General features: G+C 66.8%; 57 protein-coding genes, 5 tRNA genes and 1 other RNA gene (2 of these 63 cut by a window edge). 32 read left to right on the plus strand and 31 right to left on the minus strand.

Translation table 11 applies throughout. The features are described from left to right. A protein-coding gene (locus ACFVIV_RS07960; protein ID WP_379194043.1) for a response regulator crosses the window boundary here: on the plus strand, positions 1-250 show its 3' portion. It extends 395 nt beyond the left edge of the window; 250 of the gene's 645 nt are visible here — the last part of the coding sequence; its start codon lies beyond the left edge, outside the window; it ends in the stop codon at positions 248-250. 133 nt (positions 251-383) lie between these two features. Here the strand turns inward: ACFVIV_RS07960 and rsgA are convergent, their stop codons facing one another. From rsgA to ACFVIV_RS07985, 5 genes are all read right to left on the minus strand, one after another. Beyond that, positions 384-1,484: a ribosome small subunit-dependent GTPase A gene (rsgA, locus tag ACFVIV_RS07965; protein ID WP_379194044.1), complete on the minus strand. Its 1,101-nt coding sequence runs from the start codon at positions 1,482-1,484 to the stop codon at positions 384-386. Positions 1,485-1,699: 215 nt separating this feature from the next. Next, positions 1,700-2,662: a glycosyltransferase gene (locus ACFVIV_RS07970; RefSeq protein ID WP_379194045.1), complete on the minus strand. Its 963-nt coding sequence runs from the start codon at positions 2,660-2,662 to the stop codon at positions 1,700-1,702. Further along, positions 2,659-3,480 carry an ABC transporter ATP-binding protein gene (locus ACFVIV_RS07975; protein WP_379194046.1) on the minus strand — a complete coding sequence of 274 codons (822 nt, stop codon included), beginning with the start codon at positions 3,478-3,480 and terminating at the stop codon, positions 2,659-2,661. The genes ACFVIV_RS07970 and ACFVIV_RS07975 overlap by 4 nt, the downstream gene beginning before the upstream one ends. Before the next feature lie 7 nt (positions 3,481-3,487). Then, the gene (locus ACFVIV_RS07980) at positions 3,488-4,321 is read right to left on the minus strand and encodes an ABC transporter permease (protein WP_379194047.1); all 834 of its coding nucleotides are present in this window, start codon (positions 4,319-4,321) and stop codon (positions 3,488-3,490) included. Between the two features lie 129 nt (positions 4,322-4,450). Beyond that, positions 4,451-5,041, minus strand: coding sequence for a bacterial proteasome activator family protein (locus ACFVIV_RS07985; protein WP_379194048.1), 591 nt, complete (start codon positions 5,039-5,041; stop codon positions 4,451-4,453). Between the two features lie 113 nt (positions 5,042-5,154). Here ACFVIV_RS07985 and ACFVIV_RS07990 point away from each other — a divergent pair, with 113 nt between their 5' ends. Continuing rightward, entirely contained in the window at positions 5,155-6,360 is a 1,206-nt protein-coding gene (locus ACFVIV_RS07990; protein WP_379194049.1) for a cysteine desulfurase-like protein, read from the plus strand. Positions 6,361-6,363: 3 nt separating this feature from the next. Here ACFVIV_RS07990 and ACFVIV_RS07995 read toward each other — a convergent pair whose 3' ends face one another. Further along, positions 6,364-7,356, minus strand: coding sequence for an NAD(P)H-quinone oxidoreductase (locus tag ACFVIV_RS07995; protein WP_379194050.1), 993 nt, complete (start codon positions 7,354-7,356; stop codon positions 6,364-6,366). 304 nt (positions 7,357-7,660) lie between these two features. Here ACFVIV_RS07995 and ACFVIV_RS08000 point away from each other — a divergent pair, with 304 nt between their 5' ends. From ACFVIV_RS08000 to ACFVIV_RS08015, 4 genes are all read left to right on the plus strand, one after another. Next, positions 7,661-8,836, plus strand: a complete 1,176-nt coding sequence (locus ACFVIV_RS08000) for a lactate 2-monooxygenase (RefSeq protein ID WP_379194051.1) — start codon at positions 7,661-7,663, stop codon at positions 8,834-8,836. 46 nt (positions 8,837-8,882) lie between these two features. Continuing rightward, a complete protein-coding gene (locus ACFVIV_RS08005) occupies positions 8,883-9,386 on the plus strand; it encodes a MarR family winged helix-turn-helix transcriptional regulator (RefSeq protein WP_379194052.1) in 504 nt (167 codons plus the stop codon). 44 nt (positions 9,387-9,430) lie between these two features. Continuing rightward, positions 9,431-9,518, plus strand: a tRNA-Ser gene (locus ACFVIV_RS08010). A gap of 43 nt (positions 9,519-9,561) precedes the next feature. Then, the gene (locus ACFVIV_RS08015; RefSeq protein WP_379194053.1) at positions 9,562-10,593 is read left to right on the plus strand and encodes a HoxN/HupN/NixA family nickel/cobalt transporter; all 1,032 of its coding nucleotides are present in this window, start codon (positions 9,562-9,564) and stop codon (positions 10,591-10,593) included. 507 nt (positions 10,594-11,100) lie between these two features. On the opposite strand, the gene ACFVIV_RS08020 is transcribed toward ACFVIV_RS08015, so the two are convergent. From ACFVIV_RS08020 to ACFVIV_RS08050, 7 genes are all read right to left on the minus strand, one after another. Continuing rightward, positions 11,101-11,394 (minus strand): hypothetical protein, encoded by a 294-nt coding sequence (locus tag ACFVIV_RS08020; RefSeq protein WP_379194054.1) that lies wholly within the window; start codon positions 11,392-11,394, stop codon positions 11,101-11,103. 23 nt (positions 11,395-11,417) lie between these two features. Beyond that, entirely contained in the window at positions 11,418-12,302 is an 885-nt protein-coding gene (locus tag ACFVIV_RS08025; protein WP_379194208.1) for a phage major capsid protein, read from the minus strand. A gap of 123 nt (positions 12,303-12,425) precedes the next feature. Continuing rightward, positions 12,426-12,572, minus strand: a complete 147-nt coding sequence (locus ACFVIV_RS08030) for a hypothetical protein (protein ID WP_379194055.1) — start codon at positions 12,570-12,572, stop codon at positions 12,426-12,428. After that, entirely contained in the window at positions 12,572-12,958 is a 387-nt protein-coding gene (locus ACFVIV_RS08035; protein WP_379194209.1) for a hypothetical protein, read from the minus strand. Before ACFVIV_RS08035 ends, ACFVIV_RS08030 begins: the two co-directional genes overlap by 1 nt. Positions 12,959-13,065: 107 nt before the next feature. Further along, positions 13,066-13,638: a hypothetical protein gene (locus ACFVIV_RS08040; protein ID WP_379194056.1), complete on the minus strand. Its 573-nt coding sequence runs from the start codon at positions 13,636-13,638 to the stop codon at positions 13,066-13,068. Next, the gene (locus ACFVIV_RS08045; RefSeq protein ID WP_379194210.1) at positions 13,639-14,898 is read right to left on the minus strand and encodes a phage portal protein; all 1,260 of its coding nucleotides are present in this window, start codon (positions 14,896-14,898) and stop codon (positions 13,639-13,641) included. Between the two features lie 49 nt (positions 14,899-14,947). After that, on the minus strand, positions 14,948-15,226 hold the full coding sequence (locus tag ACFVIV_RS08050; protein WP_379194057.1) for a hypothetical protein: 279 nt from the start codon (positions 15,224-15,226) through the stop codon (positions 14,948-14,950). 339 nt (positions 15,227-15,565) lie between these two features. Between ACFVIV_RS08050 and ACFVIV_RS08055 the strand changes: the two genes are divergently transcribed. Then, on the plus strand, positions 15,566-16,048 hold the full coding sequence (locus ACFVIV_RS08055; RefSeq protein ID WP_379194058.1) for a helix-turn-helix domain-containing protein: 483 nt from the start codon (positions 15,566-15,568) through the stop codon (positions 16,046-16,048). Further along, positions 16,045-17,280, plus strand: coding sequence for a tyrosine-type recombinase/integrase (locus tag ACFVIV_RS08060; RefSeq protein ID WP_379194059.1), 1,236 nt, complete (start codon positions 16,045-16,047; stop codon positions 17,278-17,280). Before ACFVIV_RS08055 ends, ACFVIV_RS08060 begins: the two co-directional genes overlap by 4 nt. A 40-nt stretch (positions 17,281-17,320) precedes the next feature. Here the strand turns inward: ACFVIV_RS08060 and ACFVIV_RS08065 are convergent. The 3 genes from ACFVIV_RS08065 to ACFVIV_RS08075 form a co-directional block, all read right to left on the minus strand. Next, a tRNA-Ser gene (locus tag ACFVIV_RS08065) sits at positions 17,321-17,408 on the minus strand. 54 nt (positions 17,409-17,462) lie between these two features. Continuing rightward, a complete protein-coding gene (locus ACFVIV_RS08070; RefSeq protein ID WP_379194211.1) occupies positions 17,463-17,900 on the minus strand; it encodes a nucleoside deaminase in 438 nt (145 codons plus the stop codon). A gap of 79 nt (positions 17,901-17,979) precedes the next feature. Next, the gene (locus tag ACFVIV_RS08075; RefSeq protein WP_379194060.1) at positions 17,980-18,519 is read right to left on the minus strand and encodes a tRNA adenosine deaminase-associated protein; all 540 of its coding nucleotides are present in this window, start codon (positions 18,517-18,519) and stop codon (positions 17,980-17,982) included. A 58-nt stretch (positions 18,520-18,577) separates the two neighbouring features. Here ACFVIV_RS08075 and ACFVIV_RS08080 point away from each other — a divergent pair, with 58 nt between their 5' ends. Beyond that, a complete protein-coding gene (locus tag ACFVIV_RS08080; RefSeq protein ID WP_379194061.1) occupies positions 18,578-19,528 on the plus strand; it encodes a prephenate dehydrogenase in 951 nt (316 codons plus the stop codon). A gap of 2 nt (positions 19,529-19,530) precedes the next feature. Here the strand turns inward: ACFVIV_RS08080 and ACFVIV_RS08085 are convergent, their stop codons facing one another. Next, complete coding sequence (locus ACFVIV_RS08085) at positions 19,531-20,139, minus strand: putative glycolipid-binding domain-containing protein (RefSeq protein ID WP_379194062.1); 609 nt, start codon at positions 20,137-20,139, stop codon at positions 19,531-19,533. A gap of 198 nt (positions 20,140-20,337) precedes the next feature. On the opposite strand from ACFVIV_RS08085, the gene ACFVIV_RS08090 reads away from it, so the two are divergent. The 4 genes from ACFVIV_RS08090 to ACFVIV_RS08105 all read left to right on the plus strand — a co-directional run bounded on the left by ACFVIV_RS08090 (position 20,338) and on the right by ACFVIV_RS08105 (position 23,387). After that, positions 20,338-21,480 carry a DNA cytosine methyltransferase gene (locus ACFVIV_RS08090; RefSeq protein ID WP_379194212.1) on the plus strand — a complete coding sequence of 381 codons (1,143 nt, stop codon included), beginning with the start codon at positions 20,338-20,340 and terminating at the stop codon, positions 21,478-21,480. A 16-nt stretch (positions 21,481-21,496) separates the two neighbouring features. After that, entirely contained in the window at positions 21,497-21,916 is a 420-nt protein-coding gene (locus tag ACFVIV_RS08095; RefSeq protein ID WP_379194063.1) for a very short patch repair endonuclease, read from the plus strand. 65 nt (positions 21,917-21,981) lie between these two features. Further along, positions 21,982-22,677: a DUF998 domain-containing protein gene (locus ACFVIV_RS08100; RefSeq protein ID WP_379194064.1), complete on the plus strand. Its 696-nt coding sequence runs from the start codon at positions 21,982-21,984 to the stop codon at positions 22,675-22,677. Further along, positions 22,674-23,387, plus strand: a complete 714-nt coding sequence (locus tag ACFVIV_RS08105; RefSeq protein WP_379194065.1) for a maleylpyruvate isomerase family mycothiol-dependent enzyme — start codon at positions 22,674-22,676, stop codon at positions 23,385-23,387. Before ACFVIV_RS08100 ends, ACFVIV_RS08105 begins: the two co-directional genes overlap by 4 nt. A gap of 24 nt (positions 23,388-23,411) precedes the next feature. On the opposite strand, the gene ACFVIV_RS08110 is transcribed toward ACFVIV_RS08105, so the two are convergent. From ACFVIV_RS08110 to ACFVIV_RS08125, 4 genes are all read right to left on the minus strand, one after another. Then, positions 23,412-24,086 carry a hypothetical protein gene (locus ACFVIV_RS08110; protein WP_379194066.1) on the minus strand — a complete coding sequence of 225 codons (675 nt, stop codon included), beginning with the start codon at positions 24,084-24,086 and terminating at the stop codon, positions 23,412-23,414. 153 nt (positions 24,087-24,239) lie between these two features. Next, positions 24,240-24,312 (minus strand) — tRNA-Arg (locus tag ACFVIV_RS08115). A 38-nt stretch (positions 24,313-24,350) separates the two neighbouring features. Next, positions 24,351-24,440: transfer RNA gene (locus tag ACFVIV_RS08120), tRNA-Ser, on the minus strand. Positions 24,441-24,528: 88 nt separating this feature from the next. After that, positions 24,529-25,218, minus strand: a complete 690-nt coding sequence (locus ACFVIV_RS08125) for a dienelactone hydrolase family protein (RefSeq protein WP_379194067.1) — start codon at positions 25,216-25,218, stop codon at positions 24,529-24,531. A 170-nt stretch (positions 25,219-25,388) separates the two neighbouring features. Here ACFVIV_RS08125 and hisC point away from each other — a divergent pair, with 170 nt between their 5' ends. Beyond that, positions 25,389-26,468 carry a histidinol-phosphate transaminase gene (hisC, locus tag ACFVIV_RS08130; RefSeq protein WP_379194068.1) on the plus strand — a complete coding sequence of 360 codons (1,080 nt, stop codon included), beginning with the start codon at positions 25,389-25,391 and terminating at the stop codon, positions 26,466-26,468. A 490-nt stretch (positions 26,469-26,958) separates the two neighbouring features. Beyond that, positions 26,959-27,456: a hypothetical protein gene (locus ACFVIV_RS08135; RefSeq protein WP_379194069.1), complete on the plus strand. Its 498-nt coding sequence runs from the start codon at positions 26,959-26,961 to the stop codon at positions 27,454-27,456. A gap of 19 nt (positions 27,457-27,475) precedes the next feature. Here the strand turns inward: ACFVIV_RS08135 and ACFVIV_RS08140 are convergent, their stop codons facing one another. Next, the gene (locus ACFVIV_RS08140) at positions 27,476-27,934 is read right to left on the minus strand and encodes a hypothetical protein (RefSeq protein WP_379194070.1); all 459 of its coding nucleotides are present in this window, start codon (positions 27,932-27,934) and stop codon (positions 27,476-27,478) included. A 183-nt stretch (positions 27,935-28,117) separates the two neighbouring features. Further along, complete coding sequence (locus tag ACFVIV_RS08145) at positions 28,118-30,421, minus strand: MMPL family transporter (RefSeq protein WP_379194071.1); 2,304 nt, start codon at positions 30,419-30,421, stop codon at positions 28,118-28,120. Between the two features lie 207 nt (positions 30,422-30,628). On the opposite strand from ACFVIV_RS08145, the gene ACFVIV_RS08150 reads away from it, so the two are divergent. From ACFVIV_RS08150 to tgt, 5 genes are all read left to right on the plus strand, one after another. After that, the gene (locus tag ACFVIV_RS08150) at positions 30,629-31,216 is read left to right on the plus strand and encodes a TetR/AcrR family transcriptional regulator (protein WP_379194072.1); all 588 of its coding nucleotides are present in this window, start codon (positions 30,629-30,631) and stop codon (positions 31,214-31,216) included. 37 nt (positions 31,217-31,253) lie between these two features. Then, entirely contained in the window at positions 31,254-31,790 is a 537-nt protein-coding gene (locus ACFVIV_RS08155) for an RrF2 family transcriptional regulator (RefSeq protein ID WP_379194073.1), read from the plus strand. A 69-nt stretch (positions 31,791-31,859) separates the two neighbouring features. Further along, positions 31,860-33,593, plus strand: coding sequence for an ABC transporter ATP-binding protein (locus tag ACFVIV_RS08160; protein WP_379194074.1), 1,734 nt, complete (start codon positions 31,860-31,862; stop codon positions 33,591-33,593). After that, positions 33,590-35,557, plus strand: a complete 1,968-nt coding sequence (locus ACFVIV_RS08165) for an ABC transporter ATP-binding protein (protein ID WP_379194075.1) — start codon at positions 33,590-33,592, stop codon at positions 35,555-35,557. Before ACFVIV_RS08160 ends, ACFVIV_RS08165 begins: the two co-directional genes overlap by 4 nt. Before the next feature lie 72 nt (positions 35,558-35,629). Beyond that, positions 35,630-36,877: a tRNA guanosine(34) transglycosylase Tgt gene (tgt, locus tag ACFVIV_RS08170; RefSeq protein WP_379194076.1), complete on the plus strand. Its 1,248-nt coding sequence runs from the start codon at positions 35,630-35,632 to the stop codon at positions 36,875-36,877. Positions 36,878-36,928: 51 nt separating this feature from the next. On the opposite strand, the gene ACFVIV_RS08175 is transcribed toward tgt, so the two are convergent. After that, on the minus strand, positions 36,929-37,702 hold the full coding sequence (locus ACFVIV_RS08175) for a queuosine precursor transporter (protein WP_379194077.1): 774 nt from the start codon (positions 37,700-37,702) through the stop codon (positions 36,929-36,931). Positions 37,703-37,751: 49 nt separating this feature from the next. On the opposite strand from ACFVIV_RS08175, the gene ACFVIV_RS08180 reads away from it, so the two are divergent. Then, positions 37,752-38,366, plus strand: a complete 615-nt coding sequence (locus ACFVIV_RS08180) for a DUF4190 domain-containing protein (protein ID WP_379194078.1) — start codon at positions 37,752-37,754, stop codon at positions 38,364-38,366. 96 nt (positions 38,367-38,462) lie between these two features. On the opposite strand, the gene ACFVIV_RS08185 is transcribed toward ACFVIV_RS08180, so the two are convergent. The 3 genes from ACFVIV_RS08185 to ACFVIV_RS08195 form a co-directional block, all read right to left on the minus strand. Beyond that, a complete protein-coding gene (locus ACFVIV_RS08185; RefSeq protein WP_379194079.1) occupies positions 38,463-39,200 on the minus strand; it encodes an RDD family protein in 738 nt (245 codons plus the stop codon). A 57-nt stretch (positions 39,201-39,257) separates the two neighbouring features. Beyond that, entirely contained in the window at positions 39,258-40,172 is a 915-nt protein-coding gene (gene gluQRS / locus ACFVIV_RS08190; protein ID WP_379194080.1) for a tRNA glutamyl-Q(34) synthetase GluQRS, read from the minus strand. Between the two features lie 154 nt (positions 40,173-40,326). Continuing rightward, a complete protein-coding gene (locus ACFVIV_RS08195; protein WP_379194081.1) occupies positions 40,327-40,821 on the minus strand; it encodes a DUF309 domain-containing protein in 495 nt (164 codons plus the stop codon). A gap of 392 nt (positions 40,822-41,213) precedes the next feature. On the opposite strand from ACFVIV_RS08195, the gene ACFVIV_RS08200 reads away from it, so the two are divergent. After that, entirely contained in the window at positions 41,214-41,423 is a 210-nt protein-coding gene (locus ACFVIV_RS08200) for a DUF397 domain-containing protein (RefSeq protein ID WP_379194082.1), read from the plus strand. Positions 41,424-41,500: 77 nt separating this feature from the next. Here the strand turns inward: ACFVIV_RS08200 and ACFVIV_RS08205 are convergent, their stop codons facing one another. Continuing rightward, the gene (locus ACFVIV_RS08205) at positions 41,501-43,129 is read right to left on the minus strand and encodes a cytochrome bc complex cytochrome b subunit (protein WP_379194083.1); all 1,629 of its coding nucleotides are present in this window, start codon (positions 43,127-43,129) and stop codon (positions 41,501-41,503) included. A gap of 97 nt (positions 43,130-43,226) precedes the next feature. On the opposite strand from ACFVIV_RS08205, the gene ACFVIV_RS08210 reads away from it, so the two are divergent. Continuing rightward, complete coding sequence (locus ACFVIV_RS08210; protein WP_379194084.1) at positions 43,227-44,699, plus strand: hypothetical protein; 1,473 nt, start codon at positions 43,227-43,229, stop codon at positions 44,697-44,699. 1 nt (position 44,700) lies between these two features. Here the strand turns inward: ACFVIV_RS08210 and ACFVIV_RS08215 are convergent. Both ACFVIV_RS08215 and ACFVIV_RS08220 read right to left on the minus strand, forming a co-directional pair. Next, positions 44,701-44,786, minus strand: a tRNA-Ser gene (locus ACFVIV_RS08215). A 54-nt stretch (positions 44,787-44,840) separates the two neighbouring features. Continuing rightward, complete coding sequence (locus tag ACFVIV_RS08220; protein ID WP_379194085.1) at positions 44,841-45,836, minus strand: hypothetical protein; 996 nt, start codon at positions 45,834-45,836, stop codon at positions 44,841-44,843. A gap of 100 nt (positions 45,837-45,936) precedes the next feature. Between ACFVIV_RS08220 and ffs the strand changes: the two genes are divergently transcribed. Then, positions 45,937-46,031: signal recognition particle sRNA small type (gene ffs / locus ACFVIV_RS08225), an RNA gene on the plus strand. Between the two features lie 121 nt (positions 46,032-46,152). Beyond that, positions 46,153-47,442 carry an aminotransferase class I/II-fold pyridoxal phosphate-dependent enzyme gene (locus ACFVIV_RS08230; protein WP_379194086.1) on the plus strand — a complete coding sequence of 430 codons (1,290 nt, stop codon included), beginning with the start codon at positions 46,153-46,155 and terminating at the stop codon, positions 47,440-47,442. Positions 47,443-47,493: 51 nt separating this feature from the next. Here the strand turns inward: ACFVIV_RS08230 and ACFVIV_RS08235 are convergent, their stop codons facing one another. After that, entirely contained in the window at positions 47,494-48,348 is an 855-nt protein-coding gene (locus tag ACFVIV_RS08235) for a methyltransferase domain-containing protein (protein WP_379194087.1), read from the minus strand. Between the two features lie 62 nt (positions 48,349-48,410). Here ACFVIV_RS08235 and ACFVIV_RS08240 point away from each other — a divergent pair, with 62 nt between their 5' ends. The 7 genes from ACFVIV_RS08240 to ACFVIV_RS08270 all read left to right on the plus strand — a co-directional run. Beyond that, complete coding sequence (locus tag ACFVIV_RS08240) at positions 48,411-48,989, plus strand: HhH-GPD-type base excision DNA repair protein (protein WP_379194088.1); 579 nt, start codon at positions 48,411-48,413, stop codon at positions 48,987-48,989. Positions 48,990-49,189: 200 nt separating this feature from the next. Beyond that, positions 49,190-49,885, plus strand: a complete 696-nt coding sequence (locus ACFVIV_RS08245; protein WP_379194089.1) for a hypothetical protein — start codon at positions 49,190-49,192, stop codon at positions 49,883-49,885. Positions 49,886-50,074: 189 nt separating this feature from the next. After that, entirely contained in the window at positions 50,075-51,619 is a 1,545-nt protein-coding gene (locus ACFVIV_RS08250; protein WP_379194090.1) for an FAD-dependent monooxygenase, read from the plus strand. 111 nt (positions 51,620-51,730) lie between these two features. Next, entirely contained in the window at positions 51,731-51,877 is a 147-nt protein-coding gene (locus tag ACFVIV_RS08255) for a hypothetical protein (protein WP_379194091.1), read from the plus strand. After that, the gene (locus ACFVIV_RS08260; RefSeq protein ID WP_379194092.1) at positions 51,877-53,034 is read left to right on the plus strand and encodes a YeiH family protein; all 1,158 of its coding nucleotides are present in this window, start codon (positions 51,877-51,879) and stop codon (positions 53,032-53,034) included. The genes ACFVIV_RS08255 and ACFVIV_RS08260 overlap by 1 nt, the downstream gene beginning before the upstream one ends. 177 nt (positions 53,035-53,211) lie before the next feature. After that, positions 53,212-54,162: an amino acid ABC transporter permease gene (locus tag ACFVIV_RS08265; RefSeq protein WP_379194093.1), complete on the plus strand. Its 951-nt coding sequence runs from the start codon at positions 53,212-53,214 to the stop codon at positions 54,160-54,162. Next, on the plus strand, positions 54,159-54,837 hold the 5' portion of the coding sequence (locus ACFVIV_RS08270) for an amino acid ABC transporter ATP-binding protein (RefSeq protein WP_379194094.1). The gene runs 86 nt beyond the window's last position; 679 of the gene's 765 nt are visible here — the first part of the coding sequence; it begins with the start codon at positions 54,159-54,161; the stop codon falls past the right edge of the window. Before ACFVIV_RS08265 ends, ACFVIV_RS08270 begins: the two co-directional genes overlap by 4 nt.

Genomic DNA, 54,837 nt, shown 5'->3' on the forward strand with positions numbered 1-54,837 from the left:
CGAGGTGATCTCCCAGCTGCTCGTCCGCCGTCGCGCCGACGATCCGCTCGCCGCCCTCACCCCGCGCGAGCGCGAGGTGCTGGCCCTCATGGCGGAGGGGCTCGGCAATGCCACCATTGCCGAGCGGCTGGTCGTCACCGAAGCCGCTGTGCACAAACACATCCGGAGCATTTTCGCCAAGCTGGGCCTGGCCGCGGACGATGCGGGGCACCGCCGGGTCCTGGCGGTGCTCGCCTACTTGAACGCCTGATGGGCGGTGTCGGCGTAACCGCCCCGAGCCGCGCATGGCCGGAGCGAATGCGGAGGTGACGCTCGGGCGGGGCGGCTGGTGGCGGCGATTACCCGTGAAAGCCGCCACCAGACCCCGTGGTCAGCCGTTTCGATCAACGGCGGCGACCACGCTCCTTGTACATCTGGCGCTGGGCCTTGCTGATATTCCGCCACGCCTTGTCGCGTTCGGCGCGCAACCGGTTGTCGGTGCGGGCCGCCATCCACTCGTTCTCGCGGCTCAGCTTGCGGTAGCTGTCGAGCCGGCGCTGCGGAAGCTCGCCGGATTCGATGGCCGCCCGGACCGCGCAGCCCGGTTCCGTCGAATGTGCGCAGTCGGCGAAACGGCATTCGGCGGCAAGGGATTCGACATCGCTGAAGGTGCGGCCCAAGCCCTCGGCGGCATCCCACAGGCCGACCGAGCGCAGGCCGGGGGTGTCGATGAGGGTGCCGCCGGTGGGCAGCGGCCGGAGTTCCCGGTGCACCGTGGTGTGGCGACCGCGTTTGTCCCCGGCGCGAACCTCGTTGGTGGCGAAGACATCCGTCGCCAGCAGGGCATTGGCGAGGGTGGATTTGCCCGCACCGGAGGCGCCGAGCAAGGCGACCGTGCCGTCCAGCATGGCGGTCAGCACCTCCATGCCGTAGCCGGTGGACGCGCTCACCGCGAGCACGGTCGCGCCGGGCGCCACGGCGCGCACCTCGTCGACCGAAAGGTCCGGGGCTAGATCGGCTTTCGTCAATACGACGACCGGCTGGGCGCCGGATTCCCAGGCCAGGGCGAGCATGCGCTCGATGCGCCCGAGATCCACATCGTCACCGGCGGCGCAGATCAGCACCGTGTCCACATTGGCGGCCAGCACCTGATGCGCGGAGCGGGCCTTGGCGTCGGAATGGCCGGACACCGCGGCGCGGACGATGGCGGTCCGGCGCGGCAGCAGCTGCCGCACCATGCGATGGGCGTCGATGGCCACCCAGTCGCCGGTGCACAGCCCGCTGATCTCGGAATTCGAGGGCGGGCACTGGGCGCGCACGATGGCCGCGCGCAGTCGACTGTCGTACTCGGCGGTGGGGAGGGGCGCCGCTACATCGCATTCACTGCGATCCATGCGGAGCACGCGGGCCGGAATCAGCGAATCACCGAGCAGCGGAAGGTATTCGGCGGCGATGGCGGGGGTCCAGCCGTAGGGAGCGAGCAGGTCGAAATCGACCAGAGACATGATGGGGGAGTCCTTTGTCGGGCACTGAGCCCGTCCCGGGACTCAGCGCTGGGAAATCGAGATGGATACGCGTGCGGCGAAAACTCGCCGGGGCACGACAATCCGCACCGTCGTCTTCACGTAGATCCACCTCCTCATCTCCCTCGAGCAGCCGCTAGCGGCCGCGCACCGAACAGAACGGCACCACCTTCTCAGGTCCTGCCGAACCCCGCAACCTATTTTTCGGGCACCTCGGCCTGCTGCTTCTTGGCGGCTTCGGCCTGCGGTTTCCCGAACTGTTCGCGGCGGCCCAGGCGCTGCAGGCGCAGCCATTCCACGAAGCCCGCGGGGTCTTTCTGCTGGAGCAGGAAGAACCAGCCGAAGCGAGCCAGTTCCTGGGGCAGCAGTTTGCGCATGCCCGGTTGTGACATGAGGTAGCCGCGGTTGCGGTAGGTGAAGTACCGCTTGACCGGATCGTCCGGGTATTGGGTGTGCATGCGCCCGCCCAGGATCGGCTTGAACTCCTCCGAACCATTGGGGTGCAGGTAGGCGGTCTGCAAGCAGGTGCCGAACGGCAGTCCGGAGCGGACCAGGCGGCGGTGCACCTCCACCTCGTCACCGCGCACGAACAGGCGTAGGTCGGGCACGCCGATCACATCCACGGCCTCCGCGGAGATGAGCGCGCCATTGAACAGCGAGGCGATGCCGGGCAGGAAATCCTCGTCGCCGAGTTCGGAGCGCAGCCGCCGCCACACCACGCCGCGGCGCAGCGGGAAGGCCAGCCGGTCCGGATCGTCGATATCGGCGACCACCGGCGACACCTCGACCAGCTGATGCCGCCGCGCGCAATCGAACAGTGTGGCAAGCACTTCCGGGCCCTCGGGCCGGCCGTCGTCATCGGCCAGCCACACCCAGTCGGCGCCCTTGGTGAGCGCGTGCAGCATGCCGAGCGCGAAGCCGCCCGCACCGCCGAGATTGTGTTCCGAACCCAGATAGGTGGTTTCGATCGGCTGCTGGTTCACCAGCTCGGCGACCTCGGGCTCATTGGCGTTGTCCACCACGATCAGATGGTCGACGGCCCGGGTCTGGGCGCAGAGCACCTTCAGCGATTCGGCCAGCAGTTCACGGCGTTTGTGCGTCACCACGATGGCGACGATGCGGGCGTCGTCGCCGAAATGCGGCGTGGTGGGTTCAGTCATGCGGGATTCCGTTCGGGTTCACGTTCGCGTTCCATATCCCGCAGCACCGCTGCCACGTGATCGCCCGCCTCCGGGCCTTCGTAGGCGCGCACCACTTCCTCGATGCCGCCGTGCATGCGGACCTGCCCGTGGTCGATCCACAGCGCGGAATCGCAGAGCTGGGCCAGGAATTCGTTGGAGTGGCTGGCGAAGACCAGAATGCCGGAGCGCGAGACGAGCTGCTGCAGCCGGATGCGCGCCTTCTTCATGAATTCCGCGTCGACCGCGCCGATGCCCTCGTCGAGCAGCAGGATCTCCGGATCGATGGAGGTCACCACGCCCATGGCCAGCCGCACCCGCATACCTGTGGAGTAGGTGCGCAGGGGCATCTCGAGATAATCGCCCAGTTCGGTGAATTCGGCGATCTCATCGATTTTGGCCAGCATTTGCTTGCGTGTCTGACCGAGGAACAGGCCGCGAATAATGATGTTGTCGTAGCCGGAGATCTCCGGATCCATGCCGACACCGAGATCGAACACCGGGGCCACCCGCCCGCGAATCCGCGCACTGCCGCGGGTCGGCTCGTAGATGCCCGAAAGCAGCCGCAGCAGTGTGGATTTGCCCGCGCCATTGTGGCCGACCAGGCCGATCCGATCGCCTTCCTTCAGCGACAGGTTGATATCGCGCAGCGCCTCCACGACCACCACGTCGGACTGATTGCGCCCGATGGCGCCGCCCGCCTTGCCGAGGAACGCCTTTTTCAGCGACCGCGATTTGGCGTCGAAGATGGGAAACTCCACCCACGCGTTCTGGGTCTCGATACTCACATGGTCTGTCATTGAGCCTTCACACCCAGTAGGGGACGCGGGAACGGAATTGCCTCATGGCCAGTATGGCGACGATCCAGCCGACGACGGTGATGGCGAGCACGATCACCCAGCTGCGCAGCACGATGGGATCGCCCAGCAGCGGCGCGCGCACGATCTCCAGATAGTGATAGGTCGGCACCAGCTCGACCAGTTTCGCGCGCTCGCTCACCGTGCCGCCCTGATCGTGCAGCGCCTTGGTGCTCCACATCACGGGGGTGAGCACGAACAGCATGAGCGTGGTGCTGCTCAGGATCGGCGCGAGATCGCGGTACCGGGTGCTGAAGATGCCGAAGGCGATGGACACCCACATGGCATTGGCGAACAGCAGCAGAATGCCGGGAATCGCGAGCACCAGGGTCCAGTCCAGGTTCTTCCACACCCCGAAGGCCGCCAGCATCACCACATAGATGGCCATGTTGTGGACGAAGAAGAGGAACTGCCGCCACACCAGGCGATACACGTGCACGCTCAGCGCCGAGGGCAGCTGTTTGATCAGCCCCTCGTTGGCGATGAACACGTCCGAGCCCTCGAGGATGCTGGCGGAGATCACACCCCAGACGATCAGGCCGACCGTCACATAGGGCAGGTATTCCCGCAGCGGCTGATTCAGCAGCGTGGAGTACAGGATGCCCATGGCCGCCGCCTGCAATCCGGTGGCGATGGTGATCCAGAACGGCCCCAGCACCGACCGGCGATAACGCTGCTTGATGTCCTGCCAGCCGAGCGAAAGCCACAGCTCACGCTGCGAAAACCCGTCGCGGAAGTCCTTGAACGCGCGACGGAAGGATTGCGAGTCCGACACTAGCGGCACCGGAGCATTGTCCGTTGTCGCTTCGGCCGTGGCCGAGTCGGGAGGGGCAGCAGCAGGCACAGCACCCGACCTTATCTAATAGCCGTCACGTTGCGGCGGGAACCTGCCGCCGACCCTGGCCTCCGAGTGTCAGAGGTATTGCCCGCTGCCGCTGGAACCGCTCTGGTGGCGGGGGTCGGCCTGGCTCGCGCCCGGGGGGAGGGCTTGGCGCATTTGTTCCAGCTGTGCGCGAGCCGCCATCTGCTGAGCGAACAGGGCGGTCTGGATGCCGTGGAAGAGGCCCTCGAGCCAGCCGACCAGCTGGGCCTGGGCAATGCGCAGCTCGGCGTCGGAGGGGATCTGGTCGTCGGTGAAGGGGAGTGCCAGCCGCTCCAGCTCCTCGCGCAGCTCCGGGGCCAGACCCTGCTCCAGCTCGCGGATGGAGGTCTTGTGGATCTCGCGCAGCCGGGTGCGGCTGGCGTCGTCGAGGGGTGCGTGGCGGACCTCTTCGAGCAGCTGCTTGATCATGGTGCCGATGCGCATGACCTTCGCGGGCTGTTCGACCATATCGGCGAGGGACTCCTCCCGTTCGCCGGATTCGCCGGAATTATCCTCGCCGACAACCTGTCCGGTGAACTCCTGCGGTTCCCCGCCGATCTGCGCCGCGGGCGGGATGATCAGCGGTTTACCCTCGGGCCCGACTACGACAATGGATTCGGGTGTACCGTCCGATTGCGTCATGCACCCCATCATTCCGTGCCACCTGCGATCGCGCTAAGCACCCTCGCCCGGCGAAGCCAGCAAACCGTCCCTACCGTTACCGCGGGTTGCCCCTTCCCTTTAGAGTGGCCAGCATGACTTACGACGTCGCAAGGGTGCGGGGCCTCATACCGTCCCTGGGCGACGGCTGGATCCACCTCGACCCGCAAGCGGGCATGCTGGTCCCGGATTCGGTATCACGGGCCGTCTCAACAGGTTTCCGAACCTCCGCGAATACGCACACCAACCGGCACGGCGCGGCCAAGCGCAGCGCCGCCATCCTGGAGGCCGCTCGCGAGGCGGTCGCGGATCTGGTGGGCGGCGATCCGGCCGGTGTGGTGCTGGGTCCCGACCGGGCGGTCCTGCTGGCCTGGCTCGCCGAGTCGCTGAGCTCGCGGCTGGGTCTGGGCACCGGGATCGTGCTGTCGCGCCTGGATGACGAGGCCAATGTCGCGCCGTGGCTGCGCATCGCGAATCGCTATGGCGCACATGTGCGCTGGGCCGAGGTGGAGATCGAGACCTGCGAAATGCCGGCCTGGCAGTTCGAGGAGCTCATCGGCCCCACCGCCCGTTTGGTCGCTTTGACCGCCGCCTCCCCGATCGTCGGCTCCGCACCCGCGGTGCGGGTGGCCGCCGACCGCGTGCACGAGGTCGGCGGTTTACTGGTCGCGGACTGCTTCGGCGCCGCGCCGTACGCGCTCATCGACATCGACGAACTCAATGCCGATGTGATCGCGCTGAGCGCACCCGCCTGGGGCGGGCCGCAGATCGGCGCGCTGGTCTTCCGCGATCCCGCCTTCCTGGACCGCATTCCGTCCATGTCGCTCAACCCCTACGCCAAGGGGGCCGAGCGACTGGAAGTGGGCGGGCACCAGTACGCGCTGCTGGCGGGTCTGACGACCTCCATCGACTACCTGGCCGGGCTCGACGAGCGCGCCACCGGCACGCGGCGCGAGCGGCTGGAAATGTCGATCACCTCGTTGCAGGACTATCACGATCAGCTGTTCGAGCATCTGATGTCGGTGCTCGACACCATCCCGAACCTGACCGTGATCGGCCGCGCCTCCACCCGCATCCCGACGGTCAGCTTCACCATTTCGGGCATGCAGGCGGAGAAGGTCTCGGCCAAGCTGGCCGACGCCCGCATCGGCACGCTGAGCGGATCGCACGGCGGCAGCCGCCTGCTCGACGCGCTGGGCGTGAACGACGAGGGCGGCGCCGTCACCATCGGGCTCGCGCCCTACACAACCAAATTCGAGATCGACCAGCTGGGCCGCGCCCTCGCGGCCCTCGACAGCTGATCGCTAGGGTTCGCGGATCCGCAGGACCACCTTGCCGACGGTGTCGGCGGAGTCCAGCAGCGGATGCGCCCGCGCCACCTCGGCGACGGGAACCTCCGCGGAGACCACCGGCGCCACGGTCCCGTCGGAGATCAGCGGCCACAGATGGCGGCGCAGTTCGGCAATGATCTCCGCCTTGCTCCCGCGCCCGGTTTCCGGGCGGCGGCGCAGATTGGTGGCGTGAATACTGCCGCGTTTGCCCAGCAGCGCAGCCAGATTCATCTCGGCGGTGACCCCGCCCTGCATGCCGATGATCACCAGTCGCCCGTCGTCGGCGAGCGCGTCGACATTGCGCGCCAGGTAGGCCGCGCCCATATTGTCGAGAATGATGTCCGCACCGTTGTTTTCGGCCTTCAGCACCGAGACGAAATCCTCCTCCCGGTAATTGATCAAGACGCTCGCGCCCAATTCCGCGCAGCGCTGCAGTTTGGCCTGCGAACCGGCGGTCACCGCCACCCGCGCGCCCAGGCTCACCGCCACCTGAATCGCATGCGTGCCGATACCGCTGCCGCCGCCGTGAATCAACAGCAACTGCCCGCTGTGCAGCCCGGCCGTCATCACCAGATTCGACCAGACGGTGGCCGCCACCTCCGGAAGTGCCGCCGCCGCAGCGATATCCAGGCCGTCCGGCACCGGCAGCAGCTGGGTGGCCGGAACCAGCACCCGCTCCGCGTACCCGCCGCCGGACAGCAGCGCGCACACCCGATCGCCCGCCTGCCAGTCCCGCACGCCCGGGCCGACCGCCGCGACGATCCCGGAGCATTCCAGGCCGAGGATCTCGCTCGCACCCGGCGGCGGGGGATAGAAGCCCTGGCGTTGCAGCAGGTCAGCGCGGTTCACCCCGGCGGCCACCACATCGATCGCCACCTCGCCCGGACCGGGCGCGGGCAGGTCGGGCACCTGTTTCCACGCCATCACCTCGGGGCCGCCGAAACCATCGAGTGTCACCGCATACATGAAAGCGAGCCTACGACGGGATCACACCGATTACTGTCAGGTCGTCCTGGGCGGGAGCACAGCATCCTGTCAGCTTTCTCGGGCACCGTAGGAAGCGCAGATCTGAAAGGAGTTCCATGATCACCTTCCTGACCATTCTCGCCGCCATGATCTTGCTGACCGCAATGGCCATTTCCGGCTTCGTCGCCGACGAGTCCCCCCGCGCACTGGTGCGCGTGCGCAGTCGCCGGCGCTGAAAAAACCGGCACCGAAAAGAACTTCCGACCTCGCCCGTGCCGAGAGGGAAAGCACTAGCGTCTCCGGCATGAGCAGTTTCGCCGACTACCAGCACGAGATCTATTTCTCCGGCCTCGCGGGCAACCTTCCCTCGCTACCGATCACGGCGGCGGGACTGGAAGAGCGGGCCCGGGAAGTGCTGACGCCGGCGGCCTTCAACTACGTGGCGGGCAGCGCCTCCGCCGAGCGCACCGCCGCCGCCAATACCTCGGCCTTCGAGAAATACCGGCTGCTGCCCCGCATGCTGCGCGGCGCCAGCGGTCCCGGCGCCCGCGACCTGTCGGTCGAGGTGCTCGGAACCCGGCTCGCCGCACCGGTTCTCACCGCGCCCATCGGCGTGCTCGGCCTGCTGCACGAGCGCGGCGAGACCGTGGTCGCCGAGGTGACCCGGGAGCTCGGCATCGGCATGGTGCTGTCCACCGCCGCCTCCTCCACCATCGAGGAGGCCGGCGCCCTCGCCGGCGACTGGTGGTATCAGCTGTATTGGCCCAATGACGTGGAATTGGCGCGGTCCTTCGTCGAACGCGCCGAAAAGTCCGGCGCCAAAGCGATTGTCGTCACCGTCGACACCCCGAGCCTGGGCTGGCGCCCGCGCGATCTGGAACTCGCGCACCTGCCGTTCCTGCACGGCAACGGCATTGCCAACTACCTGTCCGATCCGGTCTTCCGCGCCAAGCTCAGCGCCCCGCCCGAGGAGAGCGAGGACGCGCTGCGCATGGCCATCCTCACCTGGGCCGGCCTGTTCGGCAATCACTCGCTGCGCCCCGCCGATATCGCCCGCCTGCGCGACTGGACCGAACTGCCCATCGCGGTCAAGGGCGTCCTGCATCCCGACGACGCCCGCCAATGCGTGGACGCGGGCGCCGACGCGGTCGTGGTCAGCAACCACGGCGGCCGCCAGGTGGACGGCGCGGTCGCGGCCCTCGACGCCCTGCCCACCATTGTCGCCACCGTCGGCGACCGCGCCGATGTGCTCTTCGACTCCGGCATCCGCACCGGCTCCGATGTCATGATCGCGCTCTCCCTCGGCGCCAAGGCCGTGCTGTACGGCCGCCCCTGGGCCTACGGCCTGGGCCTCGCGGGCCGCGACGGCGTCCGGCACGCGCTGCGCTGCCTGCTCGCGGATTTCGATGCGGCCATGGGGCTTTCGGGCTGCACCTCGCTGTCGGACCTGAGCCGCACCATGATCTCCTCGTTCCGCTGACCGGTTTTCGCCGCTCGTCCGGGTTCGCGGCTACCGGCCAGTTAGAATGTGGTTCGTGGCTGTCGAATCCGGCGGCCGCTTTGCGGCCGAACCGAGGTGGCTCACCCCGGAACAGCAACGCGCGTGGCGGGCCTACATGGATGGCAGCCAGCGCCTGATGGCCGACCTCAATCGCCAGTTGCAACGCGACAGCGATCTCTCCTTCGCCGACTACCGCATCCTCGTGAAACTCTCCGAGGCCCCCGGCCGCTCGCTGCGCATGAGCGACCTCGCCGACGGCGTGCTGTCCTCCCGCAGCCGCCTCACCCACCAGATCCGCCGCCTGGAAGCCCAGCGGATGGTGCGCCGCACCGCCTGCGAGGACGACGGCCGCGGCGTGCTGGCCCAGCTCACCGACGAGGGCATGCGCCGCCTGCGCGCCGCCGCCCCCGGCCACGTGGCCGCGGTCCGCCGCTACTTCATCGACCTGCTCACCCCCCAGCAGCTCGCCGCCGTCGCCGCGGCCCTGGACCTGGTGAACCTGGCCTCCGACCACCGCGCCGGGACCTGAGCCCGGACCTGAGCCGGATCGGGCACTGCTACCATCAGACGCCTGGAAGCGTGGCAGAGCGGCCGAATGCACTCGCCTTGAAAGCGAGCGTCGCGAGAGCGACCGGGGGTTCAAATCCCTCCGCTTCCGCCAAATCTTCACGGTGAGGGTGTGTTTCGTGCGCAGTTGGATCGGGATGGGTATTGCCGTTCTGGCGCTGCACGTCCTCGGGTGGGGAACTCTGCTGCTGTTCGTGGTGCCCGGCCAGTACGAGGTGCAGGGCGCCGTCTTCGGCGTCGGACTCGGCGTCACGGCCTACACCCTCGGCATGCGCCACGCCTTCGACGCCGATCACATCGCCGCCATCGACAACACCACCCGCAAACTGGTGGCCGAGAACGGGCGCGACAAGACCCACACCGTCGGGTTCTGGTTCGCGCTCGGGCATTCCACCATCGTTTTCGTCATGGTCGCGCTGCTCGCCTTCGGCGTGCGCGCCCTGGCCGGGTCGCTGGAGGACGAGAGCTCGCCGCTGCACACCTGGACCGGCCTGTGGGGCACCAGCGTCTCCGGCACCTTCCTCATCGCCATCGGACTGCTGAATCTGGTGTCGCTCATCGGCATCTGGAAGGTGTTCCGCCGCATGCGCGGTGGCGATCTGGACGAGGCGCAGCTGGAGAAGCAGCTCGACGAGCGCGGCCTGCTCAACCGCGTCCTCGGCCCCGTGGTGCGGCTGGTTCGCAAACCCTGGCAGATGTACCCCGTCGGCGTGCTCTTCGGCCTCGGCTTCGACACCGTCACCGAGGTCGGCCTGCTGGTGATCGCCGGCGGCGCGGCCGCGACCGGCCTGCCCTGGTACTCGATTCTCGTACTGCCCGTGCTCTTCTCGGCCGGCATGGCGCTATTCGATTCGCTCGACGGCTCTTTCATGAGCTACGCCTACGACTGGGCCTTCGCCCGCCCGGTCCGCAAGATCTACTACAACCTGATCATCACCGGCCTCTCCGTGGCCGTCGCCCTCCTCATCGGCGTCCAGGAGATCATCTCCATCTTCGTCGAAAGACTCGACATCACTTCGGGTTTCATCGCCTGGATCGGCAACCTCGATCTCGGCGACCTCGGCTTCATCATCGTCGGCCTGTTCGTCCTCACCTGGGCCGTGGCCGTGGCGGTGTGGCGCCTCACGGACATGGAAGCGCGCTGGGAACGCGACCTGGCCGCCGATTGACCTCTGGCACCAGATCAAGCCATACGTCGACCGGGAACTGGTGGCGGCATTTCGCGAGAAGCCACCGCCACCAGTTCCCGGTCGATGTCGTTTCAGACCCATGCGCTTGGTTCGTAGAATTCTGGCGAGTGAAACGAAGAAGCCCCTCACCTGCTTGCACAGGCGAGGGGCTCGTGGCGGTGGCGGAGGGATTTGAACTCTTGCTGTGGCCCTAACACGACCAGGGGTTATCTGCCAAACAGGCTGGTAGCCTCCGGTTTTCTTTCACAGCGGTTCTCGAACATTCATTCGCATCCCGCGCGGTCTGTTGCGGATCTGTTGCGGATTCCGGCCGGGGCACCGGGGATCGAAGGCAAGGCGGCGGAGCCGTCGCGGCAGCCCTTGAAGTACTGCCGCGCCACCCTCCGGGCGGCTTGCCACACAACCCCCACGCCCGGCCCCAGATACGCGAAAAGGCCCCCGCAGCAGTCCACCAGGGACGCCACGGGGGCCTTCATCACGCCAGGGCTACAGTGCCCGTTTCCGATACCGATTCAGCACGAACGTCTCCGCCAACTCCCAGCCCTTGAAACCAGCGCCGGAACGGGACGTGAACTGCCCCGCCTGCGAGTAGGTCTCGATCTGACCAGGGTTCGCCACCATGCGCGCCGACGCCGTGACGATCACGGCCGCGATCTCGTCGTTAGGCTCCCCAGCCTCGAATCCCGTACCACGCGTATAGGCCATCGCCATGGCCTTGATAATGGGGACCGCCTGGGCGGCAAGAGGTTCAGCCTCCGGCCTACCCATGAAGTCGGCCACCTGCTTACCGGTAACCTCCGGCATTAGCGGGTCGTCTTCTTCGACAGGACCACCACGCCCTCCGGGTGCAGTAGACCCAGGTCGTAGCGGGTGACCACGCGGATAGCCTGCTGGTCGAATTCGGCGTAGCGCTCCGACAGTACGGTGACCGAGGGCGCGATATCCCGTACGACGGCAACCTGAGTCATATCGACCAGGGCCGCCTTGCCCTCCGGCAGCTTGTTGGTCACGGTGACCGGGATGCCGTGCAGGCGGTAGGTGGCGTCCTTGGTGAGATCCTGCTCGAGCAGGTACCGCTTGTTGCCGTCCTTCAGCTTCCGCAGTGCGATGAAGTCCGCGCCCGAGATAAACCAGCGGTTCGGCGTGACCTCCTTCGCCTGAGCGAGAGCGATACCGTCCAGCAGCGTGTCCGCGTCGGCCACATCAAGCACGCCGGTCTGGACGTCAGCCTGGTTGATGATGCCGGTGATGCTCTTATCCTTGCCGTCGCCGGTCAGCAGCGCGGTATCGAGCTTGTTGGACACGTCGGCCACCAGACGAGCCTTCAGCACGGCGTCCAGGCCGATCACCGACTGACGGGCAAGCTCGTTGGTGTACTTGGTGATGGTCTTGATGCTCTTACGGTCCGAGGGCATCAGCTTCACCTCATCGAAAGCGACATCGCTATCGGCGATCAGTTCGCCCTCACCGACGAATCCAACGGTCGCGCCGGACTTCAGTCGCGGAATCCGCAGCGGCTCGGAGCTGTCGAAGATGCGCGGACCCGAGGACAGGACTACCGATGCCGCCTCGAGGGGCTGCACCAGCAGCGACGAAACCTGCTCGTGCAGCAGGGCCTTATTGTTGACGTTGGAAGTTGTTGCAGTCATTGAGAATTCGCCTCCGTGGCGTAGTAGTTGAGTGTTGATCTACTCGAGCCGCCAGGGCGTAAGAGGTTGGAGAGACGGGTGTACTCCAGGCACACCCCGGCCTCCTATGTGGATTATACCACATTGTATTAAGTTTTGTATCAAAATCAGGTGTGATGCTGGCTACTGTTTTCCGTACACCACCAGGGCATACGCACGGGCCAGAGATTCCACGCACCGCACTTGATCGGCGTAATCCGGGCACAGGGACAGCGACGCCACACCGTCCTTGATTACTTGCAGGAGAGCCTGTTTCGTGTCGGTCGGCATCACATGGCCCCCGCTCGCAGCACGGCCGCCAGATCCACCGCCGGGGCAGACTGGACGACACCCTGTCCGATATCGCCGATCAAGCGACGCGCGGCAAGATGCGGCTTACTGGTCAGCAGATCGTCCACCGCAGCGGCTAGAGCCTCCGAATCCTCCAGGTGCTCGAGGTTGAATTCCAGGTCTGTCGGATCGGCCATGCGGCCGGTAGCGCGCACCAGTTCGGCATGAAGTCGCCGGGCGTACTCGTCGGCCTTCTTGGACCGGTCCCGGTACTTGGCGTTCTCCCGCCGCAGATCCTCGACATAGGACCGAGGGAACGTGTCGGCCTCCGCCTCCCCCTCGGGCGCACCCGGATTAGACCGACTATCCGACGACTCCGACGACACCGACTCCCCCTCCGGCGGTGATCCGATGCAGTCCGGGGACTCCACTACCCCGACGTCCTGGTCGGCCACCACGTTCTCCTCCACCGCGTTCTCGTTCACGTTCTCCACTAGAAACTCCTTCTACTCGAAACAGGTTTAATGTCATCCCGCACAACAGGATTCGGGGCACAACGGCACCCCTTATGGGTAGGCATCTGGTGATCGGCAGGCCACACGCGGCCCTCGCGCCACCACCACGTACACAGCTCGCAGCCGTCCGGCTCCACCTCACGAACCCAGCCCTCGACCCGCTTGTCCTTGGCGATTCCCTCACTGAAAGCGCGGGCGGCGGACTCGTAAGCCTCCGCCCTCGCCAACCGGGCCACAATCGCCGCCGGGGCGTCCGACCGAGCAGCAACCGCGAGCGTGGTCGCCGCCGCCCTCTGCAACCGCCCCAACTCCTTCGCCGGGCGCATGACCGGCTGCACCTCGACCGGTGCCCCCAACTGCTCCATGAGGCTCGAGGCCAGCGACAGAGCGGCCAGCGCCGCCGCACGCGAATTCGACTTCGCCACCACCGCCGCTATCGCCGCGACCGCCTCATCGTGGGACAGCTCGCCGGACTCGAAACGGGCATAGACCGCCAGTACCGCCTTCTCCGCGACATCGCCGAGGGCCAGCAACTTGTCTTGGTAGCCCATCTAGACCGCCAGCGAACCGAGATCCACGGCGGCGGCGTCCAGGGCCTCCAAGCGCCGGGCCTGCCGGATTTCCTCGATCTCCGACTCGGAATAGCCCAGCTTCGCCAGCGCCACCGAATGCGGCAGCACCTTCGCCGCGTACAGCTTCACGATGGCGTCGGCCTCCTGCGCCACCGACCGGGTAGCAGCATCCGCCCACTGCACGCGGGGATTGACGGTCAGCGGGTCAACGCCGTCACGAACCGCGACGATCAACCGGGCCACGTCCTCCCACGCCGGGCCGAACATGCCCTGTCGCGCCTCCGCCCGCGCGGTAAGACTGGCCTCCGATGCCCGCAAAGCATCCGCCGACGCCGGATTGTCGGTGAACACGCCCACATAGTGAGCCGGGAGCGCCGCAACAGCCATGATCTGACCGAGCAGCACCCGCACCGATGCCTCATATCCGCCCAGGTCAGCCGAGGGAAGCTGCCCAAACTTGGAATCGGCGCTTTCCGAGATCATCGCCCGGTCGCCCTCCGGGATCGGATTCACCGGGTTGCCGTCGGCGTCCTCCTCGAGTTCCAGGCCCGTGGCCCAGCGCCGAGGACGGCCCACATACTCCGAGGTCACCATCATGTCCGCGAGCGACTTGTTCAGCCCGTCCACCAACGGTTTCAGATCCTCGATCTCCGAAACACCTTCGCCCAGCAGGAGATCCGAGTTTCGGAACGGCACCACCGGCACCACGCCGAGGGGATTGTCGAATACGTCCACTACCTGGAAGCCCTGTGTGGTCGCGCCTGTCACGTTCGCCCGCAACCTGGTGATGCGGTCCGGCTCGTACAACACGGCCTCCGTGGTGGTCTTGGTCTGCCACCGCTTCACCGCCGCCGCGACCTGTCGTGAGCCGGGATCGGTGTTCACCGCGACTTGCGTCGCCGATTCCACGGTTACCTTCGGCAGGCCCGTTACCTGGTCGGCCCACACGGTCACATACGAGTTGCCGTACAGCAGGGCCTCACGATGCACCACCCCCGCCCACTGGTCGAGATCGTTGCGCAGCCAGTCCGGCCACACGTCCACGCCGGAGAATCCGGTCACCCGCAGCCGTTCCGCCAGCGAATTCACAGCCAGCCGGGGGATGTTCGACGCCATCCGCCCGAACCTTTCCCCCAATGCGGTCCGCGCCTCCGGGGACAGGAACGCCAGCGGTTGCCGCCCCTGGTAGTAGGCCGTCAACTCCGCATAGCGCGCCGCCGGGGCCTCGAGCCGCTGCATGAGATCGGTCAGCAACGGCATGTTCGGCAGCAGATCAGGGGTCACATTGCTATCCATGGAAACTTGCAGTCCTCTTCTTCTTGGTCTTGATCGCGTGCCAGGCGGCACGGTCATACGCGGCGATAGCGGCTACAGCGGCGTCGATCTTGCGCGGCGAATTCCGCTTGTCCTTGGAAACCAAGTCGCCCATCGGGGTTCGCTTCGCCACACAGTGATCCAGGTGCGCCGACAATCGCGAATCCCCATCGTGGGTAACGGTTTTCGCCATTACCGCTTGAAACAGCCGGTCCGTCGCGGGGGCCATGCGGGCAGCGTGGCCGGTATTCATAGGTCTCACCTCCTCTCGGGTTCTCGCGTCCGGTTTGAGGCAGTCGTTATGTCTGCTGCCTCTCTCCCGTTGCCTGGGTACGGGTGCGACCCGCGACGGGCTGGACGTGAGGCTCGTCGCTCGCGGTCCCGAGTCAGATGTCCCGACCCTGCCGCTGAGAATGTTTCTGCACCATGACTGACGGGCGTTTCTCCCGATTTCATGGTGCGTTTTGCACCCTCGTTCACAGAGAGTACACCATGTTCCCGGTGATTAATTGCCACATGGTAGCTGGACGCTATGGTGCAGAACTGATAATCTGCACCCCGTGGGAATCAAGCTGCACGAGAGGGAACGCCAGTGAATGACGAGAGTGAGAGGGATCACGAACCGCTCACGCTGGAGGAGTACTGCCGCGAGAATCCGGACCTCGAGCCCTGGAATCCGGACTGGTGGGCCAACCTCCGCGACCCGTTCGACCGCTGGGCGGCGGCGACCATGATCAGCTTGGAGCGCCACGAACGGGACGTGACCCAAGCTCAACTCGCCGAGCGGTCCGGCGTCTCCTTGCGCACCGTCAAGTACGCCGAGGCGGGCGAAGGCAGTCCACCGAAGGCGTCCACGCTCTACAAGATGTGGCAGGCCCTCACGTCGGAACGGGTTGATCCCCAAGTCGCCGCCGCACACGCCGTCCGGGATGGCATCGGCGCGATCAATTCCATGGACGTGCTCACCAACGTCATCGGCCCCATGTACACGGCGCTCACGCCACAGCAGCAGGCGGAAGCACTTCGCCGAATCGTGTTGCTACTCAATGAGATTAAGGAACAGGCCCCCAAGTGACCGACCGCGCCAAGGAGAGACCCACCAACTACCCAGGCATCTACGAATACGACGTACGAAAAACGCCGAAGGACAAGGGGATTCGCTACCGAGTCGTCTACCGGACACCTGCGGGGAAGCAGACATCGAAGTCCGGGTTCAAGACCATCGGTGCCGCGAAGGCATTCCAGAACACGACCGAGACGAAGAAGCTCACCGGCGAGTACATCGCGCCCTCAGCTGGTCGGACGAAGATCAGTGCGCTTGCGCCGGACTGGTTGAAGGAGAAGAAGGCGACCACGGCGGAGACTAGTTACACGCCGATCGAAGCATCCTGGCGTAACCACGTCGAAGAACGCTGGGCGGGGGTCGGCGTCGGCGACGTAGACCAGGAAGACGTGAAGACCTGGCTGGTAGATATGCGGCTGGCCGCACAGCAGCGGGCAGCGGCGAAGGGGGAGCCGGACGACAACGCCGGAGCAACGGTCATCATCCGCGCCTATGGCGTCCTCGCGGGGATCATGGACATGGCCGTCGAGCGTGGGCTCGTGCCGAAGAATCAGGCGCGCGGCAAGCAGATATCGAAGATTATGCCGAAGAAGATCCGTAAGAAGCACATCTATCTGACTGCCGAGGATGTGGGCCGACTATCGAAGGAAGCAGACGTTCACGGCCACGGTCTTCTTGTGCTTGTGCTCGCGTACTGCGGTATTCGGTGGGGTGAGGCCATCGCGTTGCGGGTCTCCGATATCGACGTGACACGGAAGCGGCTCTCGATCACGAAGGCCGTCACGGAAGAAACAGGGTTCAAGGTCGGGCCGACCAAGGGGCGAGAGAATCGCGCGGTACCGGTGCCGGGGTTCGTCCTCGATCTGCTGCGGGATCACGTCAAGGGCTTGTCCGCCGATGCGCTGGTGTTCCCCAACAAGGAGGACTCCACCAAGTACCTTGGCCGATCCAAGACTGACGATGGTTGGTTTGTCGGCGCGGTGAAGCGGGCCAAGGTGCAGCGGATCACGCCCCACGATCTGCGGCATACCTGCGCGTCGTTGGCGATCTCGGCGGGCGCGAACGTGTTGGTGTTGTCGAAGATGCTCGGCCACAAGGACCCGTCCGTGACGTTGAACGACTACGCGGATCTGTTCAATGCGGATCTGGATAACGTTGCGGACATCATGCACGAGCGGTACTCGTCGGCTCCCCGTTGCGGAAATGTTGCGGCTCGGGGTGATTTGACCCCTGTTGCGGCATAAAAAGAGCCCCTGACCTGCGTTAACAAGTCAGGGGCCGGAGCGGTGGCGGAGGGATTTGAACCCTCGGAGGGGGGTTACCCCTCACACGCTTTCGAGGCGTGCTCCTTAGGCCGCTCGGACACGCCACCGCCGGTGACTTTACCGGATGACCCGGTGAATACCGAAATCGGCTGAACAGGCTGCTAGGGGCGCTGGGATCGGAAGAAATCGTCGAGGAGAGCAGCGCATTCGGGTTCGAGGACGCCGCCGCGGACTTGGGGGCGGTGGTTGAGACGTCGGTCACGGACGACGTCCCAGAGGGAGCCTACGGCGCCGGTTTTGGGTTCCCAGGCGCCGAAGACGAGTTTGCCCACGCGGGACAGGACCAGAGCGCCCGCGCACATGGTGCACGGTTCGAGGGTGACGGCGAGGGTCGCGCCTTCCAGGCGCCAGCCGTCGCCCATGACCCGGGCCGCGGCGCGCAGGGCCAGGACCTCGGCGTGGGCCGTCGGGTCGCCGAGGGCCTCGCGGGCGTTGGCGGCGCGGGCCAGTTCGCGGCCCTCGGAGTCGAAGACGACCGCGCCCACGGGGACGTCACGGACGTCGGCGGCGGCCGCGGCGGCGATGGCGGCGCGGATCATGGCTTCGTCGGATAGCAGGGCGGCACCGCCGGGCCGGGGGGCCGGGGCGGTGCCGCGGGGGGTGTCGGTGGTCATGCGCTCAGCGCGGGAGTTTGTCCAGGACGGCGGCGAATTCATTGGCGAAGCCCAGGCGCTGGGCGATCATGCCGAGTTGTTCGTCGGGGTAGAGGTCGGTTTCGGCGAGGATGACCGACAGGACGGGTTCGGGGAGGCCGAGATCGGCCAGGACGGCGAGGTCGCCTTCCTCCCAGGGCTCGATGTCGTCGATATCGTCCGGGTCGATATCCGGAATTTCGATATTCAGCTCTTCGAGCACATCGGCCGCGATGTCGTAATCGATCGCGGCGGTGGCGTCGGACAGCAGGATGCGGCTGCCCGTGGGGCCGGGACGCAGGATGATGAAGAATTCGTCGTCGACGTCGAGCAGGCCGAAGGTGGCGCCGGAACTTCTCAGGTCGCGCAGCTCCTGCTCGGCCGCGGACAGACTGTTCAATGCCGCCGCGGACAGCGGCGTGCATTTCCAGGTTGTTTCTTCGCGGACAACCGCCACTGCGAACCCTTCCACGTCGTCGTAATCGTCCGACGCCGCCCTGTTCGTGCTCGAGCGTTGTGCTGCCATGGCCGCAACGGTAGTCCGCTTCGGGGGAAATGTTGAAGTCGTATGCGAATCTGATCGCATGACGGGCGATCCGAAAGCAGCGGTCTGTGTCCTCGGTACCGGGTTGATCGGCGGTTCGGTGCTGCGCGCCGCGGCCGCCGCCGGCTACGAGGCATGGGGATACAACCGGTCGGAGCCGGGTGCGGCGGCCGCGCGCGCCGACGGATTCGATGTGATCAGCGATGCCGAGGCGGTGCTGCGGCGCGCTGGGGATCGCGACGCGCTGATCGTCATCGGCGTGCCCATGCCCGCCCTGGACGCGGTGCTCTCGGATGTGCAGCTGTTCGCCCCGGACTGCGCGCTCACCGATGTGATCAGCGTGAAGGGCCCGGTCCGGGAAGCGGTGCACCGGCACGAGCTGTCCGCGCGCTTCGTGGGCGGGCACCCCATGGCGGGCACCAGTGAATCCGGTTGGGCCGCATCCACTCCCGACCTGTTCAAGGGCGCATCCTGGGCGGTGAGCGTGGATCCGGGCGTGCACGCGGATCCGTGGCGGCGCGTCGCCGAACTGGCCCTGGACTGCGGGTCGGTCGTGGTGCCGGTGCTGTCGGAGGAACACGACAGCGCGGTCGCCCGCATCTCGCACCTGCCGCATGTGCTGGCCGAAGCCCTGGCCATTCAGGGCGCGAACGGCGGACCGCTGGCCCTGGGCCTGGCGGCCGGATCCTTCCGGGACGGCACCCGCGTCGCCGCGACCGCACCCGAGCTGGTCCGCGCCATCTGCGAGCCGAACGCCACCGCCCTGGTGGACGTGCTGGACGACACGCTGCGCCTGCTCACGGCGGCCCGCGACGCGCTGCGCGACACCGACTCCCTGGCCGAGCTCACCACGGCCGGGCACGACGCCCGCACCGACTACGAGGACGCGGTACGCGAGCAGATCACCGGTATCGCGCCCGGCGACCACGATTGGCTGGCCCGCTTGGCCGCGGCCGGACGCAATGGCGGCGTCCTCACCTCGCTCGGCTGACTTCAGATGCGTTCGGCGAGCCCCGGATAGTCGAGCAGGAACCCGTCGGCGTCGACGGTGACGGTGGCGCTGGACACCGGCGACAGCACGTGGATCCCGTCCACGCCGCTGCTGTAGGTGAGGCTCGCTTCGCCGACGAGCAGATCGGGCAGGCGCACGTACACGACGGGCACCTGCACGTCCTCGCTGGCGTGCGCCAGCCCGTAGCGGCGAATCGGCAGGGTGTTGAAGAACGGGCTCAGCACCACGTCCACGTCGAGGGCCCCGCCGAAGGTGGATCGCACATGCGTGCCACCGGCGTCGATGAGCCAGTAATTCTCCTCGTCCCGGGCGATCGACGCGTGCCGCTCCCCGGTCGACAGGGTGCTGCGCAGCGACAGCCGCCGCGTCACGCCGTTCTCATCGGTGACAAGGTCGTAGGAGGCGCTGAAGGCCGGGTGATCCTCGCATCCGCCGGCGATGATGCGCCCCGCCGCGCGAATCCGATTGCCGCTGAGCACCACCCGGACGGACTCCATCCGCGACGCATTGTGCGCCCGCCAGGTCAGAATCGCCGGCCACCGCGGCGCCGGCGTCGTCGAATCCTCGCTCCCGCTCTCCGTCACACCCATAACCGTACGTCCAGCACCCCCGCGACCTTTGCCCAGCATGTCATGGTGCAGGCGTGTTCCCGGCATTCGCCTGCGCCGATGCCTGCTCGGCGGGGTGTGGAACGGTGTTGATCTCGATTGGTCGCGGGGGACTCGAGTAACGTGCTTGCAGGCAGGGGAACTCCGTGGTGGAAGGGACGTGTGGTGACGGGCGCGCGGATGGTCGGCTTGTTCGCCGGGATCGGCGGGCTCGAGCTCGGGCTGTCCGCGCACGGATTCCGCAGCGAGTTGCTGTGCGAGATCGACGCAGGCGCGCAGGCGGTGCTGGGGGCGCACTTTCCGGGCGTGGCCCTGCATTCGGATGTGACACGGCTGCGGTCGCTACCCGGCGGCACCGAGCTCGTCGCCGCCGGATTCCCGTGCCAGGACCTGTCACAGGCCGGACGCACGGCCGGAATCACCGGGGCGCGTTCGGGATTGGTGGACGAGGTGTTCCGGCTGGTCAGGCGCAAGCGGGGGCCGCGCTGGCTGCTGATCGAGAATGTGCCGTTCATGCTGCAGCTGGGCGGCGGGGCGGCCATGCGGCACATCACCTCCGCGCTGGAGGAGCTCGGGTACCTGTGGGCCTACCGGGTGGTCGACGCGCGCGCGTTCGGGCTGCCGCAGCGGCGCGAGCGGGTGCTCATGCTGGCGTCGCGCACCGAGGATCCGCGGCCGATCCTGTTCGGCGCGGATGCCGGGCCGCGGGAGGTCGGCGATCCGGCGCACGATCCGTGCGGGTTCTACTGGACGGAGGGGACGCGCGGGCTGGGCTGGGCCGTGAACGCGGTGCCGACGCTGAAAGGCGGTTCGGGCCTGGGCATTGCGAGCCCGCCGGCGGTACGCCTGCCGTCGGGGGAGATCGTCACGCCCGGCATTACCGATGCCGAGCGGCTGCAGGGTTTCGACCGCGAGTGGACCGCGCCGGCGCTCGGCGTCCCGGGCGTGCGCGCGGGGCATCGCTGGAAGCTGGTCGGCAATGCGGTGAGCGTGCGCATGGCGACCTGGATCGGCGGCCGCCTAGCCGAACCGGCCGCGGACCCGTTCCCGGAGGGCGAACCGCACAGCCGCCGCAGCTGGCCGACGGCCGCGTGGGGCCGCGAGGGCGTGGTGCATCGAGTTCCGGTGTCCACCTGGCCCGTTCACGCGCCGTACGAGGATCTGCGCTGGTTCCTCGACGAGGGGCGGCTGCTGTCCGCCCGCGCCACCGCGGGATTCCTGCGCCGCACCCGCATGGGCACGCTGCGCTTTCCGCCCGGATTTCTCGACGATGTGGAGAACCACCTCGATCGAATGGGAGGATTTCCGCGCGAGGCCGCCTGATCCGGAGGAGGGTGCGGTGAGCGCTCATCGACCGCCGACCGATGCGGCGACCAGTGCGCGCATGTCGCGGCAGCGGCGGGTCGGCACCAAGCCGGAGATCGCCCTGCGCAAGGAGCTGCATCGGCGCGGGGCGCGGTTCTTCGTGGATCGTGCGCCGCTGCCCGGTTTGCGGCGGCGGGCCGACATCGTCTTCCCGCGGCGGAAGATCGCGGTGTACGTGGACGGCTGCTTCTGGCACAGCTGCCCGGAGCACGCCACCTTCCCGAAGAACAATGCCGAATGGTGGGCGGAGAAGCTGGCCGGGAATGTGACGCGCGACCGGGACACCGATGCGCGGCTGCGGGCGGCGGGCTGGACCGTGGTGCGGGTGTGGGAGCACGAAACCGCCGATACGGCCGCCGACCAGGTCTTGAACGCGCTGATCAGCGAGGTGTGACCGCCGGGCGGGCGCATGGGCGACAATGGGCAGGGCAGCGAGGCCAGCGAAAGCGAGCACGAGCAATGACGCCAACCGAGCAGACCGCAGCACCGAGCACGCCGATCACATCACGCCGCCGGATGCTGCGCTACGGGGTCGCCGTACTCATCGGGCTGGCCGGTATCTGCTACTCCTCCTGGATCCTGGAATTCGTGCTGCCGATCGACAGCGATCCGACGAACACCTTCCTCAGCCAGCTCGCCGAAGACGGCGCACCCTACCGATGGCTCTTCAGCACCGGTGACACCGTGACCGGCGCCCTGCTGCTGATCGCCGGCATCGGCGGCCTGCTGCTGTTCGCGCGCCGGCGCTACTCCACCATCGCCTGGACCGCGCTGGCCTGCTTCGGCGCGGCGACCATCGCCGATGCGCAGTGGCCGTTGAAACCCGGTGCGGATTCCGGTGGCAGCGGCCTGTTCCCGCAACTGCACCAGGTGCACGCGCTCACCAGTTCGCTCGCGGTGTTCTCGATCTTCATCGCCATGGTCGCCTTCACCGTCGCCGCGTTCGGATACGACCGCTGGCCGATCCTGCGGCACACCGGCCTGTGGATCCTGATCTTCGGCTCGATCGTGACCGCGTGGATGCTGATCGCGGACAATCTGTCCGGCAACTACGGTCTCGGCATCGCCCAGCGCATCCAGGTGGGCGCCATGTCCCTCTGGTTGCTGGCGCTGGCGGTGCAAATCGTCGTGGCCGAACGTAGGGTCGGAATGTGACCAGCGACGCAACGGAATTCACCATCCCCCGCCAGCTCGACACTGTCGCCGCCGCGACCGATCGCCTGCTCGATACCGTCACCAAGCTCTCCGACGCCGATCTGGTCGAACCGTCGCTCCTGCCCGGCTGGACCCGCGGCCACGTGCTCGCGCACCTGTCCCGCAATGCCGACAGCCTCGTCAACCTGCTGCTGTGGGCCCGCACCGGGATCGAAACCCCGCAATACGCAAGCGCTTTCCTGCGGGAGGCCGATATCGAGGCCGGCGCTCCCCGTCCGCTGCGCGAACAGCTCGAGGATCTCACCGCCTCCTCGGAGCGCTGGCTGGCGCTGGCCCGCGTCATGCCGGAGGAGCGCTGGGAGACCACCGTCCGCAATCGGCAGGGCGGTGAGATCCCGGCCACCCGCGTCGTGTGGATGCGCATGCTGGAGGTCGAGATCCACCATGTCGACCTGGGATTCGGCTATACGGCCCAGGATTGGCCCGCCGAGTTCGTGGCCCGCCTGCTCCCGCAGTCGGTGGCCGACCAGGCCGCCAAGGGCGCCACCGGTTTCACCGTCACCGCGACCGACACCGGCTACACCGAGACCCTCGGCACCCCGGTGACCACCGTCAGCGGCCCGGCGACCGCGCTCGCCGCCTGGCTCATCGGGCGTAATCCCGGCGCGGATCTCACCGGAGATCTTCCGGATCTGGCCGCCTGGAAGTGAATTAGGGCACATTCGGGTCCCGCGTCAGCGCGGAAGGAGGGCGAAGACCGCTTCCACGGGCGGGCGCACGACCTGCTCGACGGGCTGGGGCAGCGTGCGCAGGAACTGCTCGACCGGTTCGGGCAGCGGCGGGGCCGGGGCGGGCGCCGGGCGCGGATTGCCGTGGCGATCGAAGCCGTTCCTGTCGAAACCGAAGCGGTCGTAGCCCGCTCGGTCGTAGCCGGATCGGTTGAAGCCGTACTTGTTGTAGCCCTTGCGGTCGTAGCCCCATTTGTCGTAGCCGTCCCGGTTGTAACCATTCCGGTCGTAACCGTCGCGGTTGTATCCGGACCAGTTGTAGCCGTCCCGGTTGTAACCGCCGCGGTCCTTTCCGTAGCGGTCGAATCCCTTTTTGTCGTAACCGTTCTTGTCGTACCCGTTGCGGTCGAATCCATTCTTGTCGTAGCCGGCGCTGTTGAAACCGCGGCGGTCGTAGCCGTTGCGGTCGTAGCCGTTCTTGTCGTAGCCGTTGCGGTCGAACCCGTTCTTGTCGTAGCCGTCCTTGTCGAAGCGGCCGGTGCCGGTGCCCTCGTTCGTGGTCAGCGGTGCGGCCTGCGCGGGTGCGGCCGCGACCACGGCGGCGGCGGGGCCCACGATCGTCGCGGCCGCCAGGGCCGCGGCGGTGATTCGATATTTGCTTTTGCTGGAAATATTGCTCATGGCAATAGAGGAAAGCAATCGATCCTGTGAAGCCGCTGTGGTCTTTGCTGAGGGGAGAATCGGAAAAGAACAATTCGATTCGACAAATACATTGTGCAAATGCGCTTGATAAATGAAAGAAGCCCCGCACCGGTGGTGCGGGGCTTCTTGCTGCGCGCCCGGAGAGACTCGAACTCCCAACCTTCTGATCCGTAGTCAGATGCTCTATCCGTTGAGCTACGGGCGCATGGCTATTAACTTGTGTGGCACCCGGCGTACCGGGCTTGGCGGAGGCGAGAGGATTTGAACCTCCGGTCCCCGTGAAGGGACAACTCATTAGCAGTGAGTCCCATTCGGCCGCTCTGGCACGCCTCCTGGAGCCTTCTCTTCCGAGGGCACCGGTCCTTTCGAACCGCCGGGACGAAAGATTACACAGCGGCTGACCAATAGGCAAAACGGCTGGTCAGCGCAGGTGACTGTCGAACCAATCGAAGATGCGGGTCTGTGCGTCGACGACGCAGACATCGTCGAGGGCGGCCGGATCGAAGCCCGGGTGGTCGGGGCGGTGGTGCAGGCCCGGGTAGGTGACCACCAGGGTCGCCACATCCGCGCGGGCGGCGGCGTCGCGGAGGCGATCGACCTGCTCGGCCGGGGTGCGCGGATCGTCGGCGCCGAACAGGCCCAGCCAGGGGGCCTTCAGATCGGGGACGGCGGTCACCAGATCGATGGCCTGCGGGGTGAGCGCGGATTCGATGCCCGGGCAGGCGACACTGACCGCCGCGCCGATGCGGCTGTTGGTCGCGACGAGGGCGGCGGCGGTGCCGGCCGAATCGAAGCCGAGCACGCCGATGCAGTCGCGGAAGACGCCGCGTCCGGTGAGCCAGTCGAAGCAGGCGTCGAAATCGGCGAACAGCTCGGCGCCGAACACCTTGTCGGGCGCGACGCCATTGGAGCGATGGAAGAGGTCGGGGGCCAGCACGGTCCATCCGTCCTCGGACAGCGAGCGCATGAGTTCCAGCAATGGCTCGGTGAATTCACGTGATTCGTGCAGGACCACGATGCCGCCGCGGGTGTGACCGTCGGGTTCGATCACGGTGAGGGGAACCCTGGTGGTGTCGTGCACGGGTGCTAGATCGCGGTAAACGCCCGACATAGAGCCAGACTAGTTGCGCTAGGTAAAGTCGGGATAAATCTTTTCGGAGGTGATCTCGTTCCGGAGATTTTCCGGCCGCTCCCGGAAACTTTCCGATGCCGCGTCCACTTTCGGCAAACCCGGTGACACCACCCAGCATCCAACTGCCCGGTTCCACCTAGGGTGGAGGGGTGAGTGCGCACATTCGACCGGACCTGGATGCCATCCCCGCGTACGTGGCCGGCCGCAGCCACCCCGGCGCGGTCAAGCTGGCCAGCAACGAGACCACCTTCCCGCCGCTGCCGTCGGTGGCCAAGGCGATCGCGGAGGCCGCGGAGACCGTCAACCGGTACCCCGACAATGCGGCAATCGAATTGCGCACGGCCCTAGCGGATTTCAATGGCGTGGGGCTGGAGAACGTGACCGTCGGCTGCGGCAGCGTGGCGCTGTGCCAAGAGCTGGTGCAGATCACCTGTCTCGCACCGGCCGACGAGGTGCTGTTCGCCTGGCGCTCCTTCGAGGCCTATCCGATCGTCACCCAGGTCGGCGGCGCCAAGGCCGTCACCGTGCCGCTGGACAGTGAATTCACCCACGACCTGGACGCACTCGCGGCGGCGATCACCCCGAACACCCGCCTCGTCTTCGTCTGCAACCCGAACAACCCGACCGGTACCGCCCGCACCGAAGCCGAGATCACCCGCTTCCTCGACGCCGTCCCGGCCAATGTTCTGGTCGTCCTGGACGAGGCCTACTACGAATACCTCCGCCTCCCCGCCGGCGAACACCCCAACGGCATCGAAATCGGCCGCAACCGCCCCAACGTCGTTGTCCTGCGCACCTTCTCGAAGGCCTACGGCCTGGCGGGCCTGCGCGTCGGCTACGCCGTAGGCGCCCCCGACGTCATCACCGCCCTCATGAAGGTCCACATCCCCTTCAGCGTCAACAAAGTCGCCCAGGCCGCCGCCATCGCCTCCCTCGAGGCCCGCCACGAACTCCTCGAACGCACCGACGCCGTAATCGCCGAACGCGACCGCATGCGCACCGCCCTCCTCGACGCCGGCTACACCGTCCCCCCGAGCCAAACCAACTTCATCTGGCTCCCCCTCGGCGATCGCAGCCTCGAATACGGCGAAGCCAGCGCCGAAGCCGGCGTCCTCGTCCGCCCCTACGGCGCCGACGGCGTCCGCATCACCGCCGGCGACCCCCACGAGAACGACCAATTCCTCGCCTTCGCCACGGCCCCGGCCACAGTCGCACGCTTCCTGAACTGAGCCCACCCTCTGAAACGACCTCGACCGGGAACTGGTGGCCGGGGCTTCTCGCGAAATGCCGCCACCAGTTCCCGGTCGCCGGCTTTTCTGATCGTGTCTCCGAGCGCTTTGGTCTCGCTGATACTCGATTGGTGAATCCAGTTGTGCAGCAACTGCTTACGCTCGGCGCGGTGGTCCTGGGTGCTGGATCGACGTTTGCCGCAACGACGTTGACCGAGCGGGCGAAGTGGCGGCGGAGTCGGGATGCGCGGTGGGATGACAAGCGGTTGGCGGCGTACGGCGAGTACGCGAATGCGTTGAAACAGTGTGTCCAAGTGTGGTTTCGGCTTGCGGCGGCGCGGGCATGGAACTGGTGGCGGGGGCTTCTCGGGAAATGCCGCCACCGGTGCCCGGTCGGCGACTTTCTGATTGCGGCCTGGGCGTGGGGGGACGGGGTGGTTGGTCCCGTTCGCGGGGGTACCGTGGAGATATCTGAGGGAAGGGGGGCCCTGTGAATTATCCGCAGCCTGAACCGTATCCGGGTCGGTATGAGCCGTATACGCCGGTTGTATCGCCGGTTCCGGATACCGTGCGGAATGCTTTTTATCTGATGGTCGGGGGAGGGGTGGCTACCGTGCTTCAGACGGTGTGGCTGGCCACGCAGTATGACGAGGTGCGCGAGGATTTGCGGTTGGCGAATCCCGGCATCGGTGAAGCTGAACTTGATTCGCTGGTGACCGGGTCGTTTGTCGGTGCGCTGATCGGGACCGGTGTGTCCGTGGTGCTTTGGCTCTGGATCGCCTTCGCTTGCCGGGCGGGGAAGAACTGGGCCAGGGTTACGGGGACGGTCTTCTTCGGGATCAACGCCTTCTTCGTGGCGCTGGCGGTCTTGGGTGTGCTCGGGCCTACGGACGCGATCGGGGTGGTCATCAATGCGGCGATCGTGTTGATCGGGCTGGCCGCGGTGATCCAGTTGTGGAGTTCGCGTTCCGCCGAGTACTTCCTGTAGCGGACAGGCCCTGGTCCGATCAGAGGAATGGGGCCAGGGTTCCCGTGCTCGGGTCTATCGGGAGGGGGAAGCCGTTGGCTATGCAGGAGCTGCCGGCGTTGATGCCTACTCGGTGGACTTCGATGTCGAGGTGGCCGGATTCTTCGGGGCCGCCGGGCGGGGAGTAGACGACGTCGAGGGCGTGCCAGCCGAGGCGGGTGGGGGTCCAGGAGGCGTAGCCGCCGTTGGGGCCGCCTTCGGGGGATGGGTCGGGGAGGACTGCGAAGGGGGCGCCGTCGATCCAGATCGTTGCCGAGGCCACGTCGCGGTTGGGGATGCTGACGCCGACCTTGTGGGCGCAGCCCATGACGGGGCCTTGGTTGCCGGTGTACAGGACGGTGGGGCCGCCTACGTAGGCCGAGGCCGTGCCCTGGGAGAGAGCCAGGAGGAGGGCGGCGGCCGCGGTGGTGAGGGTCGGCCGGGTGGGGGAGAGCTTCATGATGGTGGCTCCTCGGGGGTCGGATGGTCCGATCGTGTGCCAACAGCTGAGCTCAGAAGATCGTACGCGCTGCGAATGACGATCGCCCGCCGCGCGCCGCCGAAGACGATCGCCCCCACCCGGCGCAGGAAACGCGATCGCCCCCACCCGGAGCAGATGGGGGCGATCGTCATTCGTGCCCGGTCAGCCGACGCTGACCGGTTCCTTCTTGGACATGTCGACAGGCGCCGAGGCCGCTTGGAGTTCGCGCAGCTTCGTGCCCTCCACGTCGATATCGGGGAGGATGCGGTCCAGCCACTTCGGCATCCACCAGGACCAGGGACCCATCAGGACGAGCAGGGATGGGATGAGGACCATGCGGACGAGGAAGGCGTCGAGCAGGACGCCGGCCGCGAGGGCGAAGCCGAAGGACTTGGCGGTGGCGTCGGATTCCAGCAGGAAGGACCCGAAGACGGAGATCATGATGATGGCCGCGGAGGTCACGACGCGGGCGCCGTGATGGTAGCCGCTCATCATGGCGTGCTTGGCGGACTTGCCGCGCACGAACTCCTCGCGCATGCGGGTCACCAGGAACACCTGGTAATCCATGGCCAGGCCGAAGACCAAGCCGATCAACATGATCGGCAGGAAGCTGACCAGCGGGCGCGGATCGTCGATCAGGCCGAAGGTGCCCTTCTGGAAGATCAGCACCGTCGCGCCGAAGGTGGCCGCCATGGAGAGCAGGAAGCCCAGGGCGGCGGTCAGCGGCACCAGGATCGACCGGAACACCAGGATCAGCAGGATGAACGCGGCGCCGGCGACGATCGCCAGGTAGGGCACGATCTTGCTGAGCAGGGCGTGGTCCACATCCGCGTAAATGGCTGTGGTGCCGGTGATTCCGTACTCGATGCCGTACTCGGACTTCAGCTTGCCCTCGGCGTCGCGGGCGTCGCGCACCAGATCCTTGGTGGCCTGGTTGTTCGGCCCGGACTCGGGCACGGCATTGAGCATGGCGCCCTGGCCGTCCTCGCTGAACACCGGCGCGGTCACGTAATCCATGCCCGGATAGGAGGCGAGCTCCTCGCGCAGCGCATTGGCCGCTTCCTCGCGACGATCCGCGGCGACGCCGCTCAGGTCGGTGGCGACCATGAGCACGCCATTGCTGCCCTCGCCGAAGCCCGCGGTGCGCAGCTCGTACGCCTTGCGGACCGTGGACGTCTTGGGCATGGCGTCCTCGCCGGGCAGGCCCAGCTCCAGACCGGCGGCGGGCGCGGCGAGCGCGCCGAGCACCAGCACGCTCAGCAGCAGGGTCACCGCGGGCGCCTTGCCGATGAGGCGGGCGAAGCGCTCGCCATTGGTGACCGAGGTGTCGTCCTCGGGATCGTGCTTGGCGACCAGCGGCAGCTTCGGCTTGAACAGGAACCGGCCGAGCGCGCCCATCAGCGCCGGCATCAGCGTGATGGCGGTGAGCACGGCGAAGGCGGCCGCAATGGCGCCGCCCAGCCCCAGGAAGGTCAGGAATTCCACGCCGACGATGCTCAGCCCGACCAGCGCGATGATCACGGTCAGACCGGCGAACACCACCGCCGAGCCCGCGGTGCCGAGCGCGACACCGGCCGCCTCTTCGGGCGAATCCTGAACGGACAGTTCGGATTTGTACCGCGACACGATGAACAACGCGTAGTCGATGGACAGCGCGATGCCGATCATGGAGGCCAGGAAGGTGGTGAAGCTGGGCACCTCGATGACAGAGGTCCCGAGGAAGATCACCGAGGTGGCCGCGCCCAGGCCCACGATGGCGGTGACGATCGGAACGAAGGCCGCGACGATGGCGCCGAAGGCCACCATCATGACGACCAGCGCCACCGCCATGCCGATCAGCTCGGCCTTACCGCTGGGCTGCTCCTGCTCGGTGGCGATGGAGCCGCTCATCTCCACGGTCAGCCCGGCGTCGCGGGCGACATTGGCGATGTCGTAGGCCGCCTTGCGATCCTCGGCCTTGATATCGGTGAAGTTGGCAATGGTGAACGGCACATTGAGCACCGCGACCGAGTCGGGATCGGTCTTGCCCAGCACGTTCAGCGGCGCCTCGGAGCATTTGGAGACATCGCGATCGGCGCCGAGGCAGCCCATCTTGTCGGCGATGTCGACCGGATTGACCAGCGGCTTGCTGTGGTCGACGATGCCGAGTTCACCGAGCTTGACGATGAGGGCGTCGATGGCCTTCTTGTTCTTCTCATCGGTCAGCTTCCCCTCGGGAGCCGCGATGACGTAGGTGCCGGTGACGGCCTCGAATTTGAAGGCTTCCGACGCACCGGGGAAGTGCTTGTCGAGAATCTCGTTGGCACGCGCGGACGGCAGCTCGGGCATGCTGAAGTCATTGCTCATGGGCTCCTTGAGCTGTGCGCCCAGGCCGCCGAGCAGCATGAACAGCAGGAGCCAGACTGGTAAGACGATCCACTTGCGGCGGAAGGCGAACTTGCCCCACCGATAGAGATATACGGACACGAGGGGTCTCCTGGCGTTATTTCTCGAGGCTTTGCTTTGGGCGCGTAGGCAGCAATTGCCGCGGGAGCCCCTGCCCGGCTCTGTCCGCCTCCACGTGATAAATCTGCCTACCGTGCGGTAGGTAGACTACCGACCCGGAAAGTGGAGGAACAACCTCAATTTTTCCGGCGTTACTCGCACCGCGACGCGAGGTGAAAGGATGGGATCATGGGTGGACATGCCGTCTCGGAGACCGTTGTCGCAGGTAGAAGCACCAAGGACGCGATTCGTGACGCCGCCATCCGGTTATTTACCAGCAAAGGTTTCGAGCAGAGCAGCCTCCGCGAGGTCGCCGATGCGGTGGGAATCACAAAGGCTTCGCTCTACTATCACTACGCTTCCAAGGTCGATCTGCTGGTCGCCATCATCGAGCCGATCTTCGACGGCATGCGCGCGACGGTGGAAAGCCTGGAGGGCAAGCCCCATTCACCGGAAGCCGTGCGCGAGGTATTGCACGATCATCTGCACGACATGCTCGGCCACCGCACCGCCGGCGTGCTGTGCATGCGCGATACCGTCGCCATCGTCAATGCCCTCGGCAACCGCTATCCGGACATGATCGATCTGCATCACCGCATGGTCGAATGGCTGGCCGGCCCGGATGCCGACGATGAGGCGATCATGCGCGCCGCGGCGGCGATGCAGGTGCTCAGCGTGGCTTTCATGTCGCAGGAGGCGGTGCCCGACGCCTCCGAGGAACTCATCGAAAGCGTGTTGCTGGAATCCGCGCTCGGCGTGCTGAATCCGAGGCGATAAAGTTTCGCTTCGCCGACCACGAGATCAGGAGTAACCCGTGCACATCACCGCGAAAGTCGATTACGCGGTGCGCACGCTGGTCGAAATCGCCAAGGCGCAACAGGATTCGGTGAAGGCCGATGCCATTGTGCTCGCGCAGGACATTCCGCCGAAGGTGCTGGAATCGGTGGCGGCGGATCTGCGCAAGGGCGGATTGGTCACCAGCCGCCGCGGCCCGGACGGCGGTTACCGGCTGGCCCGGCCCGCGGGGCAGATCAGCATCGCGGATGTCATTCGCACCGTGGAGGGCCCGCTCGCCTCGGTGCGCGGGCAGCGCCCGGAGGATGTCGCCTATACGGGCGCGGCCGAGCCGTTGCAGCGGGTGTGGATCGGCCTGCGGGTGAATATCCGAGCGGTGCTCGAGCGGGTGACCATCGCCGATATCGCCAATGATCTGCTGCCGCCCTTCCTGGACGAGTTGCTGCACGATCCGGATGCCTGGACCCGTCGCGCTCGCCCGGTGAACGGTCCGGCCGAGGTCTACGAGAGCAATCCCGCCACCGAGTGGCGAGATCTGGATCAATCCGACATCTAGAACAAGCCGGACATGTGAATCGAAAACGTTCCGGCGACCCCATCGGCCAGGCGGTAGCCTGCCAACATCATGTTGATCAGACTTCTCCGCACCTTCTTGGCGCCCTACCGCACCCAGCTGGCCGGGGTCGTAGTGCTTCAGCTGATCGCGGTCATCGCCATGCTCTACCTGCCCAGCCTGAATGCCGACATCATCGACGACGGCATCACCAAGGGCGATATCGGCTACATCTGGACCACCGGCGGCTGGATGCTCGCCATCACCGCCGTGCAGATCCTGGCCCAGTCCGCCTCGGTGTACCTGGGCGCGCAGGCGGCCATGGGCGCCGGACGCGATATGCGGGCCGCGCTGCTGCACCGGGTGAGCACCTTCTCCGCGCGCGAGGTCGGCATGTTCGGCGCGCCGTCGCTCATCACGCGCAATACCAATGACGTGCAACAGGTGCAGCTGCTCATCCTCATGAGCGCGACCATCCTGGTGATGGCCCCGATCATGTGCGTGGGCGGCATCATCATGGCGCTGCGCGAGGATCTGGGCCTGTCCTGGCTGCTGCTCATCGCGGTGCCGGCGCTGGGGCTGTCGATGGCCTTCATCATCACCCGCATGGTGCCCGGCTTCCGGAAGATGCAGGAGCACATCGACAGCGTGAACCGCGTACTGCGCGAACAGATCACGGGCATCCGCGTGGTCCGCGCCTTCGTGCGGGAGCGGCAGGAGACCTGGCGCTTCGGCGTCGCCAACAAGGAGCTGACCGAGACCTCGCTGTACGTCGGCCGCTATATGGCGCTGATGTTCCCGCTGGTCATGCTGATCTCCAATGTGACCGCGGTCGGCGTGATCTGGTTCGGCGGGCACCTGGTCGACGACGGGACCATGCAGGTCGGCTCGCTCACCGCCATGCTGTCCTACATCCTGCAGATCCTGACCGCGGTCATGATGGCCTCGTTCCTGGCCATGATGGCCCCGCGCGCCGCGGTGTCGGGCGAGCGGATCAGCGCGGTGCTGGACACCGAGACCTCGGTGCAGCCGCCGCGCCAGCCCCAGGAGTTCGCCGGCGATCCGGCCTCGGTGGACTTCGCCTTCGCCGAATTCAAGTTCCCGGGCGCGGAAAAGCCGGTGCTGCAGGGGATCCGGTTCCGGGTGGAGCCGGGCACCACCACCGCCGTCGTGGGCTCCACCGGTTCGGGCAAGACCACGCTGATCAACCTGGTCCCGCGGCTCATCGATGTGACCGACGGCGCGGTCTCGGTGGGCGGCACCGATGTGCGGCACCTGGATCTGGAACTGCTGCGCAATCGGATCGGCCTGGTACCGCAGAAGGCCTACCTGTTCTCCGGCACGATCGCCTCGAACCTGCGCTACGGCAAGCCGGACGCGACCGATGCGGAGCTCTGGGCGGCGTTGGAGGTCGCCCAGGCCGCGGATTTCGTGCGCGAGATGCCGCAGGGCCTGGAAACCCCTGTCGCACAAGGCGGTACGACCGTCTCGGGCGGTCAGCGCCAGCGCCTGGCCATTGCCCGCGCCCTGGTGCGCAAACCGCGGGTCTACCTGTTCGACGACTGCTTCTCCGCCCTGGACGTCGCCACCGACGCCCGGGTCCGCGAGGCCCTGGCTCCGGAGACCGCGAATGCCGCGGTCATCATTGTCGCGCAACGCATCTCGACCATCCGCGACGCCGACCAGATCGTGGTGCTGGAGGACGGCGCGATGGCCGGGATCGGCACCCATGACCAACTGCTGCGGGACTGCCCCGAGTATCGGGAAATCGTGGAGTCGCAGTTCAGCGCGGAGGAGGTTCGATGAGGCCCGGAGCACCGAATCCCGGCGCGCCGGATGCGAAGGCCAAGTCCTTCGGTCCGTCCCTGAAGCGCCTACTACGCCGGCTGGCGCCCGAACGCCTGTTCCTGACCATTGTTTTCGCGCTGGCCGTCGTCTCGGTGGTGCTCAACACCCTGGGCCCGCAGCTGCTCGGCGACGCCACCAATCTCATCTTCAACGGCGTGGTCGGCAAGGAGATCGGCCAGTCGCTGCCGCCGGGCACCACCAAGGAGGACGCCGTCGCGGCCCTGCGCGCCGCCGGCGACAACACCTTCGCCGACATGCTCGCCAGCATGGACGTGATTCCCGGTGTCGGCGTGGACTTCTCTGCCGTCGGCCGGGTGCTGGCCCTGGTGCTCGCGCTCTATGTCGCCGCCTCGGTCTTCGGCTGGCTCGGGTCCTACCTGCTCAATATCGTCATCAACCGCACCGTCATGCGGCTGCGCAATGAGATCGAAGCCAAGATCCATCGACTTCCCTTGAGCTACTTCGACTCTCAGGCGCGCGGCGATGTGCTCTCCCGCGTCACCAATGACGTCGACAATATGGCGCAGTCGCTGAACCAGACCCTGAGCCAGCTGCTCATCTCGGTGCTGACGGTTTTCGGCACCCTGGGCATGATGTTCTGGATCTCGCCCATGCTGGCGCTGATCGCCCTGCTCACCGTGCCGTTGGCGATCGTCGTCACCGCGCAGATCGCCAAACGCTCCAAACCGCATTTCGTGGATCAGTGGAAGACCACCGGCGAGGTCAACGCTCAGGTCGAGGAGGCCTTCACCGGCCACGAGGTGGTGACCGCCTTCGGCCGCGGCCGCGAGGTCGGCGAGCGCTTCGACGAGACCAATGAGCAGCTGTACCAAGCCTCGTTCAAATCGCAGTTCATCTCCGGTCTGATCATGCCCGCCATCATGTTCCTGGGGAACCTGAACTATGTGCTGATCGCCGTGGTGGGCGGGCTGCGGGTGGCCTCGGGTCAGCTGTCGCTGGGCGAGGTGCAGGCGTTCATCCAGTACTCGCGCGGTTTCACCCAGCCGCTCACCCAGATCGGCTCCGTGATCAACCTGCTGCAATCCGGAGTCGCCTCGGCGGAGCGGATTTTCGAGATCCTGGACGCCGACGAGCAGATCCCCGATCCGGAGGTCGAGGACTCCCGTCCAGTGGACCGCGGCCGCGTCGCCTTCGAGCGGGTGTCCTTCCGCTACGAGCCCGACACCCCGATCATCGAGGAGCTCTCGCTGGTCGCCGAACCCGGTCACGTGGTCGCCATCGTCGGCCCGACCGGTGCGGGCAAGACCACCCTGGTCAACCTGCTCATGCGCTTCTACGAGGTGGACGCGGGCGCGATCACCATCGACGACGTCGACATCACCCGCATCACCCGCGACCGGCTGCGCGCCCGGATGGGCATGGTGCTGCAGGACACCTGGCTGTTCGGCGGCACCATTCGCGAGAACATCGCCTACGGCAACCCGAACGCCTCCGAGGAGGAGATCCTCGAGGCGGCCCGCGCCGCCTATGTGGACCGGTTCGTGCACGCGCTGCCGCACGGCTACGACACCGTCATCGACGAAGAGGGCTCCGGCGTGAGCGCCGGTGAGAAGCAGCTCATCACCATTGCCCGCGCCTTCCTGGCCAAGCCGTCCATCCTGATCCTGGACGAGGCCACCAGCTCGGTCGACACCCGTACCGAACTCCTGGTCCAGCACGCCATGGCCGCGCTGCGCCGGGATCGCACCAGTTTCGTCATCGCGCACCGCCTCTCGACGATCCGCGATGCCGACACCATCGTGGTCATGGAGAAGGGCCGCATCGTCGAACAGGGCACCCACGCGCAACTGCTCGCCGCCCACGGCCCGTACTACAACCTCTACCGGGCCCAGTTCGCCGCCGCCCTGGACGCGGACGACGAGGATCCCGACGCCGTCGAACTGACCAAGACCGGCGGCTAGCACGCCGTTGGGGTTTCAGGGGCGAAGCCCCTGAGAGTTACGAGAGTTGTCCTACCTGGGAGGATGGAGGTCGTGTCTGCTGAATTCTCCTTCAAGGTCGGTACCAGGCTCGACAACGGCCGGCACGGCCGCTCCGGTCTGATCAGCACCCCGCACGGTGATATCGCCACCCCGGCGTTCATCCCGGTGGGGACCAAGGCGACCGTGAAAGCGGTGCTGCCGGAGACCATGAAGGAATTGGGTTCGCAGGCCCTGCTGGCCAACGCGTATCACCTGTACCTGCAGCCGGGTCCCGACATCGTGGACGAGGCGGGCGGGCTGTCCAAGTTCATGAACTGGCCCGGCCCGACCTTCACCGACAGCGGCGGCTTCCAGGTCATGTCGCTGGGCGTGGGCTTCAAGAAGGTCCTGGCCATGGAGGCCGTCGGCGTGCAGAACGACGATGTGATCGCCAAGGGCAAGGAGCGCCTCGCCCATGTGGACGAGGACGGCGTCACCTTCCGCTCGCATCTGGACGGGTCGAAGCACCGCTTCACGCCCGAGGTGTCCATGGGCATCCAGCATCAGCTGGGCGCGGACATCATGTTCGCCTTCGATGAGCTCACCACGCTGCTGAACACCCGTGGCTACCAAGAGGAATCGCTGGAGCGCACGCGCCGCTGGGCGCAGCGCTGCCTCGACGAGCACGAGCGGTTGACCGAGGCCCGCTCGCATCGCCCGTATCAGGCGCTGTTCGGCGTGATCCAAGGCGCGCAGTACGAAGACCTGCGCCGCAAGGCCTGTCGTGATCTGGAAGCGCTGCGCGGCACGGCCGGAACGGAATTCGACGGCTACGGCATCGGCGGTGCGCTGGAGAAGCACAATCTGGGCACCATTGTCGGCTGGTGCTGCGACGAGCTGCCCGAGCACAAGCCGCGGCACATGCTCGGCATCAGCGAACCGGAGGACGTCTTCGTCGCCGTCGAGAACGGCGCCGACACCTTCGACTGCGTGAATCCCTCACGGGTGGCGCGCAATGCCGCCATCTATGTCGACGCCGGCCGCTTCAATATCGATCAGGCCCGGTTCAAGCGCGATTTCACGCCCATCGACGAGACCTGCGACTGCTACACCTGTCAGCACTACACCCGCGCCTACCTGCATCACCTGTTCAAGGCGAAGGAGATGCTGGCGTCGACCCTGTGCACGATTCACAACGAGCGCTTCACCGTGCGCCTGGTCGACCGCATTCGCGAGAGCATCGACGGCGGGTACTTCGACGACTACAAGACCGAGTTCCTGGGCCAGTGGAAGGGCCGGATCAAGGCTCCCGGCCTCTGAGGCCGACGGCATCGGGTGTGAGGACCCGGCGAGGTCCCCACACCCGAGCGGTCAGCTCCGCAGCGCGGGCGCCTCGACCGGCGCGTAGCTGGGTTCGCGCTGCTTCAGGAACGCGATGACCCGGTAGGTGATGGGCAGCACCAGCACCTCCGCGAGCGTCTTCCAGACGAAGCCGACGACCACGTAGTTGACGAACGCTCCCCAGGAGTTGATGCCGATGGCCGTGGCCGCGATGGAGCAGAAGATCAGCGTGTCGCCGAATTCGCCGACCACCGTGGACCCGATGAGCCGCGCCCACAGGTGCTTCTCCTTGGTCCGCTCCTTGATGGCGACCAGCGTGGCCGAGTTCAGCATCTCGCCCACGAAATAGCCCGCCAGGCCCGCGAGCACCAATTGCCAGGTGGTGCCGAGCACATCGCTGAAGGCCTGCTGGTTCGGATAGAACGAGGCCGCCGGCAGCTGGATGGCGATGTAGAAGCAGCCCAGCATCAGCACCAGCATGGCGAAGCCGGTGTAGATGGCCCGGCGAGCGGCCTTGAAGCCGTAGATCTCGCTGAGCACGTCGCCGATGATGTAGGCCAGCGGGAACAGGAAGAACGCGCCGTCGAGGGTCAATGGCAGGACCTCGACCGGCCCGATTTTCAGTGATTGATCGGTGAAGAATTGAACGCCCTTGGTGGCGCAGATATTCGAAATGATCAGTACTGCCGTGAACAGGGCCACGACCGGTGTGTAGTAGCCCCCCGCCGCCTTCGCGAATGCCGCGTGTTCGGTGGCGGGGCGTCCAGATTCGGCGGTATCCGCCTTAGATAGTGCATCACTCACGAAGAGAACAGGATACCCGTGTCGTTGCCGGGTGGAATAGGCTGGTCCAATGACGAATCCCGGGGACTCCGACGAGTGGTGGAAGCAGTACGGCGGTGAAGGCGTCTCGCCGGATTCCCCGTCCTCCGGATCGAATCCGATCCAGCCGACCCCGCCGCCGGCGGGTTATTCCTCCGCGCCGGATCTGCACAAGCAGCAGTCCTATACTCCGCCGCCGCAGCAGTACCCGAATTATCCGCCGTCGCAACCGAATCCGGTGCAGCAGAATCCGGCGGGCGGATATCCGCCGCCCGCACCCGCGCCCGCGTACGGCCAGAATTCCGGCGGTTACCAAACCCCGGGTTATCCGCAGCAGGGCGCGTATCCGCAGCCGAGCGGGTATCAGCCCTACGGCTATGCGCAGCAGCCCATGGGCACCAATGGCATGGCCATCGCCTCGTTGATCGTGTCGATCCTGGGTTTGAGCACCATGCTGTTCTGCTTCCTGCCGATCGGCTCGCTGGTGGGCCTGATTCTCGGGGTGGTGGGGCTGAATCAGGTGAAGCAGTCCGGTCAGGACGGCAAGGGCCTGGCCCTGGGCGGTATCTGGGTGGGCGCGGCCGGTCTGGCGATCGGCGTGGTGCTGTGGCTGTTCGTCGGTGCGGCCCTCATCAGCGGCGGCTAGCCGCGGCGCCGGATAGTTCGCGGTCGGAAAGACGAAAGCGGGGCACATCCGAAAGGATGTGCCCCGCTTCAGTTTTCGCTATCGAATCCGAACGAATCAGCCCTTGATGACCTGGGTGCCGCCGGCCAGCTTGTCGTGCCAGCCCTGCTTGTTCGGGTCCTGCTCGATGGTGACGGCGATGTAGATCATCATGCCGAGGCTCACCAGGTTGCCGATGCAGTAGACCATGCCGATCGGGACGAACAGGTTCCGCATGATCGACTGCTTCGGGTCCAGCTTGGCCGCGCCGCCCGGCGCCACGATGCGCAGGCCGAGCAGCTTCTTGCCGAGGGTGGTGCCCTGCGAGGTCTCCATCGCCACGAAGTAGGCGGTGATGATGCCGTAGGTGAGGACGGCGCCGATGATGCTGCCGACGATGCCCCCGATCGCCGACTGGACGAACCAGCTGACGATGCTGGCCGGAATGCCGGCGATCAGGAAGTCGATGATGCGGGCGCCGAAGCGGGTCCACAGATCACCGGGCTGCGCGCCGCCGCCGAAGCCGGGCGCACCGTAGCCGCCGGGCTGATTGGGGAAGGGCTGGTAGGGCTGCTGCTGGCCGTAGCCCGGCTGCTGACCGAACTGCGGCTGCTGCTGGGCGTACGGATCGGACTGGCCGTAGGGCTGCTGTCCGTACGGCTGCTGCGGCTGCTGCCCGTACGGATCGGACTGCTGACCGTAGGGCTGCTGCTGTCCGTACGGCTGGCCGGGCTGGCCACCCTGCGGGTACGGCTGCTGCCCGTACGGCTGGCCGCCCTGCGGATACTGGTTGGGGTCGTACCCACCGCTTGTCATGGTGTCGCCGTCCTCGTTCGGAAGTGGTTCGTATCGGGATCTGGTCGAGTGCGTACGTTACGGATACGAGCTGGGTTGCAACAAGCCGTTGGGATCGAGTGTCCACGGTTCGCGCGGCAGATTTTCCGGCCGGAATCGCGCGAGCAACTCCGCCGGGGTCGTAACGGCGGGATAGCCCAGCGAATCCGCCAGCAGCGCGAACACCTGGGCGGGCGTCTCGCCCAGTGCGATCCGATCGCGCAGGGTGACCGCGCCGTCGCGCTTGGCCAGCCGCTGCCCGGCGGTATTGAGTGCCAGCGGCACATGGGCGTACCGCGGGATCGGCAGGCCGAGCAGCGTGGCGAGATAGGCCTGACGCGGGGTCGAGGGCAGCAGATCGTCACCGCGCACCACCTGGTCGATGCCCTGATCGGCGTCGTCCACCACGACCGCGAGGTTGTAGGCGGGCAGGCCGTCGCCGCGGCGCAGCACCAGATCGTCGACCGCGCCGTAATAGTCGCCGTGCAGCTCGTCGGTGATGGCGAAGCCGGTGACCGCGGCCCGCAAGCGGAGCGCGGCCGGTCGTCCCGCGGCGCGGCGTTCGGCGCGTTCGGATTCGCTGAGGTCGCGGCAGGTGCCCGGATACGCGCCCATGGGTCCGTGCGGCGCGGTGGCGGCCTGCTGGATTTCCCGTCGGGTGCAGAAGCATTCGTAGGTGAGCCCGGCGGCGGTCAGCCGCTCGATCGCCGCCCTGTACAGGTCGAGGCGCTCGGATTGCCGCACCACCAGCGGGTCCCAGTCCAGCCCGATGGCGGCGAGATCCGCCAGTTGCCGCTCGGCCGCGCCGGCTTTGACGCGGTCCAGATCCTCGATGCGCATGCGGAACCCGCGTCCGGTCGACCGCGCGAACAGCCAGGCCAGCAGCGCCGTCCGCAGATTCCCGAGGTGCAGGTCGCCGGACGGGCTGGGTGCGAAACGCCCGTATCCACTCACGTCCGCCCATGCTAGGCGGCGGCCCGGGACGCACAGCGGCGGCTCCGGACCCGCAGCCGATGCGTGGGACGTTCACACGCTTCGCACCCGCGCAGTTCCTTCGCAATCTTGCGGTCTCACACAAAAGGTGTGAAGTAACAGCGTGTCTGTGAGTTCAGCGAATACGCAGGCGGGGGCGCAGATCGATCTCCGGAATGGCCTCATCCCCGGCCAGAGCGGCCAGGATGCGGCGGGCATGGGCCGTCAAACCGGGGGAATCGATGTCGTACGGAGCCGGCCCGAAGGCTTCGAGCCGGTGCACCGCGCGCTCGAGTAGGGTCCTTGCACCCTTCGGATTACCCCGTTGAATGTGGGTCAGGCCAACGGCGTATTGCGCGAGCCCTTGCCATAGCATCCTTTCGGCGAACGGCCCGTTCTTCCACGCTGCCTCCAATACCTCGTGCGCGAAGAAAGCCAGGCCGTCATCGAGCAGGCGCTGAGCGTACTCGAGCGTCTGTTCAGGTGACAGATTCAAATCGTCCGGTATGCGAGCAACACCCGGACTGCCGAATGGGAGAGGTCGCCCAAAACGGTCACGGGGTCGGGCATTCCGGGCACGCCCGGTCTCGTCACGATCCCGCTCGATAGCGTCCGGCGCATCCTCGGTCATGGCTCCATGATCCCGGATGTCAGCCCGGACCGGCCGGTCGGAGTTTGCCGGAAGGTCAGCTAATTGGCCGACAACAATTCTGCGACTTTCAAATTCCATGCGCGTCGAATTGCGGCTATTTTTGTGCAAATAATTAGCTGGCTAACCTTGCCGCATGTTTGCTGATTGAAAACGAAAGAATGCGATCTCCTTATGACGAACCCTGCTAGTGTTTAGCGCGGGAACGGCCATCGGGGGTGCATTCCCACCGTGAAGTGCAGAGAGTGGGTTGTACGGGGAGGTTGCGTGCAGCCCGAGGCGTACGACGGATCCGCGAATCTCCATGGATCCCAACCCCTTCAAGATCGATGCCAGCAAGATCTCGTGCTTGACGCAAGAAAGGAGCTAGTACTGTGAACGTTGATTACACAGGCGCGGTTTGGCGTAAGAGCAAATACAGCGGCCCCAACGGTAACTGCGTAGAGGTCGCGTTTCTCAAAGGCGGCAATGTCGCGGTCCGTGACAGCAAGGACCACGGCACCGGGCCGATCTTGGCGTTCACCCCTGGCGAGTGGGATGCGTTCGTATCGGGCGTATCCGATGGGGAGTTCAAGCGAGCCTGAGCCAGACGAGCCTGAACTGTAAACAGGGGCCCCGAGTCGACGTGGACTCGGGGCTTTTCGCTGGAGACGGTGCGGGCCTACTTGTGGCCGTTGCCCTCCACGCGGCCGTTCTCCTGCGCCCGGCGCAGCACCGCCAGCTGCTGGTGCTCCGCCTCCTGCTCGACCACCCGGTTCTGCTCCCGCTCGGCGGGCGGGTCGGCAATGAAGAAGCTGCCGGTCCCCGGGCGGCCGGCGATGCCGAGTTCGTTCATCTTCTTGGGCACGCGAGCCCCTTGATATTCCAGCGGAACGGGGTGCCCGTGCTCGTCCACCGGCCCGAGCGGCTGATGCAGCTCGATGTACTCGCCGTGCGGAAGCCGCCGCACCACACCGGTTTCGATGCCGTGCTCGAGCACGGCGCGGTCGCTGCGCTGCAGGCCCAGGCACAGCCGGTAGGCGGCGAAGTAGGCCAGCGGCGGCCCGAGCAGCAGGGCGATGCGGAAGAACCAGGTGGTGGCATTGAGCGAGATGTCGAACTGCAGGGCGATGATGTCGTTGACACAGGCCAGGGTGAGGATGACGTAGAAGGCCAGCGACATGGCCCCGATGGCGGTGCGCACCGGCACATCCCGCGGGCGTTGCAGCAGATTGTGGTGGGCGCGATCGCCGGTGAGGCGTTTCTCGATCCACGGATACACGATGAGCAGCACGAAGATCAGCGGCATGAGAATGCCGACCGCGAACGCGCCCGGCACCGTGTGCCCGAAGATGTAGAGCTCCCAGGCCGGGAAGAGCCGCAGGAAGCCGTCGGTCCACATGAGGTAGAAGTCCGGCTGGGTGCCGGCGGAGACCTGAGAGGGGTTGTAGGGCCCCAGATTCCAGATCGGATTGATCTGCAGCAGCCCGCCCATGAGGGCCAGGACGCCGAGGGTGAAGGCGAAGAACGCACCCTGGTCCAGCGAGAACACCGGCACGATGCGGGCGCCGATCACATTGCGCTCGGTGCGGCCGGGGCCCGGGTACTGGGTGTGCTTCTGGTACCAGACCAGCGCGATGTGCACGGCGATGAGCGCCAGCATGATGCCCGGGAACAGCAGCACGTGCGCGATGTAGAGGCGGGGCAGGATGATGGTGCCCGGGAAGTCGCCGCCGAACATGAGCCAGTGCAGCCAGGTGCCCATGACCGGCGCGCCCATGGTGATGCCGGCGAAGGCGGCGCGGAGCCCGGTGCCGGAGAGCAGATCGTCGGGCAGCGAATAGCCGAAGAAGCCCTCGAACATGGCGATGATCAGCAGGATCGAGCCGATCACCCAGTTGGCCTCGCGGGGCCGGCGGAAGGCGCCGGTGAAGAACACCCGGCACAGGTGCACGATCATGGCGGCGGTGAACAGCAGTGCGGCCCAATGGTGTACCTGCCGCACGAACAGTCCGCCGCGGACGTCGAAGGAGATCTCCAGGGCGGTCTCGTAGGAGCGGGACATGGTGACCCCGCGCAGGGGCTGATAGGACCCGTTGTAGATCACCTCGGTCATGGAGGGATCGAAGAACAGCGTCAGATACACGCCGGAGAGCAGCAGAATGATGAAGCTGTAGAGCGCGATTTCGCCGAGCAGAAACGACCAATGGGTCGGAAAGATCTTGTTTATCGATCTTTTGACGAAGTTCGCGGCCTGATACCGCTCATCCGCCGAATCGGCTTGTTCGGCCAGTCGACTTCTGGTTGCCATCGCGGTCACCCGCTCCCGCAGAGAGTGGTAAGGCTTCTACTACAAACGGTAGCACCCAACCGGTCTGCGCCGTACGGACTTTGGATAAGGTCATCGCGTGAATTCCCTGGCGCCACGGGACGCCACCATGTACTGGTTGTCCGCCCGGACCCGCAACGATCTGTTCCTGCTCTACTGCTTCGCCGAGACCGGCGCCACCGCCGGCGAGCTGCGCGCGGCCATCGCCGCGCGGGCGGCGCGGGTTCCGGATTTGCTGGTACACGTGCTGGATACTCCTGCAAACATTGCGTATCCGATTTGGGCGCCTTGCGAATTCATGGTGGACCAATTCACCGAACCTCCACTGCCAGACGCCACCTGGGCGAATGTGACCGAGGCCCTGGGTGAGCTACTGGGGACGGGGGTGCGCGCGCAATATCGCCCGTGGCGGGTGCACGTCTTCCGGGGAATCAGCGGCGCACCAGGTTTCGAACCCGGTGAACGCGCCCTCGTCGCGGTCCTGCAACTGTCACACGCGCTCGCCGACGGCCGCCGCGCCGGCGCGATCGCCCGCGCGCTGTTCGGCGAAACCGCCGCCGAGCCCACGCCCGAGCCGGGCAAGAATCGCTCGACGCCGCTGAACCGCGTGTTCGCCGCCGGACAGCGGCGGCTGCCCGCCGCGGTGGCGCGCATCGTCCCCGCCCGCTGGCTCGCCGCGGCGGCCGCCCTCCCCGCGCTACCGATCGGCATGGCCCGCACGGTTTTTCGCGGCGTGGCCGCCTATCGCGCCGAACGACAGCTTGCCGAACTCACCGCGGCCGAGGAGATTCCGCCGCCCACGCCCGGTGCCGCGCCCAACGCACTGAACGGTGCGGGCCGCGCCCCCGCCGGGCATGCGGTCCGCATGATCGTCCGGGACGCGGACAGCGTGCGCGTGCCCGGCCACACCGTGACCGTCGTGGTGCTGACCGCGGTGTCCCTGGCGCTGCAGCGCCACCTCGACCGGCACGGCGAACCCGGTGACGAGCTGCTGGCCCAAGTTCCGATGTCGATAACCGGAGCGGACCGCACCCGCAACAGCTATCGCGATCTCTCGGTGGATCTGGCTGCGCGCGAACCGGTGCTGCCGCTGCGCGCGGCCCGCATCGCGGCCGAGCTCGCGTCCCGCCGCGAACGCGCACTGCACCCGTTGCAGGAAGTCCGCGCCCGCGCCAACGACGAGCTCCCCGCCGCCCTGCTCCACCGTGATGTGACTCACTATCCGATCGAGGCTCTCCCGGAACGAGTTTCGGGTCACACCGTCGTCTCCAGCGTGCACCGCGGCCCCGCCGATCTGTCCTTCGGCGGCGGCCGGGCCCGTTTCACCGCCGGCTTCCCGGCCCTCGGCTCGGTCATGCACCTGACCCACGGCGTGCACGGTCTCGGCGACAACGTCACCATCTCGGTGCACGCCGACCCCGCAGTCGTGCCGGATCTCGACGCCTACGCCGGTTTGCTGGATTCCGCACTGTCGGAGGTGGCTTCCGCACTGCGAACCATCCCGGACAAAGCGAAGACCCCGGCGGACCGAGTCCGGCCGGGGCCTTCGTGAGCGGAGGATAGGGGATTTGAACCCCTGAGGGCTGTTAACCCAACCCGCGTTCCAGGCGAGCGCCATAGGCCACTAGGCGAATCCTCCGCCGAGCAATATACCGGCTGCCCCCCGGGTTCGACCAAATCGGGTAGTCGGGGGCTACTTCTTGCGCAGTCCGTCCAGGGCTTTCTGGACCTGAGCCTTGGCGACCTGAGCGACTTCTTCCTTGCTCACGGTCTCGCCCTCGCCGCGGTCGACGCTGATCTCCACCTTGACCGAGACATTGCTGTCGCGGACGGCCACGGTGTAGTCGAGCACGGTGAACGAGGAGTAGTCGCGGACCTCGGCGTGCCAGTAGCCCTCCTCGCCGATGCCGGTGACATCGCCGGAGGACAGGCCGCTGCCGGTGGTGCCGGTGTCGTACTGCTTCCAGTTCTTGTAGGACGGGTCGCCGTAGGCGCTGTTGAACGCCACTTCGAGGGTGATGTCGGCCTCGTTGGTGTGGTACTTGTTCGTGGTCGACTGGCTTTCGTAGCCGGCCTGGCAGTTGAGGCTGCCGCCGCTGTAGTCGGTGGGCTGGGTCTCGGAATGCTCCGGGGTGCCCGAGGAGGTCGAGGCCCACTTGGTGAGCACCGACGGATCGATCAGGCTGCACGCATTGGTGACCTTCTCCATGGAGTAGTTGCCGTCCATGGCTTCCTTGTCGCCGCCCAGCCCGGCGGTGATCGACGGTTTGTCGTCCTGGCTCAGCGCGACCGCGCCGATGCCGATGCCGGCCAGCACCACCAGGCCGATCACGCCGCCGATGATCCAGCCGGCCTTGCCGCCGCCGGACGGGGGCGGCGGGGCCGGATAGTTGTAGCCGCCGGCCGGCGCGTACTGCTGCTCGGGCGCGTACTGCTGATTGGGGTAGGCCTGCTGGCCGGTGTAGGCCGGCTGCGCCTGCGGCATGGGCGGGTAGGTCTGCTGCGGCGGAAGCTGCTGCGCCGGCGGCGTGTACGGCGGCACCGCTCCGGCGTTGTAGTTCAGCATGGTCGGATCGGCGACCGGTTGGCTCGAGTCGGTCCCGGCGGGCGGCGTGGACCACCACTGCGCGGTTTCCTGGTGCTCGGCCGGATCCTGCGGTCCGCCCGAACCTGGATTGGAGCTAGTCACTACTGGATTCCCCTCCGGTACTGAGCGGGTCGCCCCGCCATGTCGGGAGCATCGTAACGACCCGGGGCGGCGCGGGTCTCGGTGAGCCGCTACACTGGCCGACGGATCCAGCGCGGCGCGCATCCTGTGAACTCCCCCAGGGCCGGAAGGCAGCAAGGGTCAACGGGCTCTGCCGGGTGCGCTGGGTCCCCTTTCATTTATGGGGTCGTTCCGGGGCATATATAGCTCCCATCCAGGCCGTGCCGCCGAGTAACGTGGGCGCTTGGGTCCGCGTGGACCCGGACAAATAACTCCTAGCCCCTGGAAAGGCTGCCTGATGCCTCGGCAAACGCAGATCGGTTTGATGAGCCATGCGGAACTCGTCACGGAACACGAGACGCAGAACGCGAACTACGCGAAGCTCAAGACCGAGAAGCTGACGCTGGACATTACCCGCGGCAAGCCCGCGCCCGAGCAGCTGGACCTGTCTCTCGATCTGCTGTCGCTGCCGGGCGCCGACGACTACCGCGACGGCAACGGCACCGATGTCCGCAATTACGGCGGTCTGCACGGCCTCCCGGAACTGCGCGCCATCTTCGGTGAACTGCTCGGCATCCCGGTGTCGAATCTGCTGGCCGGCAACAATGCCAGCCTGCAGCTCATGCACGACGTGATCGTGTTCTCCATGCTGCACGGCAATGCCGACTCCTCGCGCCGCTGGGTGGACGAGCCGGTGCTCAAGTTCCTGTGTCCCGCACCGGGTTACGACCGGCACTTTGCCATCACCCAGTCGCTCGGCTTCGAGATGATCCCGATCCCGATGGGCCACGACGGGCCGGATGTGCACGCCATCGCAGAACTGGTGGCCGCCGATCCCAGCATCAAGGGCCTGTGGGCGGTGCCGAACTACTCCAACCCCACCGGTGTCACCTTCTCCGAAGCCGTGACGCGCGAACTGGTTTCGATGCCTGCCGCCGCGCCGGACTTCCGCCTCTTCTGGGACAACGCCTACGCGGTGCACCCGCTCACCGATACCGCCGATCCGGTCCTGGATGTGCTCGGCATGGCGGAGGCGGCCGGAAACCCCAACCGCCCCTACGTCTTCGCCTCCACTTCGAAGATCACCTTCGCGGGTTCGGGCGTCAGCTTCTTCGGCTCCTCCACCGCCAACCTGGAGTGGTACCTCAAGCACGCGGGCAAGCAGAGCATCGGCCCGGACAAGGTCAACCAGCTGCGGCACCTGCGCTTCTTCCGGGATGCCGAGGGCGTGCGCGCGCACATGCAGAAGCACCGCGCCATCCTGGAGCCGAAATTCAAACTGGTGCTGAAGATTCTGGAGGATCGCCTGGGCGCCTCCAAGGTGGCGTCCTGGACCGAGCCCAAGGGCGGCTACTTCATCAGCCTGGACGTGCTGGAGGGCACCGCGAGCCGGGTGGTGGCGCTGGCCAAGGACGCGGGTATCGCGCTGACCCCGGCGGGTTCGTCGTTCCCGTACGGAAATGACCCGGAGGACAAGAACATTCGCCTCGCGCCGAGCTTCCCGTCGCTGGCGGAGCTGGAGAAGGCCATGGACGGCGTCGCGACCTGCGTCCTGCTCGCCGCCACCGAGAAACTGCTGAACCAGTAGGACGGCGAAGGGGCGCACACCGGCGGGTGTGCGCCCCTTTTTCGTTTCGCGCTAGGCGGGCTTGTGTGCCAGCACCGCGAAGATGGTCACCGACAGGTGGATGTCCCCGGTGCGCGCACCGGCCTCGAGATCGGCCAGCAGTTGATCGCGCTGCTTCTCGGTAATGGCATGCCGCGCCACGGCCCGGTCGGCGATGCGCGCCACGAGCGCGCCCGCGCCCACGCTGCCGTCCTGGATGAGGGCGTGCGAGCCGATATCGTCCACGACCAGCCCGGCGGCGGTGAGCTGCCCGGCCAGCTTCCGGCCCGCGAACGGGTTGGTGGTGCCCGCGATCATGGTCTCGATGACCTCGTGCACCACGCTGCGGTCGCCCGGATGCACGATGGCGGTGCCCCAGTCGCTGTCCGTGAGGACCACCCGGCCGCCCGGCTTCAGCACCCGCGCGATCTCGCCGACGGCGCGGGCCGGGGCGGTCAGGTGCTGGAAGACGCGTTCGCAGAGGGCGGCGTCGAAGCTGTCGCTGCCGAACGGCAGCCCGTAGGCGTCGCCGGTCACGAATTTGGCGGTCGATCCGGCCTGTGCGGCGCGGCGCTCGGCGGCCGCCAGCAGGTGCGGATCGGGCTCCACGCCCATGGCCGTGCCGGTGGGCCCGACCAGTTCGGCGAAGGCCATCACCTCCGAGCCGGAGCCGGATCCGATATCCACGGCGCTCTCGCCGGGCTGTAGCGCGAGCGCTTCGTGAGCCCAGTTCCGCAGCCGCTTGATTCCGGGTAGCGCGGCTTGCAGATCCTGGACGTCGACCAGTTGATCCTGGCCGTCGCGGTCGAAACGGTCCGGTCGCAGTCCGGACCCTGCGCCGGGGTGCGGCGCGGTTCCCACTGAAGAAATAGCCATGGTGTCGGGCATGGCGCCGAGCCTAGTCGTGACCCGCGTCACCGCAACCGCGGATGGATGCGATGATTCATTGCATGGTGAGTCGCAAGCTGATGATTGCTCAGGAACCCGCCGCCGACGAACTTCTCTCGACGGATGATTTCGCCCTTTTGGTGGGAATGACCCTCGATCAGCAGTACCCCATGGAGCACGCCTTCCGCGGTCCGCAGAAAATCGCCGATCGGATGGGCGGGTTCGATATCCACACAATCGCCGCCGCCGATCCGGGCGAATTCGAGGAACTGGCCGCCACCCCGCCGGCCATCCACCGGTACGGGCGTTCCATGGCCCGGCGGGTCCAGGAGCTGGCCCGATACATCATCGACAACTACGGCGGTGAAACCTCCGGCCTGTGGACAGACGGTAATCCGGATGGCAAGGAAGTGCTGCGGCGGCTGAAAGCGCTGCCGGGTTTCGGGGATCAAAAGGCCCGAATCTTCCTGGCTCTGCTGGGTAAACAGGGTGGCCTCACCGCCAAGGGCTGGCGCGAAGCGGCAGGAGCATACGGCGAGGACGGTTCCCGCCGTTCGGTCGCGGATGTCACCGATGCCGAATCCCTCACTCAGGTACGGGAATTCAAGAAGCAGGCCAAGGCCGCCGCGAAGGCGAAGTAGCGGCTATCGAATCAGGGTGGTTTTTACCCTCCCCAGCGATTCTCCGATCCTCTTATATGTGACACAGTCCGCTGGTCAGCAATCAGCGGGCAAAGTTCACTGTTCGGGCACCTTGGCGACATCTTGCGTTTGTCGCGCCCGGTTTCGATCTTCTCGTCCCGGCAGGGGCGTCCGAAACACCTGATGAGAGAACCGAAGAAATGCTGATGAGGAAATTCGCCGCTACGTCGGCGCTGCTGATCGCCGCCCTGGGCGTCACCGCAGGCACCGTCAACGCGGCGCCCGCTGCCGAGGCCGAGGCGATCAACTACGCCGCCACCAATACCGAGACCTCCACGATCATCCGGACCGATGCCGGTTCCATGGTTGTCGAGGACGGCGTCTTCAAGATCAAGGCTGCCAATGGCACCACCGTCGCGGGCACCGAGCTGAAGTTCCGCGTGGACGACTTCGAGTTCCCGATCGCGGCCGAGATCACCGACCGCACCGCCACCCTGACCCCGCAGTTCGAGGTCGACAAGGCCGTCTACAAGCCGGTCGCCCTGCCCTACGAGAACGTCGCGCCGTGGAAGTCCGAGTACGACCGTGAGGTCGCCGCCTGGAGCCGTCTGACCAGCACCATCTCCATGGGCGCCACCATCGGCACCCTCGGCGGCGGCATCGCCGGCGCCGCGCTGGGTTGCGTCATCGGCGCCGGTGTCGCCTTCGCCGCGACCACCCCGCTGCTGCTCATGTTCGGCGCCGGCCCGCTGGGCGGCTGCCTCGTCGGCGCCAGCCTGGTCGGCTTCCTGGGCACCCTGGCCGGTCAGATCTTCGTGACCGCCCCGGTCGCGATCCTGGCTGCCGTGCAGTACTTCACCACGATCAACCAGCCCTTCACCCCGCCGGCCAAGTAATTCCGGCTCCAATGGAGTGAACCTCGCGGGCGGACACCGCAAAACAACGAACCCGCTCGGTCGATGCGACCGAGCGGGTTCGTTTGTTCCTTCTCAATGTATATCGCACCCGGGGGCTTGCGGCAAGGCCCCGGCTATGCCGCAGAATCACTGCCCTGAGCCGGAACCTGCGGAATTGGAGTTGCCTGAATGCGTGTACTGAACACCGACGTCGTCATCGTGGGAGCGGGTCCGACCGGGCTGATGCTGGCGGCCGAACTGCGGTTGGCCGGGGTGCGACCGCTGGTGCTGGAACGGCGGCTGCAGCAGCACAACGTGCCGAAGGCCAGTGGGCTCGGCGGGCAGATCGTGGATCTGCTGCGGTACCGCGGTGCGCTGGAGCCGATCATGACGGCCAGTGGTGGCTTCCATCCGGCGGCCCGATTCCCGTTCGGCGGTGTGCATCTGGACTTCACCCAGCTGCTGGATCCGCCGATGCGGGCGATGCCGCTCGCGCAGGCGCGACTCGAGGAGTTGCTCGCCGAGCGGGCCGGGGCGCTCGGCGCCGAGATCCAGCGGGGGCACGAGGTGGTCGCGGTCAGCCAGGACGAGGAGTCGGTGACCGCCGAGGTGCGCGGGCCGGACGGCGAGTACCGGGTGACCGCCCGCTACCTGGTGGCCTGTGACGGTGGGCGCAGCCGGGTCCGGGAGCTGGCCGGAATCTCCTTCGACGGCACCACCTATCCGGAGATCAACCGATTCGCCACGGTCACCGTGGAGGATTCGGTGACCGTGCTCGACAACGGCGACCTCGAGGTGCCCGGACTGGGCACGCTCCATGCGGGCTTCACCCGGACCGAGCGCGGCCTGTTCGCCTTCGGCACGGCCATTCCCGGCGAACCGATCAGCGTCTTCACCACCGAGGACGAATCCGCCGCCGACGAATACAACACCGACGAGCCGATGACCCTGGACGAGATCCGGGACAGCATCCGCCGCGTGCTCGGGGTGGAGCTGCCGGTGGCGAACCCGACCCGGCTGTCGCGCTTCATCTTCCAGGCCCGGCAGGCGGATCGCTACCGCGCGGGCCGGGTGCTGGTGGCCGGCGATGCGGCCCATCAGTTCCCCGCCACCGGCGTGGCGCTCAACGCGGGCATGCTCGACACGGTCAACCTGGCCTGGAAGCTGGGCGCCGAAATCCAGGGCTGGGCGCCGGCCGGGCTGCTGGACACCTATCACGAGGAACGCCATTACGCCGGGGCTCGCACACTGGTGCACACCCAGGCGCAGGTGGCATTGCGGCGCGGGCAGGACGCGGCGGCCGACGCGCTGCGCACCGTCTTCCAGGAGATGGTCGCCGACGAGCCGGCCGCCCGCCGCATCGGTTCCTGGATCGCGGGCAGCAATATCCGCTACGCGCTGCCCAATCCGAACGAGCATGCCCTGACCGGCGCCTTCGCACCCGATCTGGCGCTGCACACCGATGCGGGCACGACCAGCGTCGCCGAGCTCATGCACGCTGCCCGGCCGATCCTGCTCGACCTCACCGACAGTGCGGAGCTGCGCGAGGCCGCCCGGGAATGGCTGCCGCGCATCGAGATCGTCACCGCCAAGACCGATGACCGGCCGGCCGATGCGCTGCTGATCCGCCCGGACGCCCATATCGCCTGGGCCGCGACGATCGATCAGCCCGCCGCTGCCGCTGTGCCCGAGCTGCGCGCAGCGCTCGCGCACTGGTTCGGTGCGCCCTTGTGATCCCGGTGAGCGCAATCCTGTCGCACCGCTGACCGCACTGCTGGACTGGATGGGCCGGGTGAGCGATCGTGTCGCCCGGTCCAAGCTAGTTCGGAAAGTGGGAAACCGGTCATGTCAGAGGAAACCGCCGGAGAGCAGGTCGCGGCGGCGACCGGGAAATGGTCCTGGGTGACCGAGGATTGGCTGGCGGTCATCGCCGGGCTGACCTTGATCGCGCTGGTGCTGACCGGCGTGGTGCCGGACAAGTGGGTGCCGTGATGAGCGAGACGCCCGCGAATACTGTTGCGCCGGATCAGGTTGCGGCCCCTGCGACACGGGAAGCGGAGACGACCGCGCCGCGGCCCGGCAATCCCGTGGCGCTCGCCGTCGCCGGTATCGCCGTCGTGATCGCGTTCGGCGCGATCACCCGTTACTTGGACGTCAATGTCCCCAAATGGGCGGCCGGGACGTCGTTCGCGAAAGTCGCCAAGACGATCGAATTCCCCATCTACGCTATCGCACTCGGTCTCCTGGGCAATGTGGCGCTGTGGAAACTCGGTCTGCGGGACCGTATTTCGGCGGGATTCCGGACCGAATTCTTCATCAAGACCGGTGTCGTGCTGCTGGGCGCGTCGATCAATCTGAAGATTCTCGCCACCGCCGCCGGGCCCGCCATTGTGCAAGCACTGCTGTTGATCACCGCCGTATTCGGATTCACCTGGTGGTTCGGTGGATTCCTGGGAATCGACGATCGGCTGCGGGCGCTGCTGGCGTCGGCCGTCTCCATCTGTGGCGTGAGCGCCGCCATTGCGGCGGCGGGTGCGGTGCAGGCCAAGAAGGAGCAACTGGCCTATGCCGCATCGATGGTGATCGTGTTCGCCCTGCCGTCGATCTTCATCCTGCCCTGGGCCGCAGAGCTTTTCGGGCTGTCCGATGCGGTGGCCGGTGCGTGGATCGGCGGCAATATCGACACCACCGCGGCGGTCGCGGCCTCCGGCGCCCTGGCCGGTGAGGACGCCCTGCAGATCGCGACCATTGTGAAGACCACGCAGAACGCGCTGATCGGCCTGGTCGCCATCGCGCTCACCGCGTACTTCGCGCTGAAGGTGGATCGCACCGGGACCGTGCAGCGCCCGACCATCGGCGAATTCTGGGCCAGGTTCCCGAAGTTCGTGCTCGGCTTCGTCGCCGCCTCGGTGATCGGCACGCTGTACGTGCAGTACGCCGACAATGGCAAGGCGGCCATTGCCACGGTCAACGACCTGCGCACCTGGTTCCTCATCTTCGCCTTCGTCTCCATTGGTCTCGGGTTCTCCGCCAAGGGAATCCGGGAGGCCGGTCCCCGGCCGATCGTGGTGTTCGGCGCGGCCACGGTGGTGAACCTGCTGGTGGGTCTCGGGCTGTCGGTGCTGTTGTTCCACAGCTTCCAGCCCTGATATCCACCCCGTGCCCGGCCGGTGCCGGACGGCTGGGAAGTAGCGGCGAGCCCGCTCGGTCCGTGCGACCGGGCGGGCTCGCTGTATTTCTGCAGGTAGTAAAACCGTTGCAGGGCAATTGAATTCACTATGATCGTGACCGGCGACAAGCGTCCGGCCGCTCCATAAATTCGTCCTATGAGCATCCTCGCCGCGCCTCCGGGAAAACCGGAAGCGGTTGCCGCCGACGACGGTGAATTGACCGTCGCCCCCACCCGCCATCCGTGGCGCTGGGTGACCGGGGGCGTCGCGCTGGTGCTGGTCGCGCAATTCGTGCACGGCCTGGCCACCAATCCGGGCTGGGACTGGCCGGCCTTCGCCGACTACGTGACGGCCTCCTCGGTACTGGCCGCTCTGAAGGTCACGCTCGAGCTGACGCTGTGGGGCACCCTGCTGGGCTTCTTCCTCGGCATCTGGCTGGCCATCGGCCGGTTGTCGAAGAATCCGGTGCTGCAGGTGATCTCGTGGACCTACGTGTGGGCGTTCCGGTCCATTCCGCTGATCGTGCAGCTGCTGTTCTGGTTCAACCTGGCGTATCTGTACAAGCAGGTGTCGCTGGGCATCCCGTTCGGCCCCGAGTTCGTCCGCTTCGACACCAACAATGTGATAAGCGGATTCACCGCCGCCGTCATCGGCCTGGCACTGCATCAGGCGGCGTATTCGGCGGAAATCATTCGCGCCGGGATCATCTCGGTGGATCAGGGACAGTGTGAGGCCGCCAAGGCGCTGGGCCTGCCCTGGCGCCGCCAGTTCTTCACCGTCATCGCGCCGCAGGCCATGCGCGGCATTCTGCCCAATGCCGCGAACGAGGTGATCAGCCTGTTCAAGGGCACCTCGATCGTCTCCACCATGGCCATCGCCGAACTCTTCTACCAGGTGCAGGTCATCTTCGGCCGCAATGGCCGGGTGGTGCCGCTGCTCATGGTGGCGACGGTCTGGTACATCGTGCTCACCTCCGTCCTCAATGTCGTGCAGTACTACATCGAGCGGCACTACGCGCAGGGCAGCGTCCGGGAGCTCCCGCCCACGCCGTGGCAGCGGGTGCGCGCCGCCTACACCGATATTCGAGCGAAGGCGGCGGCGCGATGAGCGAGTACGCGGTCGAATTACGCGGCGTCCGCAAGTCTTTCGGCGCGCACGAGGTGCTGGCCGGAGTCGATCTGGCGGTGCGCCCGGGTGAGGTCACCGTGGTGCTGGGGCCGAGCGGCTCCGGGAAGTCCACGCTGCTGCGCACCATCAACCATCTGGAACAGGTGGACGCGGGCACGGTCCGGGTCGGCGGCGAGCTGGTCGGCTACCGGCGCAAGGGCAACCGGCTGCACGAGCGGCCCGAGCGCGAGGTCCTGCGGCAGCGCTCTCGGATCGGGTTCGTCTTCCAGAACTTCAACCTCTTCCCGCATCTGACCGCACTGGAGAACGTGGCCCTGGCGCCCGTCGCCGCGCAGGGGCGGCCGAAGGCCGAGGCGCGCGCCGAGGCCGCGGAGCTGCTGGCCCGGGTCGGCCTGGCCGACAAGGCCGATCAATACCCGCGCCGCCTCTCCGGCGGTCAGCAGCAGCGCGTCGCCATTGCCCGCGCCCTGGCGCTGCGGCCCGAGGTGGTGCTGTTCGACGAGCCGACCTCGGCCCTCGATCCGGAACTGGTCGGCGAGGTCCTCGATGTCATTCGCGATCTGGCGCGCGGCGGGGCGACGCTCGTGATCGTCACCCACGAACTGGGGTTCGCCCGCGAGGTGGCCGACACGGTGGTGCTCATGGACGCCGGGC

The sequence above is a fragment of the Nocardia sp. NPDC127526 genome (genome assembly GCF_042672265.1).
Taxonomy (GTDB): domain Bacteria; phylum Actinomycetota; class Actinomycetes; order Mycobacteriales; family Mycobacteriaceae; genus Nocardia.

Bases quoted from the DNA above. Each gene is read 5' to 3' on its own strand.
- rsgA (WP_379194044.1), bottom strand. From the start codon at position 1,484: ATGTCTCTGGTCGATTTCGACCTGCTCGCTCCCTACGGCTGGACCCCC.
- ACFVIV_RS07970 (WP_379194045.1), bottom strand. From the start codon at position 2,662: ATGACTGAACCCACCACGCCGCATTTCGGCGACGACGCCCGCATCGTC.
- ACFVIV_RS07975 (WP_379194046.1), bottom strand. From the start codon at position 3,480: ATGACAGACCATGTGAGTATCGAGACCCAGAACGCGTGGGTGGAGTTT.
- ACFVIV_RS07985 (WP_379194048.1), bottom strand. From the start codon at position 5,041: ATGACGCAATCGGACGGTACACCCGAATCCATTGTCGTAGTCGGGCCC.
- ACFVIV_RS07990 (WP_379194049.1), top strand. From the start codon at position 5,155: ATGACTTACGACGTCGCAAGGGTGCGGGGCCTCATACCGTCCCTGGGC.
- ACFVIV_RS07995 (WP_379194050.1), bottom strand. From the start codon at position 7,356: ATGTATGCGGTGACACTCGATGGTTTCGGCGGCCCCGAGGTGATGGCG.
- ACFVIV_RS08000 (WP_379194051.1), top strand. From the start codon at position 7,661: ATGAGCAGTTTCGCCGACTACCAGCACGAGATCTATTTCTCCGGCCTC.
- ACFVIV_RS08005 (WP_379194052.1), top strand. From the start codon at position 8,883: ATGTGGTTCGTGGCTGTCGAATCCGGCGGCCGCTTTGCGGCCGAACCG.
- ACFVIV_RS08015 (WP_379194053.1), top strand. From the start codon at position 9,562: ATGGGTATTGCCGTTCTGGCGCTGCACGTCCTCGGGTGGGGAACTCTG.
- ACFVIV_RS08030 (WP_379194055.1), bottom strand. From the start codon at position 12,572: ATGCCGACCGACACGAAACAGGCTCTCCTGCAAGTAATCAAGGACGGT.
- ACFVIV_RS08040 (WP_379194056.1), bottom strand. From the start codon at position 13,638: ATGGGCTACCAAGACAAGTTGCTGGCCCTCGGCGATGTCGCGGAGAAG.
- ACFVIV_RS08045 (WP_379194210.1), bottom strand. From the start codon at position 14,898: ATGCAGCGGCTCGAGGCCCCGGCGGCGCGCTATGCGGAGTTGACGGCC.
- ACFVIV_RS08050 (WP_379194057.1), bottom strand. From the start codon at position 15,226: ATGAATACCGGCCACGCTGCCCGCATGGCCCCCGCGACGGACCGGCTG.
- ACFVIV_RS08070 (WP_379194211.1), bottom strand. From the start codon at position 17,900: ATGATCCGCGCCGCCATCGCCGCCGCGGCCGCCGCCGACGTCCGTGAC.
- ACFVIV_RS08075 (WP_379194060.1), bottom strand. From the start codon at position 18,519: ATGGCAGCACAACGCTCGAGCACGAACAGGGCGGCGTCGGACGATTAC.
- ACFVIV_RS08080 (WP_379194061.1), top strand. From the start codon at position 18,578: ATGACGGGCGATCCGAAAGCAGCGGTCTGTGTCCTCGGTACCGGGTTG.
- ACFVIV_RS08085 (WP_379194062.1), bottom strand. From the start codon at position 20,139: ATGGGTGTGACGGAGAGCGGGAGCGAGGATTCGACGACGCCGGCGCCG.
- ACFVIV_RS08090 (WP_379194212.1), top strand. From the start codon at position 20,338: ATGGTCGGCTTGTTCGCCGGGATCGGCGGGCTCGAGCTCGGGCTGTCC.
- ACFVIV_RS08100 (WP_379194064.1), top strand. From the start codon at position 21,982: ATGACGCCAACCGAGCAGACCGCAGCACCGAGCACGCCGATCACATCA.
- ACFVIV_RS08110 (WP_379194066.1), bottom strand. From the start codon at position 24,086: ATGAGCAATATTTCCAGCAAAAGCAAATATCGAATCACCGCCGCGGCC.
- ACFVIV_RS08125 (WP_379194067.1), bottom strand. From the start codon at position 25,218: ATGTCGGGCGTTTACCGCGATCTAGCACCCGTGCACGACACCACCAGG.
- ACFVIV_RS08140 (WP_379194070.1), bottom strand. From the start codon at position 27,934: ATGAAGCTCTCCCCCACCCGGCCGACCCTCACCACCGCGGCCGCCGCC.
- ACFVIV_RS08150 (WP_379194072.1), top strand. From the start codon at position 30,629: ATGGGTGGACATGCCGTCTCGGAGACCGTTGTCGCAGGTAGAAGCACC.
- ACFVIV_RS08160 (WP_379194074.1), top strand. From the start codon at position 31,860: ATGTTGATCAGACTTCTCCGCACCTTCTTGGCGCCCTACCGCACCCAG.
- ACFVIV_RS08165 (WP_379194075.1), top strand. From the start codon at position 33,590: ATGAGGCCCGGAGCACCGAATCCCGGCGCGCCGGATGCGAAGGCCAAG.
- ACFVIV_RS08180 (WP_379194078.1), top strand. From the start codon at position 37,752: ATGACGAATCCCGGGGACTCCGACGAGTGGTGGAAGCAGTACGGCGGT.
- ACFVIV_RS08185 (WP_379194079.1), bottom strand. From the start codon at position 39,200: ATGACAAGCGGTGGGTACGACCCCAACCAGTATCCGCAGGGCGGCCAG.
- ACFVIV_RS08195 (WP_379194081.1), bottom strand. From the start codon at position 40,821: ATGACCGAGGATGCGCCGGACGCTATCGAGCGGGATCGTGACGAGACC.
- ACFVIV_RS08205 (WP_379194083.1), bottom strand. From the start codon at position 43,129: ATGGCAACCAGAAGTCGACTGGCCGAACAAGCCGATTCGGCGGATGAG.
- ACFVIV_RS08230 (WP_379194086.1), top strand. From the start codon at position 46,153: ATGCCTCGGCAAACGCAGATCGGTTTGATGAGCCATGCGGAACTCGTC.
- ACFVIV_RS08235 (WP_379194087.1), bottom strand. From the start codon at position 48,348: ATGCCCGACACCATGGCTATTTCTTCAGTGGGAACCGCGCCGCACCCC.
- ACFVIV_RS08240 (WP_379194088.1), top strand. From the start codon at position 48,411: ATGGTGAGTCGCAAGCTGATGATTGCTCAGGAACCCGCCGCCGACGAA.
- ACFVIV_RS08245 (WP_379194089.1), top strand. From the start codon at position 49,190: ATGCTGATGAGGAAATTCGCCGCTACGTCGGCGCTGCTGATCGCCGCC.
- ACFVIV_RS08250 (WP_379194090.1), top strand. From the start codon at position 50,075: ATGCGTGTACTGAACACCGACGTCGTCATCGTGGGAGCGGGTCCGACC.
- ACFVIV_RS08255 (WP_379194091.1), top strand. From the start codon at position 51,731: ATGTCAGAGGAAACCGCCGGAGAGCAGGTCGCGGCGGCGACCGGGAAA.
- ACFVIV_RS08260 (WP_379194092.1), top strand. From the start codon at position 51,877: ATGAGCGAGACGCCCGCGAATACTGTTGCGCCGGATCAGGTTGCGGCC.
- ACFVIV_RS08265 (WP_379194093.1), top strand. From the start codon at position 53,212: ATGAGCATCCTCGCCGCGCCTCCGGGAAAACCGGAAGCGGTTGCCGCC.